At 70.2% G+C, this 45530-nt stretch carries 39 protein-coding genes and 1 tRNA gene (1 of these 40 running past the window's edge); 13 read left to right on the top strand and 27 right to left on the bottom strand.

What is annotated here, in order from left to right:
* Positions 1-333: 333 nt before the first annotated feature.
* Complete coding sequence (locus D9C15_RS05465) at positions 334-2172, top strand: GNAT family N-acetyltransferase (protein ID WP_127996427.1); 1839 nt, start codon at positions 334-336, stop codon at positions 2170-2172.
* Between the two features lie 100 nt (positions 2173-2272).
* A complete protein-coding gene (locus D9C15_RS05460) occupies positions 2273-3181 on the top strand; it encodes a polysaccharide deacetylase family protein (protein ID WP_164886655.1) in 909 nt (302 codons plus the stop codon).
* A 106-nt stretch (positions 3182-3287) separates the two neighbouring features.
* Here D9C15_RS05460 and D9C15_RS05455 read toward each other — a convergent pair whose 3' ends face one another.
* Both D9C15_RS05455 and D9C15_RS33325 read right to left on the bottom strand, forming a co-directional pair.
* On the bottom strand, positions 3288-3965 hold the full coding sequence (locus tag D9C15_RS05455; RefSeq protein ID WP_127996425.1) for an FkbM family methyltransferase: 678 nt from the start codon (positions 3963-3965) through the stop codon (positions 3288-3290).
* A 219-nt stretch (positions 3966-4184) separates the two neighbouring features.
* Positions 4185-5144, bottom strand: coding sequence for a hypothetical protein (locus D9C15_RS33325; RefSeq protein WP_164886654.1), 960 nt, complete (start codon positions 5142-5144; stop codon positions 4185-4187).
* 470 nt (positions 5145-5614) lie between these two features.
* Between D9C15_RS33325 and D9C15_RS05445 the strand changes: the two genes are divergently transcribed.
* Entirely contained in the window at positions 5615-6505 is an 891-nt protein-coding gene (locus D9C15_RS05445; RefSeq protein WP_127996424.1) for a hypothetical protein, read from the top strand.
* Here D9C15_RS05445 and D9C15_RS05440 read toward each other — a convergent pair.
* The 18 genes from D9C15_RS05440 to D9C15_RS05355 all read right to left on the bottom strand — a co-directional run bounded on the left by D9C15_RS05440 (position 6496) and on the right by D9C15_RS05355 (position 24317).
* Positions 6496-7536 carry a hypothetical protein gene (locus tag D9C15_RS05440; RefSeq protein ID WP_127996423.1) on the bottom strand — a complete coding sequence of 347 codons (1041 nt, stop codon included), beginning with the start codon at positions 7534-7536 and terminating at the stop codon, positions 6496-6498. The genes D9C15_RS05445 and D9C15_RS05440 overlap by 10 nt on opposite strands.
* A 17-nt stretch (positions 7537-7553) precedes the next feature.
* Complete coding sequence (locus D9C15_RS05435; protein WP_164886653.1) at positions 7554-9065, bottom strand: lipopolysaccharide biosynthesis protein; 1512 nt, start codon at positions 9063-9065, stop codon at positions 7554-7556.
* The gene (locus D9C15_RS05430) at positions 9062-10396 is read right to left on the bottom strand and encodes a DUF4910 domain-containing protein (RefSeq protein WP_127996421.1); all 1335 of its coding nucleotides are present in this window, start codon (positions 10394-10396) and stop codon (positions 9062-9064) included. Before D9C15_RS05430 ends, D9C15_RS05435 begins: the two co-directional genes overlap by 4 nt.
* Before the next feature lies 1 nt (position 10397).
* Positions 10398-11312 carry a glycosyltransferase family 2 protein gene (locus D9C15_RS05425; RefSeq protein WP_127996420.1) on the bottom strand — a complete coding sequence of 305 codons (915 nt, stop codon included), beginning with the start codon at positions 11310-11312 and terminating at the stop codon, positions 10398-10400.
* Between the two features lie 3 nt (positions 11313-11315).
* On the bottom strand, positions 11316-11984 hold the full coding sequence (locus D9C15_RS05420) for a PIG-L deacetylase family protein (protein WP_127996419.1): 669 nt from the start codon (positions 11982-11984) through the stop codon (positions 11316-11318).
* Between the two features lie 28 nt (positions 11985-12012).
* Complete coding sequence (locus tag D9C15_RS05415; RefSeq protein WP_240668298.1) at positions 12013-12789, bottom strand: sugar phosphate nucleotidyltransferase; 777 nt, start codon at positions 12787-12789, stop codon at positions 12013-12015.
* A gap of 5 nt (positions 12790-12794) precedes the next feature.
* The gene (locus D9C15_RS05410; RefSeq protein ID WP_127996417.1) at positions 12795-13832 is read right to left on the bottom strand and encodes an NAD-dependent epimerase/dehydratase family protein; all 1038 of its coding nucleotides are present in this window, start codon (positions 13830-13832) and stop codon (positions 12795-12797) included.
* Positions 13833-13865: 33 nt separating this feature from the next.
* Positions 13866-15146 (bottom strand): class I SAM-dependent methyltransferase, encoded by a 1281-nt coding sequence (locus D9C15_RS05405; RefSeq protein ID WP_240668296.1) that lies wholly within the window; start codon positions 15144-15146, stop codon positions 13866-13868.
* Between the two features lie 152 nt (positions 15147-15298).
* Positions 15299-16276 carry an NAD(+) synthase gene (gene nadE, locus D9C15_RS05400; protein WP_127996416.1) on the bottom strand — a complete coding sequence of 326 codons (978 nt, stop codon included), beginning with the start codon at positions 16274-16276 and terminating at the stop codon, positions 15299-15301.
* Positions 16273-16524, bottom strand: coding sequence for an acyl carrier protein (locus D9C15_RS05395; RefSeq protein WP_127996415.1), 252 nt, complete (start codon positions 16522-16524; stop codon positions 16273-16275). The genes nadE and D9C15_RS05395 overlap by 4 nt, the downstream gene beginning before the upstream one ends.
* 28 nt (positions 16525-16552) lie before the next feature.
* A complete protein-coding gene (locus tag D9C15_RS05390) occupies positions 16553-18058 on the bottom strand; it encodes a class I adenylate-forming enzyme family protein (protein WP_127996414.1) in 1506 nt (501 codons plus the stop codon).
* A gap of 2 nt (positions 18059-18060) precedes the next feature.
* Complete coding sequence (asnB, locus tag D9C15_RS05385; RefSeq protein WP_127996413.1) at positions 18061-19998, bottom strand: asparagine synthase (glutamine-hydrolyzing); 1938 nt, start codon at positions 19996-19998, stop codon at positions 18061-18063.
* A 4-nt stretch (positions 19999-20002) separates the two neighbouring features.
* Entirely contained in the window at positions 20003-21049 is a 1047-nt protein-coding gene (locus tag D9C15_RS05380; protein ID WP_127996412.1) for a 3-oxoacyl-ACP synthase III family protein, read from the bottom strand.
* Between the two features lie 19 nt (positions 21050-21068).
* Complete coding sequence (locus D9C15_RS05375; protein WP_127996411.1) at positions 21069-21833, bottom strand: SDR family oxidoreductase; 765 nt, start codon at positions 21831-21833, stop codon at positions 21069-21071.
* A complete protein-coding gene (locus D9C15_RS05370) occupies positions 21830-22276 on the bottom strand; it encodes a 3-hydroxyacyl-ACP dehydratase FabZ family protein (protein ID WP_127996410.1) in 447 nt (148 codons plus the stop codon). Before D9C15_RS05370 ends, D9C15_RS05375 begins: the two co-directional genes overlap by 4 nt.
* A gap of 1 nt (position 22277) precedes the next feature.
* A complete protein-coding gene (locus D9C15_RS05365) occupies positions 22278-22520 on the bottom strand; it encodes an acyl carrier protein (RefSeq protein ID WP_127996409.1) in 243 nt (80 codons plus the stop codon).
* Between the two features lie 38 nt (positions 22521-22558).
* The gene (locus D9C15_RS05360) at positions 22559-23329 is read right to left on the bottom strand and encodes an SDR family NAD(P)-dependent oxidoreductase (RefSeq protein WP_164886652.1); all 771 of its coding nucleotides are present in this window, start codon (positions 23327-23329) and stop codon (positions 22559-22561) included.
* Positions 23330-23408: 79 nt separating this feature from the next.
* Positions 23409-24317 (bottom strand): AAC(3) family N-acetyltransferase, encoded by a 909-nt coding sequence (locus D9C15_RS05355; RefSeq protein ID WP_127996407.1) that lies wholly within the window; start codon positions 24315-24317, stop codon positions 23409-23411.
* Between the two features lie 72 nt (positions 24318-24389).
* Here D9C15_RS05355 and D9C15_RS05350 point away from each other — a divergent pair, with 72 nt between their 5' ends.
* Entirely contained in the window at positions 24390-25565 is a 1176-nt protein-coding gene (locus tag D9C15_RS05350; protein WP_127996406.1) for a prenyltransferase/squalene oxidase repeat-containing protein, read from the top strand.
* 6 nt (positions 25566-25571) lie between these two features.
* On the opposite strand, the gene D9C15_RS05345 is transcribed toward D9C15_RS05350, so the two are convergent.
* Positions 25572-26651 carry a substrate-binding domain-containing protein gene (locus tag D9C15_RS05345; protein ID WP_127996405.1) on the bottom strand — a complete coding sequence of 360 codons (1080 nt, stop codon included), beginning with the start codon at positions 26649-26651 and terminating at the stop codon, positions 25572-25574.
* A 68-nt stretch (positions 26652-26719) separates the two neighbouring features.
* Between D9C15_RS05345 and D9C15_RS05340 the strand changes: the two genes are divergently transcribed.
* From D9C15_RS05340 to D9C15_RS05330, 3 genes are read left to right on the top strand one after another with little or no spacing between them, the layout of a single operon-like run.
* Positions 26720-28450 carry an NADH-ubiquinone oxidoreductase-F iron-sulfur binding region domain-containing protein gene (locus D9C15_RS05340; protein WP_127996404.1) on the top strand — a complete coding sequence of 577 codons (1731 nt, stop codon included), beginning with the start codon at positions 26720-26722 and terminating at the stop codon, positions 28448-28450.
* Positions 28447-31257, top strand: coding sequence for a formate dehydrogenase subunit alpha (gene fdhF / locus D9C15_RS05335; RefSeq protein ID WP_127996403.1), 2811 nt, complete (start codon positions 28447-28449; stop codon positions 31255-31257). The genes D9C15_RS05340 and fdhF overlap by 4 nt, the downstream gene beginning before the upstream one ends.
* Before the next feature lie 49 nt (positions 31258-31306).
* The gene (locus tag D9C15_RS05330; RefSeq protein ID WP_127996402.1) at positions 31307-33505 is read left to right on the top strand and encodes a UDP-N-acetylglucosamine 2-epimerase; all 2199 of its coding nucleotides are present in this window, start codon (positions 31307-31309) and stop codon (positions 33503-33505) included.
* Here D9C15_RS05330 and D9C15_RS05325 read toward each other — a convergent pair.
* From D9C15_RS05325 to D9C15_RS05310, 4 genes are all read right to left on the bottom strand, one after another.
* The gene (locus tag D9C15_RS05325; RefSeq protein ID WP_127996401.1) at positions 33489-34382 is read right to left on the bottom strand and encodes a DMT family transporter; all 894 of its coding nucleotides are present in this window, start codon (positions 34380-34382) and stop codon (positions 33489-33491) included. The genes D9C15_RS05330 and D9C15_RS05325 overlap by 17 nt on opposite strands.
* Positions 34379-35860 (bottom strand): DNA-3-methyladenine glycosylase 2 family protein, encoded by a 1482-nt coding sequence (locus D9C15_RS05320; RefSeq protein ID WP_127996400.1) that lies wholly within the window; start codon positions 35858-35860, stop codon positions 34379-34381. The genes D9C15_RS05325 and D9C15_RS05320 overlap by 4 nt, the downstream gene beginning before the upstream one ends.
* A 72-nt stretch (positions 35861-35932) precedes the next feature.
* Positions 35933-36397 carry a thioesterase family protein gene (locus D9C15_RS05315; protein ID WP_127996399.1) on the bottom strand — a complete coding sequence of 155 codons (465 nt, stop codon included), beginning with the start codon at positions 36395-36397 and terminating at the stop codon, positions 35933-35935.
* Positions 36398-36470: 73 nt separating this feature from the next.
* Positions 36471-36782: a c-type cytochrome gene (locus D9C15_RS05310; protein ID WP_127996398.1), complete on the bottom strand. Its 312-nt coding sequence runs from the start codon at positions 36780-36782 to the stop codon at positions 36471-36473.
* A gap of 153 nt (positions 36783-36935) precedes the next feature.
* On the opposite strand from D9C15_RS05310, the gene D9C15_RS05305 reads away from it, so the two are divergent.
* Positions 36936-37220, top strand: a complete 285-nt coding sequence (locus D9C15_RS05305; RefSeq protein WP_127996397.1) for a TIGR04438 family Trp-rich protein — start codon at positions 36936-36938, stop codon at positions 37218-37220.
* Between the two features lie 13 nt (positions 37221-37233).
* On the opposite strand, the gene ilvD is transcribed toward D9C15_RS05305, so the two are convergent.
* Positions 37234-38919 carry a dihydroxy-acid dehydratase gene (gene ilvD, locus D9C15_RS05300; protein WP_127996396.1) on the bottom strand — a complete coding sequence of 562 codons (1686 nt, stop codon included), beginning with the start codon at positions 38917-38919 and terminating at the stop codon, positions 37234-37236.
* A 91-nt stretch (positions 38920-39010) separates the two neighbouring features.
* Between ilvD and D9C15_RS05295 the strand changes: the two genes are divergently transcribed.
* The 5 genes from D9C15_RS05295 (at position 39011) to D9C15_RS05275 (ending at position 42731) form a co-directional block, all read left to right on the top strand.
* Positions 39011-39901 carry a LysR family transcriptional regulator gene (locus D9C15_RS05295; protein ID WP_127996395.1) on the top strand — a complete coding sequence of 297 codons (891 nt, stop codon included), beginning with the start codon at positions 39011-39013 and terminating at the stop codon, positions 39899-39901.
* Positions 39902-39919: 18 nt separating this feature from the next.
* A complete protein-coding gene (lgt, locus tag D9C15_RS05290) occupies positions 39920-40723 on the top strand; it encodes a prolipoprotein diacylglyceryl transferase (protein WP_127996394.1) in 804 nt (267 codons plus the stop codon).
* Positions 40724-40726: 3 nt separating this feature from the next.
* On the top strand, positions 40727-41452 hold the full coding sequence (dnaQ, locus tag D9C15_RS05285; protein ID WP_127996393.1) for a DNA polymerase III subunit epsilon: 726 nt from the start codon (positions 40727-40729) through the stop codon (positions 41450-41452).
* A 14-nt stretch (positions 41453-41466) separates the two neighbouring features.
* Positions 41467-41541 (top strand) — tRNA-Val (locus D9C15_RS05280).
* 59 nt (positions 41542-41600) lie between these two features.
* The gene (locus D9C15_RS05275; RefSeq protein WP_127996392.1) at positions 41601-42731 is read left to right on the top strand and encodes an NAD(P)/FAD-dependent oxidoreductase; all 1131 of its coding nucleotides are present in this window, start codon (positions 41601-41603) and stop codon (positions 42729-42731) included.
* Here the strand turns inward: D9C15_RS05275 and D9C15_RS05270 are convergent.
* Positions 42713-45530, bottom strand: partial view of a beta strand repeat-containing protein gene (locus D9C15_RS05270; RefSeq protein ID WP_127996391.1) — the 3' portion only. 299 nt of this gene lie beyond the right edge of the window; only the last 2818 of its 3117 coding nucleotides appear in the window; the start codon falls outside the window, past its right edge — the gene reads right to left on this strand; its stop codon occupies positions 42713-42715. The genes D9C15_RS05275 and D9C15_RS05270 overlap by 19 nt on opposite strands.

The raw sequence follows: 45530 nt of genomic DNA, 5'->3' as shown, positions 1-45530 counted from the left end.
GCGCGTCGACGACCAACCCTGTCTCGTACACCTGGTACGACGAACTGATCATCTCGCGCAACCGGATCGCCGACCCCTGAAGATGACAGCCGCCGGAGCACTCCCGGCGAGACGGGGGTGCCGGTAAGTCGCGTTCATGTAGATGAGCCGGGCACTGCATGCTGGGTACTTGGGGCATCTCCGGCCGCCGACGGGAGCCGCGTAAAGTTGGCCCAACTCTGGGCTGTGCGGCGTTCGTCGTGGTCGGCTCGAAGGTCGCCCCAAAACCGGGGGGACGTGTATCGGAACTAGTGGCCGGTTCGTCGCGTACGATGCGACACGTCTTCTTGCTGCATGGCCCAGATGATCAACGGTTCCAATCGCTCGTCGGCTTCCGACGTTTGCGCCGCCGTCCCCGCTGTGCAGACGCCGGCGGCAGACGCTGTGGCGCCTTTACCGAACGGCCGGCACGACCTGGAGTTGCTGAGGGGGCAGGCAGCACAAGAGGTGCTCGCGGCCCCGGCCTTGCGGGCTCAATGGCTGGAACTGCACGCGCAGTGTCCCACTGCAACCGTTTTCCAGGCCCCAGGTTTCGTCTGCGCGTGGTACCAATCCTATGCCAGGGACTGGGAGCCCGTTCTCGTGTTGTCGCGTGGTGAGAGTGGTCGCTTGCGGGGGCTGTGGACACTCGCCCGAAGTGTCCGGTCCGGCATGCTGACGCACGCCGGTGCCCACCAGGCCGAGTACCACGGATGGCTGTCGCCGCCCGGTGAGGATGCTTGTTTCGTCGCCGCGGCTTGGCGAGCACTGTCCGCGGCCTTGCCGGTCGCGGAGTTGCGGTTTCGCTACCTCCCGGCGCGAAGCCTGCTCGAGGCATTGGATGCCGATCCATGGTTGCACGAGAGGCTGCGCTGGCGCGCCGTCGCCAGGCCGTTGATGCGCCTCGAAGCCAATGAGGTTCGCGCGTCGATGGCGAAGAAGAGCAACAAGAGCCGGCTCAATCGCCTGAAGCGCCTGGGAACGCTGGAGTTCAGGGCCGTCTGCGACGGGGCCGACCTCGACCGGGTGCTGCCGTCGCTGATGGCGTACTACGATTTCCGACAAGGTGCCATCAACCAGTCCTCGCCCTTTCGCGAGGACGACCGCAAGCGTCAGTTTCATGAGGCCCTGTTTGCCGCGGGGGCGCCTACTTGCCACGTGACGCTGACTTGCCTTGACGAGGTGCCGATCGCCGCGTTCTTCGGCGCCGTGTCGGGCCGCACGCTGCACCTGGGAATGCTGATCCATTCACCGATGCTGGCCGAGCACTCGCCAGGCAAGCTGCACCTGCTGCAATTGGCCGAGTGCCTGCTGCAAAGCGGTATCGACACGATTGACCTGACTCCGGGCGGCGACGCTTGGAAGGAACGGTTCGCCAATGCCCATGACGAGGTCTACGAGCTGAGCCTGTTCGCACGGCCTTTTCAGGCCTGGCGCCGGGATGTGCGGACATCGCTCGAATCGCTGCTGAAGTCGGCGCTCGTCCGAGTATCACTGCGCCCGGCGCAGCTGCGCTCAATGCTCGGGCGCCTGCGTCGGCTGCGCCCGTTGGAGCTGGTCCGCCGCCTTCGGCGCGAGGTCTCGGAGCGCCGCGAGCTACGAATTTACCGGATCGAGGCGGAACAAGCCAAAGCGCTGCGCCGCGACCCGAGGGTAGCTGTGAACGCGATTGACGAACTGGTGACCTTCGAGCCCGGCGAGCCATGGCAGACCCGTCAGGGTTTTCTAAGCGCTGCCCTAAGCCGAATCGAGTCCGGTGAGCGTGCCTACACGATCAGCGTCGACGGTCGGCTGGCGCATTCGGGTTGGTTGGTTGCTCGTCAGGAGTTGTCGAGGATGTCGGAGGTCGACCAGACGCTACGGCTGCCGGCGGACAGTGCAACGCTGTACGACTTCTACACCGATCCTGAGTGTCGCGGCCGCGGTCTGTACGGCACCACTATCGACCACATGTTGGTGGACGCCTTCGCCGACCCATCGCTGAAGTACGCCTATATCTGCGTGCTCGCCGACAACAAGCCCTCGCGCAAGGTAATCGAGCGGGCGGGCTTCCAGTATTTGGGTTCGTTCCATTGGCATCGTTGGCTGGGCCGCCAGCGCAAGTTCGCTGATCCCTGCTTTGCCTTACCCGCGGAGCAAGATGCGGCCACTTAAGCTTGCCTTACTCTTCGCCGCCAAATGGATGGGAGGCTTTGAGGTCGCCCGGAGGCTGACGCGCCGCCATCTTAAGATTCTGTGTTACCACGGCTTTGCTGTGGGCGACGAGGCGGTGTTCCGTCCCAAGCTCTTCATCACGCGGGAGGTCTTTGAGCGCCGGATGGCGTTCCTGCGGCGACAAGGCGTGCGCGTCCTGCCGCTCGACCAAGCGGTGAACGAGATGTACGAGGGCAGGCTGCCCGACAACTCGGTGTCGATCACCATCGACGATGGATTTCACTCGGTAGCTGGAGTGGCGGCACCCGTCCTGTCTCGCCACGGCTTTCCCTCCACGGTCTACGTGACCAGCTACTACGTCAAGCATGCGGTGCCCGTCTTCCGACTGGTCGTGCAGTACATGTTCTGGAAGACCGGTTGCCGCCGGATCAGCTTCGTCGGCTGCGACTGGCATCCCGATGGAGAGATCGACTTGAGCAACTCTTCGAGCCGCGAAAGGCTGGCAGAGCAATGTATTCGCCACGGCGAAGCGCTGGAGGATGAAGACCAGCGGATGCGCTTGTGCAAGCAGCTTGGCCAGTTACTGGACGTGCCGTTCCAGGGGATCGTCGAACAACGCATCCTGCATTTGATGACGCCCGAGGAGTTGCGAGGGCTGCGAGCTCATGCGATGGACGTTCAACTGCACACCCATAGGCACCGCTTTCCACTGGACAGCGAGGCCGGGGCCCGCCAGGAGATCGAGGACAACCGGCGCAGCCTTGCCGAGTGGCTGCCTAGCGCGCAGTTCGTGCATTTCTGCTACCCGAGCGGGATCTGGGATTCACGCCAGTGGCAATGCCTGGATGCCATGGGAGTCAAGTCGGCGACAACCTGCGTTCCGGGTCTGAACTCGGCCGCCACTCCACGGCATGCGCTCCATCGCTTTCTCGATGGTGACGATATCCATCCGCTGGAGTTCGAGGCAGCCGTGAGTGGCTTCTCTGACCTGATCATGCGGCGCATGTAGGCGGGGCGACTGGCGCGTCAGAGGAGAGGCTCGTCATCCAGCACAATCACGTCGCCAATCCATGAGGGTGTGAGGGGGCGCCTGCGCGCTGGGTCAGGCATGGTCGTCAGCGGGACGGGTGTCGGTAGATCACGTTCGATGACCCTGCCGCCGTCTCGCTGAGGTAGCCGAGTCCGCTGAGCATTGTCTTGACCTCCTCGGAGACCGACTCGATGACGATGGTCGGCCGCTCCGCCGCGATCAGCCGTTGCGCGCCGCGCAGCACCACGGCATCGTGACCCTCCGCATCGACCTTGATGACCCGCACGCGGCCCTGCAGCCCGAGCGCATCGATAGGGCAGGTCATTACCCGAAGGTCGGATGCCTTCTCGGTGAGAGCGGCGCCGTAGTAGTTTTTCAGGCCGGTGTCGAAGTCGGGGATGCTGATGCCCAGCAGGCGCGTCTCGTCGGAGGCGGCCATGTTGAGCAGCGTCACGTTTGCGTGCGCGAACTGCGCGGCATTGGCGGCCAGCAACTCGAAGGTCGCCGGCACCGGCTCGAAGGCCAGCACGCGGCCTTCTGCGCCGACGAGATCGGAGAAGCGCTTCGTGTAATGTCCGATGTTTGCGCCGACATCGATCGCCCAGTCTCCCGGCGCCAGCCACTGAGCGCAGCGCTCCCACTCGGGCTCGTTGGTGCGGAAGGCGTTACGCCGGATCTCGCGCTGGAAGTGGTGCCGCTTCAGCGCCTGCTGCCAGCCATGCGGTAGGTGGGCGGCGGTTCGCTTCGCGATGGTCGTCAGCATAGCGACGTGCTCCTCCTCAAGTTGGCGCCGGCAGATGAACACTTTGTGCAGTTCGGGCTACACGATGCCGGTCGGAGCACTATACAAGTGAACTGACGAACGCGATCCGTTGCGCCACCGATGTGAGCGTGTGGGAGCCCGACTGCCTGGCTTCCTCTCCTTTGAACGGTACTACCTGCTGGCGACGGTGGTGCGCAATACGAGCGGGCCCTGAGCAACTCAGGGGCCGGTCCACTGAGAGGCTCTGGAGGATCCGACCCAGGCCGGGTGATGGCCCTTGCCGGACTTGTCGGAGATGTCCGAAGGGGTGGGATTGAGGTTGAGATACCAGATGGAGGCGCTGCCCGCGGTGGAGCTCAGTGGTGTGGAGACCTCGGCCAGGATGTCGTTGATGGACAAGGCGGAGGTATAGAGCTGGATGCCGCGCAGCAGCCCGCTGAGGCGCTCGTTGCCGATGCTCCAGGGCGCGTCGCCAAAGGTCAACGCAGCGTTCGATGGCACGGGCGAACCGTAGCTTCGGTCCACGGGGACGCGGATGACTTTGGTGGTGTCGGGCAGGTCCCAGTAGAACTCGTGCATCTTGAAGCTGCCGTCGTCCCAGACGCGCAGCGCCTGGGTGCGCCAGACGTCGTAGCCGAGTTGCGTGGAGTTGCCGTTGACATCGGCGACATAGTCGCCGCCCTGGACGGACAACTCCCACTTGTGCGTGGAGGTGGTGGAACCACCGCCATCGGGGTAGGGATGCGCGCCGTAGTAGTCGCGGCCGGTGAAGGGGCCATCGGGACCCCAGAAGAATGTGGTGTAGTAACCGAGCTGATGGCGCAGCTTGACGCGCCAGATGTAGGTGGCCGGGTACATGGGCAGCAGATTGCTGCCAGTGAAGCGGAAGCGGATATCGGCGCCAGTGTCGCCGTTGGAGGGGAAATTCAGCGCCGTGATTGTGACACCCGAGCCGACCACGCTGATGGTGACTGAACTCGAGACCGAACCACCGTTGCCTGAGCAGACTAGGGTAAAGATGCTGGCCGCTTGCAGGACGCCGGTTGAAGCCGAGCCGCTGGTTGGCCATGAGCCATTCCAGGCACCATCGGCGGTGCAGGAGGTCGCGCCAGTGGTCGACCAGGTGAGCGTCGTGGCCGATCCGCTGACTACGCTTGTGGCTGCCGCGGCAAATTTCAAGGTGGGGATTGGTGCGGGTGCGGGTGCGGGTGCGGGTGCGGGTGCGGGTGCGGGTGCGGGTGCGGGTGCGGGTGCGGGTGCGGGTGCCGGTGCCGGTGCGGGTGCCGGTGCGGGTGCCGGTGCGGGTGCCGGTGCCGGTGCCGGTGCGGGTGCGGGTGCGGGTGCCGGCGCGGGTGCCGGTGCGGGTGCCGAGGCATCCGCCTCGCCAGCTGCACCGCCGCAACCCTGTACGAGCGCACTCGCCAGCATGGCGTACAAACCCAGGGTCGTGCGGCCGATGGCAGCTTGGCGGCGCACTATCCTCTCCCTTTCTCGACATACCGTCACCGGACCCCCTGCTCTGGTGAACTGCACAGCCCCGATTATCCCGGCCACGTGCGCTGTGTCGGCATCGTGGCGCCGTGGGCGCCCATGAAATCGGTGACAATTGGTTCCGATGGCCGGGCTTCCGGCGCGGCACTTGCGACGTCTTGCGCAGCTCGAGCGACTACCCTCCCGACGACCCGTTCCGCCGACGTCTGCTGGTATCTGCAGCGCTCGCTCATCCATGCTTCGGCCAGGCGCAGACGGGCGAGGAGCGGGTGCAGGGCCTGGACTTCCCCGGTTCGGCCGGCGTGCGCCAGACCATGCGCTTTCGCTTCCGGAACCCACTGGCGATATACCCTGCCACGTACCTGTGGTGGGCGCTGCCGCGGCGCCAGGCGGGCTACTACACGGCCTTCTTCTGGGGCAACGACGACGGCAAGAACGACCTGCGCACCTTTCTCTGGACCGACTCGGGCGATGCGGACAGCTACTACGGCGCGCATCCCTACCCGCGGCCGCGCCCCAAAGGCACGGACCACGACTGGGAGATCTCGGTGCTGCAGCACGACTACGTCAATGGCGCCGTCGAATACGACCGCTGGCACCGCCAGGCCCTGCGCGTTTGGGCAGATGCTTCGGGCAAGTACCACGAGTTCTACTGGGACCTGCCGTTGACCGACTTCAACCACCGCGTCGTGTTCAAGGCGCCGAGGAACTGGGGCAACCGGATGCCCCCGGCGCCAGCGCTCACCTGGGGCGATGCGCCCTGGGCGCCCGGCAATGAGGTGTGGCACGGCGTGCTGCGCGGCATCCAGATCTACAACCGCTGCCTCTCGGTGGGCGAGATCCTGCGCGAATCGGCGCGGCCGGGCTCCACCGCCGCGGGCGCACGCAGCCTCTGGTACCTGAACACGGACCCGACGCCCGAGGACATCAGCGACCACTCTGGGAGGGGCCATCACCCGGAGTGGGTCGGCCCGGAGCGCCCGTCACTATGGAGCCAGCCGGCCGCCTCGTTCCCGGGCCACTGGTCCGGCAAGCGCCGTCAGCCCTGACCGGGGCCGTCTACCCGTTTGAGCCAGATCTCGCGCCAATAGGTGTTCGAGGCGCGCGGGCAGCCTAGCCGCATCGGCGTGCATTCAGCGCGGCAGTAGACATTCTCCAACTGGATGCAGGCGCTCTTCATCGGGACCATCCTGCCGGACTGTTCGTTGATGAGGCGCTGCACGCGCTTCTCCACGCGGAAGCGCTCGCCGGAGTACTTGGCCATCTCCATGTCGTAGCGCATGCCGCGATTGAATCCGCTGACGGTGATGGTGGAGAGGATCTCCGCGGCCGGCTTCACCTCGACCCACTCGCCGGGCTGCAGATCGAGCACCTCCAGTGGGGTGGGCTTGCCATCGGGAATGGTTCCGCCGCCTAACGGGAAGGGCTTGCCGCCGCGCAGCATCTGGAAACGATTGTACAAGCTTACCAGCACGCGGTAGCCGATGCCGACCTTGACCAGCCGACGGTACATGCCGCCGATCAGTAGCTTCGTCATGTGCCAAGCGCTGTGGTTGCCGCTGGTGACGTCGCGCACGTACTGGCGCAGGTCCCACCAGGAGAGCGGCGCGCTCGCGTCGAACAGGGCCGTCGTCTGGCACGACCAGGCCGGGTCGTCCTTGCCTTCTTCACCCGGGCGGACGACGGAACGCGCGAGGGCCGCGTCGTCGCAGGTGGAGGACGTCTGCGCGACGCCGGGTGCATCGTCGGCCCGGCGCAGCCAGGCTTCCTTCCAGAAGAACATGCAGTCGGCCATGCAGCCGCCGTGGGCCGCGCCGTCGCAGCGCGCGGCCTCGAGGTGCACGGCATTCTTCACCGAGCGGCCGCCAGTCTTGTTGATGGTGTCGCAGGTCTTGTGCGCGACCTTGGCCACGCGCAGGCGCTGACCGCAGAAGGCGAGCATCTCGGGCTGGAAGGGCATGCGATCGAGCTCGGCGCGGGCATCGAGCGTGGCGAGGATCTCGTCCTTCGAACGCACGACCACCCACTCGCCGGCACGCAGTCCCAGGTGCCGCGGCCACGCGAAGGCCGGTTCACTCATTGCTCACTCCTCGAAGTTCAAGACGGCTGCTGCGGCTTGGCGAAACGCCCGCCGAACCGCGGCGCCAGGAAGGATGTCAGCCGGTCCAGCACCGCACGCTCCGGCCCGGCCGGGCGGCCGGCGAGCGACCACAGGCCCAGCACGCCCGTGGTGTACAGTGCCACCCCGGCGGCCGAGCCGAGCAGCAGCCAGACGACGGTCGGCACGAAGCCGAGATCGGGCACATGTGCCGGCAGGGCAAAGTGCAGGATGAGCGCCACGCTCAGCGCCGCCGTAAGCGGACGGGCGATCGCCTTCAGGAACACGCGCGGTGCCACACCGAGCGCTCGGTGAATCTGGTACAGGTAGACCGGGGTGGCGAGGATGCTCGCTCCCAGCGCCGCATAGGCGGCCCCGACCACGCCGAACTGCGACGACAGCACCGTCAGCAGGACCACCAGCAGGCCCACGTGCGTGGCGTTGGAGGCGCCCACGCGCATCGCGAAGCCGCGTCCGAGCAGCACCGCGCTGATCGACGAGTGGAACAGCAGCAGGGCGCCGTTGAAGGCCAGCACCTGCATCAGCGGCACGGCCGAGAGCCACTTCGCGCCCAGGATCACCGGCACCAGGAATGGCGCGACGCTGAAGATGATGGCCGCGGCGGGCAGCGCAAGGATGGCCAGCACGCCGACGGCCAGCGAATAGGCGTCGCTCACCTCGTCGGACGTGGTGAGCTTCGCGAAGCCGGGCAGCAGCGCGCGGTTGATCGGCGCGCCGATCTCGGTGGTCGGCAGGTTGGCCAGTTCGTAGGCGATGTTGTACGAGCCCAGCGCGGCCGGCCCGTGCATGCGGCCGATGAAGAAGTCCGACACGCGCTCCTTCAGGAAGTTGACCAGACTGATGAACAGCAGCCAGCGCGAGAAGTGGAACAGCTCGCGGAAGCGCGTCATCTCGAAGCGCGGCCGGAACGGATGCATCATGTAGCTCATCGCCGTGCCGGCAATCTTCGAGGTGAGCATGCCCGCCACCAGCGCCCAGTAGCTGCGCAGCCAGAACGCCAGCGGCACCGTCACCATGAAGCCGATCAACTTGCGGCTGACCTGGAAGCGGAACTCGCGCTTGAAGTCCAGTTCCTTGCGGAAGGCCACCACGCCAATGTTCTCGGCGCCGGCGATCAGCGGCCCGAAGGCCAACGCACACACCACCCACACCACCTCGGGCTTGCCGTAGAAGTGCGCGATCGGCCAGGCCATCGCCAGGGTCAGCGCGGTGACGCCGAGGTTCAGCAGCACGTTGCAGGTCCAGGCCGTGTTGAAGTGTGACTCGGTGGCGTCCTTGGTCTGGATGATTGCGTAGTCGAAGCCGAAGGCCGTGAGCAGCTCGGCCATCGCGATGAACGAGATCGCCATCGCGACGATGCCGAAATCCGCCGGCACCAGCAGGCGAGCGAGGATCAGGGTGCTGATCAGGCCGAGGCTGCGCTCGACGAGCTTGAAGAGGACCATCCAGATGGCGCCCGAGGCCATCTTGCGTTGAACGGACTGGGTCATCGGGAGGAATCCGGACGGGGCGAGAGCAGGCCGGCGGCAGCCAGCTCCTGCGCACATTGGGCGAGCAGGCCGAAATCGAGCCGCGAGCGCTCGGCGATGTCCAGCAGCGAGGTCTCACCGTCGGACTGGTTGAGGACCCACAGCAGGCCCATCTGACGGTCGGCCACGCCGCTGTAATGGCCGCCCGAGTTGCGGTAGAGGCCACGCCGGCCCAGCTGCGGCTCGCCGTACGGTGCGAGGTTGATCCAGCAGCGGTCGTGCTCGAGCACCTCGAGGATCTGCAGGCAGGTGCGCCAGGAGTCGGCGAGCGCCTCGGCCGACATCAGGTCCAGCGCGTCGGCCGAGGTGTGCTCCTGCGGGTATTCGCCGGTCAGCGCACGCGATAGGCGGCCGACCGGGCGGCGGATGCCGGGCGAGTTGAACTGCCGCTCGTCGAAGCCCCAGGGCGAGAACTCGAGGCAGCGCGCCTCGGGATGCGCGCGGCGCAGCACGAGCTCGGCGGCGCGGTCGACGGTCGCGCGGCCGGTGCGGCTGCGCTGGTAGTGGAACGGGCCGGCATCGCCCAGCATCGCGAGCACGAGGCCGTGGCGCAGCTTGTCGAGCTGCGTGGGGTGCGTCGCCATCCAGGTGATCGAGCCGATCGTCGCGGGCGCGTACAGGAAGCGGTAGGTGTAGCGCGTGCGGCAGGTCGCGACGTGCCGCGCCAGCTCGGTGGCGATGACGATGCCGCTGAGGTTGTCGTTGCACAGCGAAGGGTGGCAGGTGTGGGCGAACACCAGCACCTCCTCGTCGGTCTCGCCGGGCACGACGACCTCGCCGAGGGTGAGCGAACCTTCTTCCAGGCGCGAGCGGATCACCGCGCGGTACCGGCCCACGGGCATGCGGGCGTGTTCATTTGCGCTCAGGCAGAAGCCCCAGTCCTCGCGGTAGTAGGAGTTGCGGAAGGGGATCCAGTCTGGGTGCTCGGGCAGGGTGTGCAGGCGCGCGCTCAGCTCCTCGAGCGTGAGCGTCGTGTCCACCGGCACGCTGTAGCCCACCACGTGCAGGTTGCTGCGCGAGAACTCGGCGAATCGCGCGCCGCTTTCATGCTCGAGCCAGGCGTCGTCGATGGACCACTCGCGTGGTACCGTCCAGTCGAACACCGGCGCGCCGGTCGGCACCTCCTGGATGGCCAGGGGCACCTCGCGCGCGACCCGCGCGAGCGTCTGCCGCACGCCTGGGCCGGTGATGCTGCGGCAGATCGGGTAGAGCTCGCCCATCAACGCCAGCATGCGCTGGCCGGCGGCGTCGATCTGTGCCGGCTCCAGGGCGATGGTCTGCAGCGGCGGCATGTCAGCGACGGACCACGTAGGCGGCCGCGTCGAGCAGGTCGCGGCCGAGCGCGGGCATCGACCAGTAGGCGTTGCGAAGCGTCCACGACAGCGCGGCGGCAGCGTCGGAGGCCGGCAGGCGCGACGAGAACACCGCGTTCAGCCAGCCGCCCACGCGACGCCAGGCCGGGAACAGTGCCTGCCGCGTGCGTACCGGGTAGTGGTGGCGGTGCAGCGCCTCCGCGGACATCAGCTGCGTGGCGGTCTCGCGGTCCATGCGGCGGTAGAAGAGCGGCTCGTCCACCTGGGCGAGCTTGCCCAGCAAGGCGAGGTGGCCGATGAGGATGACGTCCGCGCCGACGTAGTGCTCGATCAGCCGCGTTCGCGCCAGGGCCTCGGTGCGGATGACCCCGTTGAGGATATTGTTCAGCGCCAGCATCTTGCCGACGGACACGAAGCGCTCGGCCGGATGCTCTTGCATGAACGCATAGTCGCGCTCGTACTCGGCGAACTGGTCGATGGTGCCAGAGAAGAGGCGGGTGCGCGGCGCGGCCAGCACGATCGAGGCATCCTGCTCGAGCCGCTCGACGCAGCGCTCCAGCAGCGTCGGTGCGCACCAGTCGTTGGACGAGGCCCACTTGAAGAACGGCGCCCGGGCGCGGCGGAACACCGCCGAGTAGTTGCCGTTGGCGCCTATGTTCTTCGGCTGGCGGATCGCGACGATGCGCGGGTCGCGCGCCGCGTACTCGCCGATGATCGCCCAGGTGCCGTCGGTCGAGGCGTTGTCGCTCACGATCAGCTCGAAGTCGGCGAGGGTCTGGGCCAGCAGCGCGTCGAGCGAGCCGCGGATCGTCTGCTCGGCGTTGTAGGCCGGCATGCCGACGCTCACGCGCGGGCGCGGCGCGCTGGCAGGCGAGGGCGATGCGGCGGCGTCCATGGCTCAGGCGGCCTGCAGGGTGAGCCGCAGCTTGCGCGCGTGGAAGGCCTCGGCCAGGCCCGAGGGGGCGCGGCACTCGAGCCCCCGCAGTCGGGCCAGCGCGTCGAAGTTCTCCGGCACGAACCAGCCCTTGGCCTGCTGGGTGCCGAAGTGGCGCATCAGGTGCGCCTTCTTGCGCTCGGCCACCGCCGGGGCGAGCGGCACGAAGACGTTGGGGTGCCCGAGGTCACCTTCGTACTTCATGATCTCGTACTCGAGCACCAGGTGGTTGCGCCAGGTGTTCCAGGTCAGTTCCGCGGCGAGGCGGTGGTCCTGGTGGCGGTCTTCGAGGCGATGCGTCAGCACGATGTCCGGGTCGCAGCGGCAGCGCACCGATTCGAAGAAGGCCTTCACGTCTTCGTACTGCGAGGGCAGGAAGCCGTCGCGGAAGCTGGCCAGCGCGATGTCGCTGCCGGCGGCGCGGCGCAGCAGGGCCGTCGCGCTGCGGCGCGCCTCGCGCTCGCGCGTGCCGCTGGCGGTGAGCACCATCCACGTCACCTCGAGCGCACGGCCCGTGGCCAGCCAGGTGAGCAGCGTGCCGCCGCAGCCGATCTCGATGTCGTCGCTGTGCGCGCCGATGCACAACAGGCGCAGCGGGCGGCCGGGGTCGGCGTGGGGCAGGAGGTCGAGCATGCGGGAACGGGTCTGGCAGCGCGGATTCTCAGGCCGCCGAGCGCTTCCAGACCATCCACGGGCAGTTGCCGCGGGCTTCCATCCGATCGAGCGCGATCTTATCCTTAAAGGTGTCCATCGCCGCCCAAAAGCCGGGGTGGCGGTGCGTCCAGAGCTGGCGCTTCTCGATCAGGCGGCGGAACGGCTGCTCGACCAGTTCCTCGCCTTCCTGGAGGTGGTCGAAGATCTCCTGGCGCAGGCAGAAGAAGCCGCCGTTGATCCAGTAGTCGGAATCGGCCACGCTCTCGATGCCCTGCACCATGCCCTGCTCGTCCATGCGGATCGCGTGCAGGCTCTGCGACGGGCGCACCGCGACGGCGCCGCCGATCACGTTGCGCTGGCGGAAGGTCTCGATGTAGCTGTCCAGGCGCAGGTCGGACAGGCCGTCGGAGTAGTTCGCGAGGAACATCTCCTCGCCCTCGAGGTACTTGCGCACGCGGAGCAGGCGCTGGCCCAGGTTGGCGTGCATGCCGGTGTCGACGAAGGTGATGCGCCAGTCCGCGATGTCACTCGTGATCGGCTCGATCTTGCGGCCGCCCTCGGACATCACGAAGTCGTTGGACATGCACTCGTTGTAGTTCAGGAAGTACTCGCGGATCAGGTCGCCGCGGTACCCGAGGCACAGGATGAAGTCCTTGTGGCCGTAGTGCGCGTAGTAGCGCATCAGGTGCCAGACGATCGGCCGGATGCCGACGTTGACCAGCGGCTTCGGGATGGTCTCGGAGTGCTCGCGCAGGCGCGTGCCGAGGCCGCCGCAGAACAGCACGACCTTCAACGCGCGCTCCAGAACAGGTCGTCGTCGATTTGCTTCGTGCGCTGCAGGTACTTCAGCTGTTTGAGCCGTGTGAAGGCGCGGAACTCGTAGGTGGCCTGGTCGAATTCGATGCGCTCGAACAGGCGGCGCAGTTCGTGCGCGCCCTCCTGCGCCGTCCACTTCGCCTTGAAGCCGGGCAATTTCGCGGCGATCTTATCGAACGAGACGCGGTAGCTGCGGTTGTCCTGGCTCGGCGGCCCGGCGCTCACCTCGCAGCCCGGGACGGCGTTGGACACCAGCGCGGCAATCTCCCGGATGCGGTAGTTCTCCGGCGTGGCACCAACGTTGAACACCTGGCCGTTGATGGCATCGGCCGGCGCCTCGGCGGCACAGCGCATCGCCTCGCAGACGTCCTCGATGTGCACGATGGGGCGCCACGGGCTGCCGTCGCTGACCATCGCGATCTTCTGCTTGATCCAGGCGAGCGCCGAGAGGTCGTTCAGCACGATGTCGAAGCGCATGCGCGGCGAGGGGCCATACACCGTGGCGTTGCGCAGGAAGGTGACGGAGAAGCGATCGTCCGCCAGCGGTGCGACGTCGCGCTCCACGTAGACCTTGCACTGCGCATAGGCCGTCTGCGGGTTCACTGCCGAGGTCTCGTCGAGGAACTCGCCGGTGCCCAGGCCGTAGACGCTGCACGAGGACGCGTAGACGAAGCGGCGCACGCCGGCTTCCTTGGCCGCCCTGGCGATGCGCAGCGAGCCTTCGTGGTTGATCTTGAAGGTGATCTCCGGCCGGTTCTGGCCGAGCGGGTCGTTCGAGAGTTCGGCCAGGTGGATCACCGCGTCGAAGCCGGCGAAATCGGCCGGCGTCACGGTGCGCAGGTCCTTGTAGACCGTCTCCGGACAGTCAGGCAGGCCGATCGGGTCGAGGTAGAGACAGCCGTCGCGGTAGAAGCCTGTGTCGAGGCCGCGCACCTCATGGCCGGCGGCCTTCAGCCAGGGCGCGAGGCGCGCGCCGATGTAGCCCTCGGTCCCGGTGATCAGAATCTTCATGGGATTGCCTGGTGGTCCGGTGAATGGGGTGGATCAGAGCACGCGCACTTCGGGGATCGGCACGACGAAGCGTCCGCCCCATTCGGCGATGTAGGCGGCTTGGCGCGTGATCTCGTCCTTGAGGTTCCAGGGCAGGATCAGCACGTAGTCGGGCCTGGCCACCTTCAGGTGCTCGGGCGGCATGATGGGGATGCGCGTGCCCGGCGTGTACTTGCCCTGCTTGTACGGGTTGGCATCGGTGGTGAAATCGAGCAAGTCGGTGCGGATACCGCAGTAGTTGAGCAGGGTGTTGCCCTTGCCCGGTGCGCCGTAGCCGGCCACCGTCTTGCCCTGCTCGCGGGCCTCGATCAGGAAGGTGAGCAGCCTGCGCTTGGTGCGCTTGACCTGCTCATCGAAGCCGCGGTAGCGCTCCATGGTCAGGAAGCCGTCGCCGATCTCGCGCTGGCGCAGTGCGGTGACCCGCTCGCCCACCGGCAGCGCGGCGTTCTCCGTGTGCCTGCCGTAGATGCGCAGCGAGCCGCCGTGCGTTGGCAGCTCCTCGACGTCGAACAAGGTGATGCCATGGTGCGCGAACACCTTCTCGACCGCCACGAACGAGAAGTAGCTGAAGTGCTCGTGGTAGACGGTGTCGAACTGGTTCTCCGCCATCAGGCGCTGCAGGTGCGGGAACTCCATCGTGATCACGCCGCTCGGGGCCAGCAGGATCTTCATGCCGGCGACGAAGTCGTTCAGGTCCGGCACGTGGGCGAGCACGTTGTTGCCCAGCAGAACGTCGGGCCGGCCATGCTCCGCGGCCACGGCGGCGGCCGTCTCGCGGCCGAAGAAGCGCACCGTGGTCGGCACGCCCTTCTCGACGGCCACCTTGGCGACGTTCGCGGCCGGCTCGATGCCCAGCACCGGCACGCTGGCCGCGACGAAGTGCTGCAGCAAGTAGCCGTCGTTGCTGGCGATCTCCATCACCTTGCTGCCGCCGCCCAGGCCGAAGCGCTGGATCATCATGTGGGCGTAGCGCTTCGCGTGCTCGACCCAGCTGGTCGAGTAGGACGAGAAGTAGGCGTACTCCGAGAAGATGCTGTCGGGCGAGACGAACTGCTGCAGCTGCACCAGCTTGCACTCGCCGCAGACGTAGGCGTGCAGCGGGTAGAAGGGCTCCATCGCGTCGAGTTGGTCGGGCGCGATGTGGGTCTGGCACAGCGGCGAGGAGCCGAGGTCGACGAAGGTGGTCGTCAGGCGGGCGCTGCAGAAGCGGCAACTGAAGCTGCGCGGGCCGTGCGCCAGTGCTCCTTCGGGGGGGTTGTCCGTCGATGCTGTCACGTGCTGCCTTCCTGGTTCGGTATCGTTCTATGCGACGGGACGAATGATGTCATTTCTGACCCCGCGCCGTATTCGCTGGGGACCCTCAAGCCTGGGGGGCAGATCGAGGAAACTGCACGCTACTCGCGGTTCCGCAGGGGGCGACACGGAGATCAGTACTCTGGAACCGTCTCCGCCCCTGCGTGCAGGTACGCCGCCGCGCGCCGCTTGGCCGCGATGTCGTCGTAGACGCGCTGTGCGGCTGTCGCGTCCATGCCGAGCGCCGCCCCGAGTTCGGCCGCGCCCACGCCATGGTTCAGCGCCCACAGCGCCAGGTCCATCTGCGCATAGGGCAGCGCGAAGTAGAACTCGTCCTGCCCCTGCGGCAGCGTGTAGGTGTCGGTGGTCGGCGTGGCGTTGCAGATGTCGGCCGGCAGGCCGAGCGCACGCGCCATCGCGTAGACCTGGGTCTTGTACAGGTGCGCGATGGGCTTGAGGTCGGCCGCGCCGTCGCCCACCTTGACGAAGAAGCCCTGGTCGTACTCGAGCCGGTTCGGCGTGCCGACCACCGCGTAGTTCAGCCGGTCGGCGTGGAAGTAGTCCATGGTCTTGCGCACGCGCTGCTTGAAGTTCGTCGCCGCGACGATCTGCAGGTACTCCTTCAGCGGCAGGCGCTCCTCGTGCTGCGTGCCGCCGGGCTCGGCGACGACGAGCTTGAAGTAGTTGATGCCGCGCTGGGTGCCGCCGGCGATCACGATCTTGTTCCTCCACCCCTCGCTGTAGGCCGGGAAGACGCGCCGGATCGCCGCGTCGCGCTGGCGATAGCAGCCCAGCCCCTCGAGCGCCGGGGCGATGTCGAACAGCTCGTGCGCGATGCCCAGGTGCTCGGCCAGCACCTGGCCGCGCCGGGTGCTGAAGTCGCTCGAGTCGCGCTCGGGCAGCAGCAGGCCGAACACCTTGTTCGGGCCGAGTGCGCGCACAGCCAGCGCGGCACACACCGAGCTGTCGATGCCGCCGGAGATCGCCACCACCAGGCCGCGGCGGTGCAGCCGGCGCGCCAGCGTGTCGACCATCCAGCGGCCGATGCGGTCGGCCTCGGCGAGCTCGTCGTACTGCAGGACCTGCGGTCCCAGGGGCAGGGGGCTGCTCATGCGCTGCGCTTGCGATCGACGTAGGCCGCGATGCTCTCGAGGCTGTCCAGGTTCTCCGGGACCATCTCGTCGTCGAGCACCTTGATGCCGTAGCTTTCCTCCAGGTGGCCGATCAGCTCGAGGAAGCCGGTCGAATCGAGCACGTGGTGCTCGAGGAAGCTGTCGGCGTCGGCGAGCGCGACGCCGGTCGCGCCCATGATGAAGTTGTCCTCGATGTAGCGCCGGACTTCGGCCTTGATGTCGCTCATGTTCAGCAGTCTGGAAGGGAAAGGAATGTCAGCGCAGGCTGGCGTGCCGGATCTTGCCCGAGTCCGTGCGCGGCAGTTCGTCCACGAAGGCCACCGACTTCGGGGCCATGTAGCTTTCCAGCCGCGCCAGGCAGTGGCGGATGAGCTCGCGCTCGGTCAGCGTGCAGCCGGGGCGCAGGGTCACGTAGGCCCTGACCGCCTGGCCGAGCGCCTCGTCGGGCACGCCGACCACCGCGCAGCCGGTCACGCCGTCGAGCTGGTAGATCACGTTCTCGACCTCGCGCGGCGCGACCTTCTCGCCGCGCGTCTTGATGATGTCGTCCAGCCGCGCGACGTAGTAGAGATAGCCTTCGGCGTCGCTGCGGAACAGGTCGCCGGTGTAGAGCAGGCGTTCGCCCGGCGCGGTGCCGGGGCGCAGCCGCTCGGCCGTCTCCTCGGGGCGCTCCCAGTAGCCCAGCATCACGTGCGGGCCGCGGATCACCAGCTGCCCGGTGCTGCCGTGCGGCAGGCGCTGCCCCTGCTCGTCGATCAGCCAGTGCTCCTGCCCCGGGATGCCGCGGCCCACGCTGCCGGGCCGCCGTTCGAGCTGATCCGGCTCCAGGTAACTGGCGCGCTTGCATTCGGTCAGGCCGTACATCGAGAGCAGCCGCGCCTGCGGCAGCGCCGCGCGCAGGCGCTGCAGGTGTGGCTCGGGCAGCGCGGCGGCGGCGTTGGTCAGCAGGCGCAGTGCCGACAGGTCGAACTTCGGCAGCAGGTCGAGCAGCGCGGCATAGAGCGTCGGCACGCCGGGGAACACCGTGACGCGTTCGCGCACCAGCGTCTCGGCCAGCTTGACCGGGAAGGCCGCCTGGTGCTCCTGCACCACCGTCGCGCCCAGCCCGAGGCCCATCAGCAGGTTGTACAGGCCGTAGCTGAAGGCCGGCGGCAGCGCGAGGCCGATCACGTCGTCCTCGCGCAGACCGAGGTAGGCCTGCACCATGGCCCAGGCGCTGGTCATGTTGTGGTGGCTGAGCATCACGCCCTTCGGGCGCCCGGTGGTGCCGGAGGTGTAGATCAGCGCAGCCAGGTCCTGCGGCTCGCGTGCGACCGCTGGTCCGCGCGGCGCCGCAGCCGGCCAGCCCCGCTCGCGCGGGTCGGCGCCGGTCTCGCCGGCGACCAGCACGCGGCGCAGCGTCGGTATCCGGGCCAGCGCGGTTCGCCAGGCGGGTGCCAGCGCCGGCTCGGTCACGAGCGCCGTGGCGTGGGTGTCGTTGGCGATGAAGGCGAGCTTGTCGGTCTTGGCCAGCGCGCTGATCGGCACGAACACCGCCCCGGCCGCCAGCACGGCATGCACGGCAACCGCGAACTCGGGCGTGTTCTCCAGCATCACCAGCACGCGGTCGCCGGGCGCGACGCCGGCCTCGACCAATGCGCCGGCCAGGCCGTGCACCTGTGCCTGCAGCTCGGCATAGCTCAGGCGCCGCGTGCCGGCCACCAGCGCCACCTTGCCCGGCAGGCGTGCCGCGCTGTGCTCGAAGGCGTGCTGCAGCAGCATGCTCAGGCCGCGGCCGGCGCGCCTTCGCCGGCGATGAACTGGCGCTGCAGCAGCATGGTCGACAGGATGCCGACGAAGGCCATGTTGTCGCCGAAGCCGATCGCCCGCCCGGCGGCACACTTGGCCTGCAGCTTGGCGACGGCAACCGGATCGAACAGCCCGGCCGCGTCGAGCGACGCCGGCGCCAGCAGCTCGGCCACCCAGGGCAGCGGCGCCCCGTCGTCGAAGAAGCAGGCGCTGTCGGGCGCGCGGTAGGGCTGCTTGCTGCGTGCGACGATGCCCTGCGGCAGCTCGTGCGCGAAGGCGCGCTTGAGCAGCACCTTCTCGTGCAGTCCGCGCAGCTTCAGGCGCGGCGGCAGCCGCGCCGCGAACTCGAGAACGCGGTGGTCGAGGAAGGGAAAGCGTGCCTCGATCGACGCGGCCATCGTCGCGCGGTCGCCCTGCGCGGCGAGCAGGTAACCCGGCAGCAGCGTCTGCGCCTCGACATACTGGTCACGCTCGAGCGGTGCCCAGGCGCCGAAGCCCGGCGGCAGCAGGGACTCGAGCGCGCCATCGGGATCCCAGGCCTGCAGCCGCTCGCGCCACTCCGCGCGGAAGAAGGGGAACACGCGGCGCGTGGTGGCCAGCCGCATCGCATGCGCGAAGCCAGGTCGGTCCACGCCGTCCAGCCCGCTGCCGAAGTAGGCCTGCGTCAGCGAGCGGGCCGCCACCGGCGAGGCGGCGAGGTACGGGTAGAGCCGCTGCAGCAGCGCCGGGCGCCAGCGCGAGCCCGGCGCACGGGCAACGAAGCGGCGCAGTGCCGCCTCCTTGAACAGGTCGTAGCCGCCGAAGGCCTCGTCGGCGCCTTCGCCGGTCAGCACCACCTTGTAGCCGGCAGCGCGCACCGCGTCGGCCAGCAGCATCATCGGCACCGGAGCCGTGCGCACCACCGGCGCCTCGGCGTGCCACACCAGCCGGGCGAAGCCGGCGGCGATCGCGGCGCGCGTGGCCTGCATCGACGAATGCTGCGTGCGCAGGTGCTCGACCAGCGCGCGCTGGTGTTCGCTCTCGTCGAACTCGCGGTCGGCGAAGGTGAGCGAGAAGCTGCGCAGCGGCGTGTCGGTGTGGCGCGCGATCAGCGTGGTGATGATCGACGAATCCAGGCCGCCGGACAGGTAGGCACCCACCGGCACGTCGGCGCGCAGCTGCAGCCGCACCGCATCGACCATCAGCGCGTGGAGCTCCTCGGCGAGCGCTTCGTCGCTGGCGCGCGGCGGCGTGCCGGGGAAGGTCCAGTCCCAGTAGCGCTGCATGCGACGCCCGCCGGGATCCACCACCAGCAGGTGCCCCGGCGGCAGCGCATGGAGGCCCTCGAAGACACTTTGCGGTGCGATCGGCGACCAGTAGCTGAATGTGGCGGCCAGTGCGTCCGCGCTCAGCCGCCGTGGCAGCGCCGGCAGGGTGAACAGCGCCTTGGCCTCGGAGGCGAACGCGAAGCGCCCGCCGGCGTCGGCGTGGAACAGCGGCCGGATGCCGATGCGGTCGCGCGCCAGCAGCAGGCGTTGCCGGCGGCCGTCCCACAGCGCAAAGGCGAACTGGCCGTTGAGCCGCGCGACGAACGCGTCGCCCAGCTCCTCGTACAGATGCACCAGCACCTCCGTGTCGGAGGCGGTGCGGAAGCGGTGGCCGCGCTGCAACAGTTCCTCACGCAGCTCGCGGTAGTTGAAGATCTCGCCGTTGAAGCTGACCCAGATGCGTTCGTCCTCGTTGGCCAGCGGCTGCGCGCCGCCGGCCGGGTCGATGATCGCCAGCCGGGCATGGCCCAGCGCCACCGGGCCGTCGACGTGCACGCCCTGGCCGTCGGGCCCGCGGTGATGCAGCGCGGCGACCATCGCCGCGACCTCGTCCGAACGCGGCGGCGCGACCCCGGGCGGGCTCCACAGCCCGGCGATGCCGCACATGCGCTCAGGCCGCGCCGCGGCGCGCCGGCGTGCCGGCGTAGTCGCGGTGCAGCAGGGCGGCCTGCGGGTCGAGCTCGACCACCGCGGCCCCCCAGGACAGGCCGACACCGTAGCCCAGCAGCATCAGCGTCTGCGTGCGCTCGCGCTGCGCCGGCAGGCTGCGCGTGAGCGTCACGGCGACCGAGGGGCCGCCGCAGTTGCCGTTGTCCTCGATCGTCATCGGCACCTTCGCGTCGGGCAGGCCGCACTTCTTCATCAGGTGCTTCATGATGAACCGGTTGGACTGGTGGAACACGAACTGGTCCACCTGTTCGACGCTGAGGCCGGAGAGTCCGAGCGCATCGCGCACCAGCGGCGGCACGCGCTTGATCGTGAAGTTGAAGATGCCGGCGCCGTCCATGCGCAGGAACAGCTCGCGCGGGTCGGCCGGGCTGCGATCGCGGAAGGCGCCGCCGCGGATGATCAGCCCGGCGTGCCCAGTGCCGTCGGTGTGAAGGCAGAAGTTCGCGCGGCCAGCGTCGGCGAGTTCCAGGGCGGTGGCCGAGCCGGCGTCGCTGAACAGCAGCCGCGTGGCCTGGTCGTCGGGCGCGACGAAGCGGCTCGGTGTCTCGCCGTGCAGCATCAGGATGCGCCGGTGGCCGCCGCCCTTGAGCATCGCCGCCGCCAGGTACAGGCCATAGGGATAGCCGGAGCACCCGAGCCCCATGTCGAAGGCCGCGCAGTCGTCGGGGAGGCCGAGCCACTGGTGCAGCATGCAGGCGGTGGAGGGCAGGAAGTAGTCCGGCGACTGGGTCACGAAGATCAGCCCGCTGACGGAGTCGCGTTCCCAGCCGAGCCGCTCGAGCAGATCCTCGGCCGCTTCGAAACACAGGTCCGCGGCGGTCACGCCGGCTTCGACGACGCGCCGCTCGCGCACGCCGGCCATCTGCACGACCTTGCGCACCTCGTCCGGATCGAAGCCGAGGGCCGGGTCGAGGTTGTTCTCGGCGCGTGCCGGCACGCAGGTGGCGATGCCGGCGATGCGCAGGCCGTCGATGCGGTGTTGGCTCATGCTCGGCTCCTTCGGCGGGTCATTCGAGGATGCGCGTGCCGCCGTCGACCACCAGCGTGTGGCCGACCAGCGCCGCCGAGGCCGGGCTGCACAGGAACTGCGCCGCCAGCGCCACCTCCTCCGGCGCGACCAGCCGGCCACGCGGCGAGCGCCGCAGCGCGTCGGCGAGGCGCTGTTCCTTGTCGGGGAAGGCGTCCCAGGCGTCGGTCAGCACGCTGCCGGGCGACAGGATGTTCACGCGGATGCCTTGCGGCGCCAGTTCCACGGCAAGGTGCCGCGCCAGTGCCTCGAGCGCGCCCTTGGAGGTGCCCACCGTCGTGTAGGCCGGCACGGCACGCTGTGCGCCGGCCGAGGACACCGCGACCACTGCCGAGCCGGGGCGCAGCACCGGCAGCAGCGTGCGCACCAGCTCGAAGAAGGCGCGTGTGTTCAGCGCCAGCGTGAAGTCGAGGTGGCGCGCGGTGAGCTCGGCGAAGGGCTTGTGCACGCCGGTGGCGGCGCAGTGCACGATGGCCGGCAGCGCGTCGCCGCAGGCGGCCATGCGCTGCTGCACGGCTTCCAGCCCCTTGGGCAGCGTCAGGTCGGCACGCAGCACCTCGAGCGCCAGTCGTTCGGCGGCCGCGGCCGCCTGCAGCGCCTGCGCGGCCTCGTCGTTGCGTGCGTAGTTGGCCACCACCTGCGCGCCCGCGCGCGCGAACTGCAGCGCGATGGCACGGCCGATGCCGCGCGTGCCGCCGGTGACGAGCACGCACTGCTGCTGCAGTCCGAAGGGCGAGGCGGTCATGTCGGGTGGCTCGCGAGGTAGGCATCGAGCACCGGATCGCGGAAGTCGCCCGCGAGGGTGCCCGGCGGCACGAAGGTGAAGAACAGGCTGCACTGGGCCACCGGCTTGCCGCCCACCTCGGCGCGGCACTCGGCATTGGCATAGCGCTCGGTGCTGGCGGTGATCTGGGCGTACAGCATGACCTCGTCGTTCGGGCGCACCCACTGGCGGAAGCTGGCCGAGAGGATCTTGGCGAGCATCGCCTTGCCGCGCGGGCGGCGTTCACCGTCCAGCGCCTTGGCGGCGGCCTGGCCCATCATCTCGGTGAGCAGCACGCCGGGCACCACCGGGAAGCCGGGAAAGTGGTCCTGGAAGTACTCCTCGTCCGGCGGCACGCGCCGCGCGGCGACGACGCTCACCCCGGGCTGCAGCGACTCGATGCGGTCGACGAGGATGAAGCGCACGTCAGGCGGCCACCAGCGCGCCGTGCCGGCGCAGCAGGTCGAGCAGGTCGGACACGCTCTTCAGCGCCTCGATGTCCTGCTCGGACAACTGGATGTCGAAGCGCTCGTCCAGCCCGGCGATGAGCGACAGCGTGCCCAGCGAATCCCAGCCCGGGATGTCCTGGCGCAGCGTGCCCTCGTTGATGCGGCCGGGGCTCTCTTCGAAGACCTCGGCGATCCACTGCAATGCGTCCTGCGTTTCCATGGTCCGGCCGTTGCGGCCCCTCCCTGCGATAAAGGTGACTACTGGGCGGTGAAGCCGCCGTCGACTGCCAGGTCGGCGCCGGTGATCCAGCGGGTGCCGGGCGCGAGCAGGAAGGTCGCGGCGCGCGCGACGTCCTCCGGCTGCCCGGGCCCGAGGGGGTGCGCTTCCTCGAGCTTGCGCACGTGCTCCGGCGCGAGCCGGGCGAACGACTGCTTCGTCATCTCGGTGTGCACGAGGCCGGGCGAGATGCAGTTGACGCGCACGTTGCGCCGCGCCAGCTCGATGGCCAGCGCACGCACCGCGGCCGCCACCGCGCCCTTGGTGGCGCAGTAGCCGGTCTGCCCCGGCATGCCGACCCGGCCGTAGACCGACGAGAGGAACAGCAGGCTGCCGCCCTCGGGCGTCATCACGTCGCGGCGGCACACGGCACGGGCCAGTTCCAGGCCCGCATAGACGTTGATGTCGAACTGCACGCGCATCAGTTCGACGGTGTTGCTGGCGAGCGGGCGCGTCTGCACGATGCCGGCGGCGTGGCACAGGCCGTACAGCGGGCCGAGTTCGTTCTTCAGCGCGGCGATGGCCGGAGCGATCGCCTCGAGGCTGGTCAGGTCGAGCGCCAGCGTGCGGTGCGGTGCGCCGCCCAGCAGCGCGGCGGTGTCTGCCAGGCGCGCGGCATCGCGGCCCACCAGCACGACACCCGCGCCATGGCGCGAGAGTTCGACCGCGATCGCACGGCCCAGGCCCGAGGACGCGCCGGTCACCACGACCCAGCGGCCGTCGAAGGCGAGGAATGATGCGTCGGGTGACATAGGCAGTGGGCGTGGCTCGGAACGGCGCGGTCGAGGATAGCCGATGGTTTTCGGCCTCGGCCCCCCATGACGAGCAGGATTACCGGCCCGCCTGTCCCTCATGTTGGTGGTGCGGCGTCTCCGTGAGGTCGTAGAAGAAATGGCCGGCTCGCCGCATCTGCTCGACGCAGGCGACGACCTCCCGCACCCGGACCGCCTCGACCACGGTGTTGCCGACGCGCCGCCCGCGGATCAGGCCACGCTGCCGCAGCGCCTGCTCGAGATGTTCGAAGCGCCGGCGCCGGATCGCCTCGGGCGCGAACACGTGGGTCGTGACCGTGCGCGTCCGGCCCTCCTGGTCCACCACCGGCACGACGAAGGGCTCGTCGGTGTAGAGCGGGAAGGGCAGGTGCTCGTGGACCAGGTGCTCCAGGTGGTGAAAGAACGTAAATGTTGCGAAGGGCACGTCGAAGAACGCCACGACGCCATCGCGCTCGACCAGGCGCTCGAACGGCGTGCCCGGTCCGCAGGGGTGAAGGCAGTCCTCGTGGCCGGCCACGATGTGCTGCGCCTGCGGGCCGAGCGCGAGCACCGGATGCGTCGGATGCAGGCTGCGCAGCACGCCGGGCCGGCGCCGGAAGTACTCGGAGACCAGGCCCATCATCGACGGCGTGCGGCGCACGTCGAAGCGCCGCCCTTGCTGCAGGTACTGCAGCGAGGAACTGCGGTAGGGCAGCGACACCATCAGCAGGTGGCCGGCGGGCCCGACGGCAGCGAGGAAGACGTCGGTCAGCTGCTCGATCGTGCCGCGGTAACCGTGCGGACCGCCGAAGCCGCTGTGCAGCATCACGCTGTCGCCCGCGCGGATGCCGAGGTCGCGCAGCGCCTGCAGCAGTTCGGCATCGCCGAAGGCGCGGAACCGGCGCACGTAGGCGCCGTGCAGCGCCAGCAGGCGGGGCTTGAGCGCGCGCTTGAACGCGCGCCACGGTCCGAGCGGACTACTCGTCATTGTTCGTGCCTCGCCAACGCCACCGTATCGGGGGAGCGCTGCGCCGAAGTCCCGCACCTAGAATCCCTGATCATGAAAGTGATTTTGCGGCGAGCACGCGAGTGGATGTCGCTGCCGAACATCGCACGCGCGGAGAGCCGCCGCGACCGTGAAGGATTGCCGACGCACGATCCTGGCACGGCGGCCGTCCTGCCCGCGCTGTTCGACTGGCTGAGCCGCGCACAGGACTGCTCCCCGAGCGCCGACGGCGGCGTTGCGCGCAGCTACGACCTGCTGCGCGGCTGGGAGACCTCGTACCCGGAGACCACCGGGTACATCGTGCCCACGTTCATAGCCGGCGCCGCCTGGCTCGGCCGTGACGAACTGCGCGAACGCGCCCGCCGCATGACCGACTGGCTGGTGTCCATCCAGCTGCCGGGCGGCGGCTTCCAGGGCGGGCGCATCGACTCCAAGCCGGTCGTGCCGGTGACCTTCAACACCGGCCAGATCCTGCTCGGGCTGGTGGCGGCCGAAACGAGCTTCGGCGGCTACGGCGCGCCGATGCGCAAGGCCGCCGACTGGTTGGTCGAGACCCAGGACGCGGACGGCTGCTGGCGTCGCCACCCGACACCGTTCGCAGCCGCCGGCGAGAAGGAATACGAGACGCATGTGGCCTGGGGCCTGTTCGAGGCGGCCCGTGTGGAACCGGCGCGCGGCTACGGGGAGGCCGGCCTGCGCAACGTCTACTGGGCCTTGAGCTCGCAGGCGAAGGACGGCTGGCTGCCCAAGTGCTGCCTCGACGACCCGAGCCGTCCGCTGACGCACACGATCGGCTACGCCTTGCGCGGGGTGCTCGAGGCCCACCGCTACCGGCCCGAGGATCGCCTGCTGGACGCGGCCCGGCGCATCGCGGAGGGCCTGATGCGCAGCGTCACGCCCGACGGGGCCTTGCCCGGCCGCCTGCTGCCGGGCTGGAAGTCGGCCGTGCCCTGGGTCTGCCTGACCGGCGTGGCCCAGGTCGCGATCTGCTGGATGCTGCTGTTCGAACTGCTCGGTGACAGGCGCTACTTCGACGCCGCGACGCGTGCCAATGCCTACCTGCGCCGCACGGTGCATCTCGACGGCCCGGCAGACCTGCGCGGTGGCGTGAAGGGCTCGTTCCCGATTGACGGCGACTACGGGCGTTACCAGCTGCTCAACTGGGCGCCCAAGTTCCTGGCCGACAGCCTGATGCTCGAGCACGACCTGCGGCGCCAGGCCGGCGCCTGACCCGGCTCAGCCGGGCGGCAGCGCGTCGAACGCCTCGTCGAGCCGTTGCACGCGCCCGGTCTCCGCGGCGTGATAACCCGCCAGCGAGGCGATCGCCACGCGGCAGGACGGACTGGCCAGCAGCGCCAGCAGTCGCTGCACCGGCGGCTGAGCCAGCCCGTTGTCCGCCAGCGCAAAGAAGTAGCGCTCGCGCAGCAGCGGGATGAAGTGCAGGCCGAAGCGCTGCGCCGCGGTCTGAACGCCCAGGCCCGCGTCGGCCATGCCGCTGGCGATGTAGGCGGCGACCGCGGCGTGGGTCATCTCGGTGTCGTCGAAACCGCGCACACGCTCGGCGGCGATGCCGGCACGCCCGAGCAGCAACTCGGTGAGCAGCCGCGTGCCCGAGCCCTCGGGCCGGTTCACGAAGCGCACGTCAGGCCGCACCAGGTCGGCGATGCCGCGGATGCCCTTCGGGTTGTCGGCCGGCACGAACAGGCCCTGGGTGCGTACCGCCAGGTGCACGAGCACATGCTGGTCGGCCCGCAGCCAGCGCAGGTAGCGCTTCAGCGCACGCGGCTCGAACTCGCCGATCGGCACGTGGAAACCCGCCAGGTCGCAATCGCCGCGCGCCAGCGCGGCCACCGACTCCAGGCTGTTGCGATAGCGCAGCTCGACGGGGATGCGTGCGGCCTGGAGCTGCTCCATCAATCGAGCCACCGCGAAGCCGTGGCTCGCGTCGATGCGCACCGCCCGCCGCGCGGGGGCGCGTTCGCGGTCGAGCTCGTGGCCCACTTCCGAGGCGAGCGACTCCAGCAGCGGCGCCAGCCGCGCAGCGATGCGCCGGTCGGCCCAGATCAGTCGGCGTGCCAGCTCGGTCAGCGCCGAACCGCGGCCGCGCCCGGCGGTGATCAGCGGGGCGCCGAACTCCGCCTCGGCCCGCTTCACCAGCCCCCAGCAATGCCGGTACGACCAACCCAGACTGCGCGCGGCCTGCGCCAGCGTGCCGCTGTCCTGCAGCGCCGCCAGCAGCTGCAGCAGGTCGGCCGTGGGCAGGTAGGGGCCGTCCTCGGCGCCGATCTCCCAGTGCGGGTGAAGACGGATGTGCAAGGGTTGACCCGGGCCTAATATGAATCCACTTGCATATTGTGCCGCGTGCGCCTGCTTACCCTCGGCCGATGAGCACCACCGTGATCCCCCTGCAGGCGGTCAGCGACCGGCTGCCGCGCCGCCAGCGCGCCCAGCGCAGCGGCCGCAAGGTCGACGACGCCACGTTGCGCGAGGTGCGCGACTGCCTCGGCGCGCTGCCGCTGCGGCGTGACCTGCTGATCGAGCACCTGCACGCGCTGAACGATCGCCACGGGCAGCTGCGTGCAGATCACCTGGCGGCGCTGGCGCAGCTGCATCGTCTGGCCCAGGTGGAGGTGTTCGAGGTCGCGAGCTTCTACCACCACTTCGATGTGGTGCGCGAGAACGCGGCCGGCGGCTACGACGCGCCACCGCGGCTGACGGTGCGGGTCTGCGCCAGCCTGTCATGCGAGCTGGCCGGCGCGCGCGAGTTGCTGGCCAGGCTGCCCGCGCTGCTCGGCGCCGACGTTCGCGTGCTGGAGGCGCCCTGCGTCGGGCGCTGCGAGCAGGCCCCGGTGGCGGTGGTGCACCAGCGGCCGGTCGCGCAGGCGCGTGCGCTCGACGTGCAGTCGGCGGTGGCGAGCCAGCGCACGCGCGACGAGTTGCCGGCGGCGATCGACTTCGACGCCTACCGCGCCCAGGGCGGCTACGCGCTGCTGCGGGCCTGCCAGATCGGCACGCGCGACGTCGAGTCGGTGCTCAAGGCGATGGAGGACTCCGGCCTGCGCGGCCTGGGCGGCGCGGGCTTCCCGTCCGGCCGCAAGTGGCGCATCGTCCGCACCGAGGCGGCGCCGCGCCTGATGGCGGTGAATATCGACGAGGGCGAGCCCGGCACCTTCAAGGACCGCCACTACCTCGAGCGCGACCCGCACCGCTTCCTCGAGGGCATGCTGATCGCGGCCTGGGCCGTGGGCATCGCGAAGATCTACGTCTACCTGCGCGACGAGTACCACGGCTGCCGTGCCCTGCTCGAGCGCGAGCTGGCCGCGCTGCAGGCCGACCCGCCGGTGCCCGAGCTGCCCGCGATCGAGCTGCGCCGCGGCGCCGGGGCCTACATCTGCGGCGAGGAGTCCGCGATGATCGAGTCGATCGAGGGCAAGCGCGGCATGCCGCGCCTGCGCCCACCCTACGTGGCGCAGGTCGGCCTGTTCGGGCGGCCGACGCTGGAGCACAACTTCGAGACGCTGTACTGGGTGCGCGACATCCTCGAGCGCGGCCCGCAGTGGTTCGCCGCGCAGGGGCGGCACGGCCGCAAGGGCCTGCGCTCGTTCTCGGTCTCGGGCCGCGTTCGCGAGCCGGGCGTCAAGCTGGCGCCGGCCGGCATCACGCTGCGCGAGCTGGTCGACGAGTATTGCGGCGGCCTGCCCGCGGGCCACGAGCTCTACGGCTACCTGCCCGGCGGCGCCTCGGGTGGCATCCTGCCTGCCGCGCTGGCCGATGTTCCGCTGGACTTCGACACCCTGCAGCCGCACGGCTGCTTCATCGGCTCGGCCGCGGTGGTGGTGCTGACCAGGAGCGCGAACCACGTCGACCGCGCGGTCGACGCGGCACGCAACCTGATGCGCTTCTTCGAGGACGAATCCTGCGGCCAGTGCACGCCCTGCCGCAGCGGCACGGCCAAGGTGCGCGAGCTGATCGAGCGCGACACCTGGGACGTGGCGCTGCTGGCCGAGCTCTCGCAGGTGATGCGCGACGCCTCGATCTGCGGCCTCGGCCAGGCCGCCCCCAACCCGGTGGACTGCGTGGTCCGCTACTTCCCGCACGAGCTGGAGGGCGCATGAACAAGCCGGTCGAGTTCATCGAGTTCACGCTCAACGGCAAGACCATCGCGGCGACGCCGGGCGAGACCATCCTCGACGCGGCCAAGCGCTCGCGCATGCCGATCCCGCACCTGTGCGCGAGCCGCGGGCTCGAGCCGGTGGGCAACTGCCGCGCCTGCGTCGTCGAGATCGCCGGCGAACGCACGCTCGCGCCCTCGTGCTGCCGCGCGCCGACGCCGGGCATGAAGGTGGAGAGCACCAGCGCGCGTGCCGTCGCGGCGCAGAAGATGGTGCTCGAGCTGCTGGTCAGCGACGCGGGCGCCGCCAGTGCCGAGCTGACCACGCAGTCCAAGCTGCTGTTCTGGGCCGACAAGCTGCAGGCCCCGCGCGGCCGGCTGCCGCAGCGCGAGGCGGTGGCGTCCGACACCTCGCACCCGGCCTTCGCCGTCAACCTCGACGCCTGCATCCAGTGCACCCGCTGCATCCGTGCCTGCCGCGACATCCAGGTCAACGACGTGCTCGGCCTGGCGCACCGCGGCGCGCACGCGAAGATCGTGTTCGACCAGGACGACCCGGTGTTCGACTCCACCTGCGTGGCCTGCGGCGAATGCGTCCAGGCCTGCCCGACCGGTGCGCTGATGCCGGCCCAGGGCGCCGGCCTGGCGAAGATCGATCGCGCGGTGGATTCGGTCTGCCCGTACTGCGGCGTCGGCTGCCAGCTCACCTGGCATGTCGGGCGCAACGAGCGCGGCGAGGAGGCCATCCGCTACGTCACCGGCCGCGACGGCCCGGCCAACCACGGCCGGCTGTGCGTCAAGGGCCGCTTCGGCTTCGACTACGTGCGCGACGGCGAGCGTCTGACGGTGCCGCTGATCCGGCGCGACGGCGTCGCCAAGGACCCGGCGCACATCGAGCAGGTCAAGCGCGGCGAGCTGCCGCTCTCGGCGCTGTTCCGCGAGGCGAGCTGGGACGAGGCACTCGAGCGGGCCGCCGGCGGACTGGCGAGCATCCGCGACAGCGCGCCCGACGGCGCGCAGAGCCCACTGGCCGGCTTCGGCTCGGCCAAGGGCAGCAACGAGGAGGCCTATCTCTTCCAGAAGCTGGTGCGCACGGGCTTTCGCACCAACAACGTCGACCACTGCACGCGGCTGTGCCATGCCTCGTCGGTGGCGGCGCTGCTCGAGGGCATCGGCTCGGGTGCGGTGTCGAACCCGGTGGAGGACGTGGCGCAGGCCGACCTGATCTTCCTGATCGGCGCCAACCCGGCCGCCAACCACCCGGTGGCGGCGAGCTGGATCAAGAACGCGGTCAAGCGCGGTGCGCGCTTCGTCGTCGCCGACCCGCGCGCCACGCCGATGACACGCTTCGCCACCTGGCACCTCGCGTTCCGGCCCGACACTGACGTGGCGCTGCTGACCGGCATGCTGCACGTGATCGTCGCCGAAGGGCTGGTCGACGAGGCCTTCGTGGCCCAGCGCGTCAACGGCTACGACGCGCTGAAGGCCAGCGTGGCCGAGGCCACGCCGGAGCGCATGGCCGAGATCTGCGGCATTCCGGCCGAGACGATCCGGGAGGTGGCGCGTGCGTATGCCACCTCGAAGGCCTCGATGATCCTGTGGGGCATGGGCGTGAGCCAGCATGTGCACGGGACCGACAACGCGCGTTGCCTGATCGCGCTGGCACTGGCCACCGGCCAGATCGGCCGGCCCGGCACCGGGCTGCACCCGCTGCGCGGCCAGAACAACGTGCAAGGGGCGAGCGACGCGGGCCTGATCCCGATGATGTACCCGAACTACCAGCGTGTCGTGCGCGAGGACGTGCGCGCGAAGTTCGAGCAGCTGTGGGGCACGGGCCTGGGTGGCGAGGCCGGGCTGACCGTCGTCGAGATCATGCATGCCGCCGCCGCGGGCAGGATCCGCGGCATGTTCGTCGAGGGCGAGAACCCGGCGATGAGCGACCCGGACCTCGACCATGCACGCGCCGCGCTGGCGACGCTCGAACACCTGGTCGTGCAGGACATCTTCCCGACCGAAACGGCGATCCTGGCCGACGTGGTGCTGCCTGCCTCGGCCTGGGCCGAGAAGTGGGGCACCGTCACCAACACCGACCGGCTGATCCAGATCGGCCGGCCGGCGCTGGCACCGCCGGGCCAGGCGCGCCAGGACCTGTGGGCGATCGAGCAGATCGCCCGGCGCATGGGCCTGCCCTGGGACTACTGGCGCGCCGAGGACGGCGATGGCCAGCACGCCGCCGAGGCGCCGGTGGCGCGTGTCTACGAGGAGATGCGCGCGGTGATGGAGCCGCTGGCCGGCGTGCCCTGGGCACGCCTGCTGCGCGAGGAGGCGGTCGTGACGCCCGCCGAGCGCGAGGACGCGCCGGGCCAGGCGGTGGTGTTCACCGACCATTTCCCCACCGCCGATGGCCGCGCGACCATCGTGCCGGCACGCTTCACGCCCGGCCCCGAGCAGCCCAGCCGCGACTACCCGCTGGTGATCTCCACCGGCCGCGTGCTCGAGCACTGGCACACCGGCGCGATGACGCGCCGCGCCGAGGTGCTGGAGGCGCTGGCGCCGGTGCCGCGGGTCAGCATCCACCCGGCCGACGCAGCAACGCTGGAGGTGTCCGACGGTGACGCCATCCGCGTCGAGTCGCAGCACGGTGCGATCGAGGCGGTGGCCGAGGTGACGCCGGCGGTGCGCGAGGGCCAGCTGTTCCTGCCCTTCGCCTACTGGGAGGCGGCGGCCAACAAGCTGACCGGCTCGGCGATCGACGCCTTCGGCAAGATCCCGGGCTTCAAGGTCACCGCCGTGCGCGTGACGAGACTCTAGGGAACCGGCCCGGCCAGCCGCGCCGGCCGGGCCGGGCATACTCGGGCGGATGTACGAGTCCCACTTCGGGATCAGCGGGCCGCCGTTCCAGCTCAGCCCCGACCCGAGTTTCTACTTCGACAGCCACGGTCACCACGACGCGCTCGCGGTGCTGCGCCGTGCGCTGGACGCGCTGGGCGGCTTCGTGGTCGTCAGCGGCGAGATCGGCGCCGGCAAGACGACGCTGGTGCGCACGCTGCTGTCGCAGCTCGATACCCAGAACGTGGTGGTCGGCCAGGTGCTGACGACGCAGCTCGACGATGCCGAGCTGCTGCGCGCCATCCTGCTGGCCTTCGGCGCACCGTCGCGCTCGGGCTCGCCCGCCGAGCTGGGGGAGGCGCTGCGCCAGTACCTCGCCGGCCTGGCCCGCGAGGGCCGGCGCGCGGTGCTCATCATCGACGAGGCGCAGCACCTCGAGCGCAGCGCGTTCGAGTGGCTGATCGAGCTGGAGAAGGGCGGCGGCGCCGGCCTGCAGGTCTGCCTGATCGGCCAGCCCGAACTGCGCGACCTGGTCGCCTCTGGCGACCTGATCCGCCTGCGCGAACGCGTGGCCGTGTCCTGCCACCTCGGCCCGCTCTCGCCCGAAGAGACCGGCGGCTACATCCGCCACCGCCTGGCGAAGGTCGGCTGGACCGGCAGCCCGGGTTTCGACGACGCCGCCTTCGTCGAGGTGCACCGCTGGTCGCACGGCATCCCGCGGCGCATCAACCTGCTGTGCAACCGGCTGATGCTGTCCTGCTTCCTGGGCGGCCGCAAGCGCATCGACGCAGCGCTGGTCGAGCAGACCGCACGCGATCTGCGTGCCGAGATCGGCGACACCGGCCCCGTGCCGCCGGAGCTGCCGGTGCTGCGCGAGCTGGCGCCGATCGCGCCGCCGACGGTGCCGCGGGTGCGCGACGCCGTGCCGGCACCCACCGCCGAGCCCGCCCCCGAGTCCACCCTCGCGCCCGTGCCACCGCCGGTCGCGGCACCCGCGCTGCCCCCCGCACCTCCCGCGGCCCCCGCGGCGCCGGTGACGCCCGAGCCGCCGCCCTGGCCCTATGCCGGTGGCGAGGCGCGGCCGCTGCTGTGCGTGGCGGCCTCCCAGAGCGACCATGTCAAGGCCGCGGCGCTGATGCGGGCCCTCGCGGCGCGCGAGGGCCTGCCGGTCACGCTGCTGGTGCGCTGCTACGCCAACAACGCCTTCGAACGGCACCGCGACCTGTTCGCCGGGCTGGAGATGCCGCAGCGCCTGATCAACCTCGGCATCGCCGGCGGCACCTACGCCGGCCGCGCGGCCGAGCTGATGAAGCGCTTCGAGTTCGTGGTCGACCAGTGCGTGCCCAGCGCCGTGATCGTGTTCGACGGCAGCGACGCGGCGCTGTCCTGCGGCCTGGTGGCCAGCCGCAAGGGCCTGCCGGTGATGCACGTCGGCGCCGGCATCCGCACCCACGAGCAGGCCGGCGCCGGCGACATCACGCGGCGCCTGACCGACCAGCTCGCCGACGTGCTCTACACCGCCGACAGCCAGGCCAACGAGCAGCTGGCGCAGGAAAGCGTCGCGTCCGAGCGGGTCTGCTTCGCCGGCAACCTGCTGGCCGATGCGCTGCAGTTCGCGCTGCGATGCAAGCTCGCGGTGCCCAGCCCGCGCGAGCGGCTCGCGCTGCCGGCCAACTTCCTGTCCGGGCGCAACGGCTACGGCGTCGTTGCGCTGCAGGGCTTGCAGGAGATCAACGACCGGCTCGCGCTGGCCGAGATCATCGACATCGTGCGCACCGTCGCGCACGACGTGCCGCTGGTCTGGCCGATGCCGCCGGGCACCTCCGAGCACCTGGCCAAGTTCCGGCTCGACCGCCTGCTCGGCCGCGAGCCGATCGCCGGCCGGCCGCCGCAGAGCCACCCGTCCTTCGTGCAGCTGCTGGCCAACGCGACCTGCGTGATCACCGACTCGTGGACGGTGCAGGAGGAGGCGACCATCCTGTCGATCCCCTGCCTGACCGTGGGCAGCGGGCCGGAGCGCGGCATCACCGTGGCGCAGGGCTCGAACCTGTTCGTCGGCCGCAACAAGGCGCTGGCCACGCGCATCGTGTGGGACTGCATCTTCAACGGCGGCAAGCGCGGGCGCGTGCCGGAGTACTGGGACGGCGAGGCCGGCGCACGCATCGCCGACCACCTGGCCGCCTTCCTGCAGACACGGCCGCAGGTGGTCGACCTCAGCCTGCCGGTCTGACCCGGCCGGGCCAGGCGGGCTTCAGCACGCCGGTGGCCAGGCCGGTGCCCAGCAGGATCACGACGCAGCCCAGAGCCATCGCGCCGGTCGGCCGCTCGGCCAGGAACAGCCAGCCCCAGGCGACCGCGAACACCGGGATCAGGAAGGTGACGGTGATCGCGTTGGCCGCGCCGATGTGGGCGATGAGCCGGAAGTACAGCACGTAGGCCACGCCGGTGCACAGCAGTGCCAGCAGCGCGGCCGCTCCCCAGGCCGTGGGCGAGGGCGTCGCCGCCGGCCACCACCACAGCGCCGGCAGCGCGAGCGCCACGGTCGCGCCGAGCTGGCTGCCGGTGGCCACCGCGAGCGGCGCCACGCCCGCCAGGTGCTTCTTCGTGTAGCTGGCCGCGAGGCCGTAGCACAGCGTCGCCCCCAGGCACGCCAGCACCGCCCAGCCGCTGCCGCCGGGCTTGAACGAGGCCTTGTCCCAGGCCAGCCACAACACGCCGGCGAAGCCGATCGCCAGGCCGGCGATGCGCGGCGGCGTGAGCCGGTCGCGCAGCCAGAGCCAGGCGATCAGCGCGCCGAACAGCGGCGTGGCGGCGTTGAAGATCGACGACAGGCCGGCGCTGATCGACAGCGCCGCGTAGCTGTAGAGCAGGAAGGGCAGGGCCGAGTTGATCAGCCCGACGGTGAAGATCGGCTTCCAGTGGCTGCGCAGCGCGCCGAACTGGCCGCGCAGTGCAAGCAGCGGCAGCAGGCACAGCGTGGCACCGGCCACTCGCACCGCAGCCAGCGCGACCGGGCCGAACTCGGCCGCGCCCAGCCGCATGAACAGGAACGAGGCGCCCCACAGGGCGGCCAGCAGCACCAGCTCGCCGGCGTCGGAAGTCTTCATGGGGCAGGGCTCAGCGAGTTCCAGAGGCGCAGCACCGCATAGGCACGCCAGGGCCGCCAGGCCTCGGCCTGCGCCAGCGCGGTGCGCGGGGTGAGTGCGGCATCGCGCCGGCGCAGCGCCTTGAGCACGGCCACGTCGCCGGGCGGGAAGGCATCGGGCCAGCCGGCGGCGCGCATCGCGATGTAGTGCGCGGTCCACGCGCCGATGCCCGGCAGCGTGGTCAGCGCGTCCACCAGCGCCTGCGGCTCGCCCGGGCGCTCGATCAGCGCGGCGATCGTCGGCCAGGCCTGCGCCAGCGCCACCAGCGCCTGCGCGCGCGTGCGCACGATGCCGAGCTCGGCGATGTGTTCCGGCTGCGCATCGGCCAGCCGCTCGGGTGCCGGGAAGGCGCGGGTGATGTCGTCCCAGGGCGTGGCCAGCGGCGTGCCGAAGCGCGCCACCAGGCGGGAGGCGAGCGTGCGTGCCGCGGCCACCGTCACCTGCTGGCCGAGCACGGCACGCACGGCGAGCTCGAACGCATCCAGGCTGCCGGGCAGGCGGATGCCGGGCGCACCCGGCAGCGCCACCAGCGCGGCGTCGATCGTCTGTGGGGCGGCGTCGAGGTCCAGCCAGCGCCGCGCCAGTGCCACCAGGCGCGCGCTGGCCGGCGCCAGCGCGGCGGCAAAGCGCAGCTGCACCCGGGCCTGCTCGGGCAGGAAGCTCGCCTCGATCCAGCCCGCCGCAGCGGCGACGCTGCCGGCGCGCAGGCTGCGCCGGATCGTGGCGCCCTCGACCTGCTCGATGCCCGGGATGGCACGTTGTGCGACGAAGCGCAGCAGGGCGGCCTGGTCGTAGGGTGTGCGGTACGACAGCGTCAACGCCACGGTCTCCGGGGCCACCGCGCCGCTGCCGGCCGATCGGGCCGCCGCGCCGCGCAGCCGGCTCGGGCTCATGCGGTAACGCTGCACGAAGCAGGCATTGAAGCGGCGCAGGCTGCGAAAGCCGCTGGCCAGCGCCACCTGGGCGACCGGCAGCGCGCTGTCGGTCAGCAGCTGCTTGGCCAACAGCAGCCGGCGCGTCTGCAGGTACTGCAGCGGCGTCACGCCGTGTTCGGTCGCGAAGATGCGGCGCAGGTGCCGGTCACTCACGCCCAGTCGCTCGGCCAGCGCGGCCAGCGAGGGCACGTCGCCGCTGCCGGCCTGCGCGTCGAGCGCCTGCGCGGCCTGGCGCGCCAGCGTGCGCGACGCGTCCATCACGCTCCAGGCCAGCCCGGGCCCGGGGGCGATTTCGGGGCGGCACTTCAGGCAGGGCCGGAATGCGGCGGCCTCGGCCTGCGCCGCACTGCCGAAGAAGCGGCAATGGCGCTGCTGAGGCGTGCGCACGCGGCACACGGGCCGGCAGTAGATGCCGGTGGAGGTGACACCGACGTAGAGCTGGCCGTCGAACCGGGCGTCGCGCGCAGCGAGGGCCCGGTAGGCGGCGTCGGGGTCGAGGTCCATGAGGCGATGGTAGCCGGCGCGTCGGCGTCGGCTCGCCGTTTCCGGACATGCTGCCGGCCGCCCGATCCTGGTTCAGGACACGATGTAGGCGGCGGCGCCGCTGGCCAGCAGGCGCCCGTCGGCGTTCTCGAAGCTCATGCGTGTGGAGGCGACCCGCGAGCCCAGGCGCAGCACCTCGGCGTGCAGCACGAAGCGCTCGCCGACGGCCGGGCGCAGGTAGTCGATGCGCAGGTCGATCGTGCCGAGCTTGCCGAAGCGCTGCAGCCGCTGGGCAGGGGCCTCGTCGAGGTGCCGGGCACCGATGGCGGCCATCACCGCCAGGCCGCCGAGCGCGTCGAGCGCCGCGCTGATCACGCCACCATGCAGGCGGTGGTGGGCGAAGTGGCCGATCAGGTCCGGCCGCATCAGCAGGTGGCCGCGCACGGCCTCGGCCGCGATGGCATCGATGCGCAGGCCGAGCACCCGGTTGAAGACGATGCGCTCCTCGAAGATCGCCGTCAGGCCGGCGACGAACTCGGGTTCGAAGGCTGTGCTCATGCCCGGCCGCCCGTGTCGGACCGGCACGAAAAAGGCCCCGCGTGCGGGGCCTTTGTCGCGAGCGCCGGACGGCTCACTTGATGGACAGGATCCACTGCACCAGCTGCTTGGCCTCGGCGGCATTGACCTGCGGGTTGGCCGGCATCGGCACCTGGCCCCAGGCCCCGACACCGCCCTTCATGACCTTCTCGGACAGCTTGTCGACGGCGTCCTTCTGGCCGGCGTACTTGGCAGCGACCTCCTTGTAGGACGGGCCGACGACCTTCTTGTCGGCGGCGTGGCAGGCCAGGCAGTTCTTGGCCTTGGCCAGCGCCTCGTTGGCCAGCGCCGGGGCGGTGGCGGCGGCAGCGCCGAGCGTGACGATCAGGGCGGGAAGCAACTTCATCGTTTTCCTTTCAGGGATCAGCGGGAAATACTGCGGATGTTTGACCACCCGCCCAGCCGAGGTGTCGGCTACAGTGCCATCAACGGATTGTAGGGGTGGCGGTTGACGGCCGGCAGGTGCCGGTTTTCCCGAGCACCCCTGGGAGTTCTGGCCGTGTACCTCGTCCTGCTCGGTGTTTTCATCATCCTGTTGCACTTCGCCGGCATCGGCCCTATGGCCGACTGGACCTGGACGCTGACCGGCGACCTGTGGAAGTTCTGCGTGCCCTTCGGCCTGGCCGCGGTGTGGTGGGCCTGGGCGGACAGCACCGGCTACAACAAGCGCCGCGAGATGGAGAAGATGGACGCCAAGCGCCAGGCCCGCCGCGAGCGCAACCTCGAGGCGCTGGGGATGGACGCCCGGGCCCGGCGCAAGAAGCAGAAGGCCTCGGGCTCCTGAGCGTCCGGCCCGGTCACTCGAACTTGTCCAGCACCGCGCCGGAACTGGCGCTCGACGCGTTCATGGCGAACTTGGCCAGCACCCCGCGGGTGTAGCGCGGCGCCGGGCGCTTCCAGGCCGCACGGCGGCGCGCGATCTCGGCCTCGTCCACGTCGAGCTGCAGCAGCAGCCGGTGCGCGTCGATCGTGATCGAGTCGCCTTCGTGCACCAGCGCGATCAGCCCGCCCTCGTAGGCCTCCGGCGCGACATGGCCGACCACCATGCCCCAGGTGCCGCCGGAGAAGCGGCCGTCGGTGATCAGGCCGACCGACTCGCCCAGGCCCTGGCCGATCAGCGCGCCGGTGGGGGCCAGCATCTCCGGCATGCCCGGGCCGCCCTTGGGGCCGAGGTAGCGCAGCACCATCACGTCGCCGGGCTTGATCTTGTTGGCCATGATCGCGGCCAGCGCGGACTGCTCGTCGTCGAACACCCGGGCCGGGCCGGTGATCACCGGGTTCTTCAGGCCGGTGATCTTGGCCACGCAGCCCTCGGGCGACAGGTTGCCCTTCAGGATCGCCAGGTGGCCGTGTGCGTAGATCGGATTCGAGACCGGGCGGATCACCTTCTGCTCCGCCGAGAGCGGCGGCACGTCGGCCAGGTTCTCGGCCACGGTCCTGCCGGTGATGGTGATGCAGTCGCCGTGCAGCAGCCCGGCCTTCAGCAACTCCTTCATCACGGCCGGGATGCCGCCGGCGCGGTGCAGGTCCACCGCCAGGTACTGGCCGCTCGGCTTGAGGTCGCACAGCACCGGGGTGCGCTGGCGCACGCGCTCGAAGTCGTCGATGCTCCACTCGACGCCGGCGGCATGCGCGATGGCCAGGAAGTGCAGCACGGCGTTGGTGGAGCCGCCGGTGGCCATGATCACCGCCACCGCGTTCTCGATCGACTTGCGCGTGACGATGTCGCGGGGCTTCAGGTCGGCCCGGACAGCGTCCACCAGCACCTTCGCGGCGCGCTCGACCATCGAGACGATCTCGCCCTCGACGTTGGCCATCGTCGACGCGTAGGGCAGCGACAGCCCGAGTGCCTCGAAGGCCGAGCTCATCGTGTTGGCGGTGTACATGCCGCCGCACGAGCCGCTGCCGGGGATGGCGTGGCGCTCGATCTGGCAGAAGTCCTCCTCACTCATCTTGCCGGCCGAGTACTGGCCCACGGCCTCGAACACGCTGACGATGTTCAGGTCCTGGCCCTTGTAGCGGCCCGGCAGGATGGTGCCGCCGTAGATGTAGAGCGAGGGCACGTTGGCGCGCAGCATGCCCATCATGCCGCCGGGCATGTTCTTGTCGCAGCCGCCGATCACCATCACGCCGTCCATCCACTGGCCGCCGACGCAGGTCTCGACGCAGTCGGCGATCACCTCGCGTGACACCAGCGAGTACTTCATGCCCTCGGTGCCCATCGCCATGCCGTCGCTGATGGTCGGCGTGCCGAAGATCTGCGGGTTGGCACCGGCCTCCTTCAGGCCGATCACGGCCGCGTCGGCCAGGCGCTGCAGGCCGGAGTTGCACGGCGTGATGGTCGAGTGGCCGTTGGCCACGCCGATCATCGGCTTCTTGAAGTCGCCTTCCTGGTAGCCGAGCGCGTAGTACATCGAGCGGTTCGGTGCCCGGGCCACGCCCTCGGTGATGTTGGCGGAACGGCGGTTGATCTTGTCGGTCATGCGGGTCTCCTGCGCGGCGGGGCCCGAGTATCCGCCGCGCGACAGGTCCTCGTCCAATAGATATCCGATCGCCGTTTGATATGCTGAGCAAATGAATGTCGAGATCGACCTGCGCGCCTGGCGGCAGTTCGCCGTGCTGGCCGAGACGCTGCACTTCGGCCGCGCCGCCGAGCGCCTGCACATGACGCAGCCGCCGCTCACGCTGGCGATCCAGCAGCTCGAGCGCCGCCTCGGCACGCCCTTGTTCGCGCGCACGCGCCGCAGCGTGGCGCTGACGCCCGCCGGCGAGGCGCTGCTCGAGCCGGCGCGCGCGCTGCTCGAGCGGGCCGCCGCGCTGCCGGCGCTGGCGCGCGGCGCGGCGCGCGGCGAGCAGGGGCGGCTGCGCCTGGGCTTCGTCTCGACCGTGGGCTACGGGCCGCTGCCGGGCTGGCTGCGCGGCTTTCGCGAAGCCTGGCCGGGCGTGACGGTCGAGCTGCGCGAGGCCACCGGTGACGTGCAGCTCGAGGCCTTCGCCCGCGCCGAGCTCGACGCCGGCTTCGTGCTGCACGCCCCTGGCCATGCGCCGGCGCTGGCGCGGCTGTCGCTCGGCGTCGAGCCGATGGTGCTGGCGCTGCCCGATGCCGCCCCGCGCCGCTGGCGCCCCGCGGAGCTGCTGCGCCAGCCGCTGGTGATCTTCCCGCGCGGCATCGCCCCCTCGCTGTACGACGCGGTGCTGGCCTTCTACCACCACCACCGCGCGGCGCCGGCCATCGCGCAGGAGGCGATCCAGATGCAGACCATCGTCAACCTGGTGTCGGCCGGGCTGGGCATCGCGCTGGTGCCGCGTTCGATGACGCTGCTGCAGCGGCCCGGCATCGCCTACCGCAGCCTGCCCGTGGCGCTGGCCGAGGCGGCACCGAGCTGCGAGACCAGCCTGGTCTGGCGCGCCGACGCGCCGCCGGCGGTCGAGCGCTTCGTCGCGCACGTGAAGGCCCATCGCTAGCTGCTATCGTTCGCGCCCATGCTCGTGCATCCCCAGTTCGACCCGATCGCGCTCCAGTTCGGCCCGGTGGCCGTGCACTGGTACGGCATCACTTACCTCGTGGCCTTCGGGCTGTTTCTGTGGCTGGCCAACCTGCGCGTGAAGCAGCCCTGGTACGCCGCCGCCGGCTGGACGCGCCGCGACGTGGAAGACCTGCTCTTCTTCGGCGTACTCGGCGTGGTGATCGGCGGGCGGCTGGGCTACGTGCTGTTCTACAAGCCGGGCTACTACGCCGCGCACCCGCTGGAGATCCTCGCGGTGTGGAAGGGCGGCATGGCCTTCCACGGCGGGCTGCTCGGCGTGATCGCGGCGATGCTGCTGTTCGCGAAGCTGCGCGGCCGGCCCTGGCTGCAGGTGACGGACCTGATCGCGCCCTGCGTGCCCACCGGCCTGGCCTCGGGGCGCATCGGCAACTTCATCAACGGCGAGCTGTGGGGGCGCGAGGCACCGGCCTCGCTGCCCTGGGCCATGGTGTTCCCGCAGTCGGGCCAGAGCTTCGCGCGCCATCCCTCGCCGCTGTACCAGTTCGCGCTCGAGGGCCTGGCGCTGTTCGTCATCCTGTGGCTGTATTCGCGCCGCGAGCGCGGCCTCGGCCAGGTCTCGGGCCTGTTCCTGATCGGCTACGGCGCGTTCCGCTTCATTGCCGAGTTCTTTCGCGAGCCGGACGCCTTCCTCGGCCTGCTCGCGCTCGGCCTGAGCATGGGCCAGTGGCTGTGCGTGCCGATGGTGCTGCTGGGCATCGCGTTGTGGGTGCGCGGGGCCCGGCTCGTGCCAAAAGGCTGAGCCATGCGCCAGATCTTCCTCGACACCGAGACCACCGGCCTGTCGGCCGAGGCGGGCGACCGCATCATCGAGATTGGCTGCATCGAGATGCTGAACCGGCGCCTCTCGGGCCGCACGCTGCATCACTACATCAATCCGCAGCGCAAGAGCCACGAGGACGCGGTCAAGGTGCACGGGTTGACCGACGAGTTCCTGGCCGACAAGCCGCTGTTCGCGGCGATCGCCGACGAGTTCCTCGAGTTCGTCGCGGGGGCGGAACTGGTGATCCACAACGCGGCCTTCGACGTCGGCTTCCTCGACGCCGAACTGGCGCGCCTGGGCAGGCCGCCGCTGGCCGAGCATGTGGCCGAGGTGACCGACACGCTGCTGATGGCGCGCGAGATGTTCCCCGGCAAGTCGAACTCGCTGGACGCGCTGTGCAAGCGGCTGGAGGTGGACAACTCCAACCGCACCCTGCACGGCGCGCTGCTCGACGCCGGGCTGCTGGCGGAGGTCTACATCCGCCTCACACGCGGGCAGGACTCGCTGGTCATCGACGAGGTGCAGTCCGAGGCGACCGAGGTGACGATCGCGACAGTCGATTTCGAGCGCCTCGTGCTGCCGGTGATCGAGGCCGACGAGGCCGAATCGGCGGCACATGCCGCGTTGCTGGGCGAGCTCGACAAGGCCAGCGGCGGCAAGACGCTCTGGCCCCGCCCGGCGCCGAGCACTAGCGAGGATGTGGCATAATACGGGGCTTGTCTGGGCGGCTAGCTCAGGGGTAGAGCATCGCATTCACACTGCGGGGGTCGGGGGTTCGAAACCCTCGCCGCCCACCAGACATTCTCCCGAGACACGGCCGGTTCCCCCGGCCGTTTTTCTTGCGCAGGTCGAAGCCATGGACCAGGTCGATGCGGTCGTGATCGGCGCCGGTGTCGTCGGCCTGGCGACCGGCCGTGCGCTGGCGCGGGCCGGGCTCGAGACCGTCGTGCTCGAGCGCGCCAACGCGATCGGCACCGGCACCAGCTCGCGCAACAGCGAGGTGGTGCACGCCGGCATCTACTACCCCGCCGGCTCGCTGAAGGCGCGGCTGTGCGTGCAGGGGCGCCAGCAGCTGTACGCGTTCTGCGCCGGGCATGGCGTGGCGGTGCGGCGCTGCGGCAAGCTGATCGTCGCCACCTCGGAAGCGCAGCGCCCCAGGCTCGAGGCGACACGCCGTGCAGCGGCCGCCAACGGCGTGCCGCTGCGCGAACTCGCGGCCGATGAGGTGCGTGCGCTCGAGCCGGCGCTGCAGTGCGTGGCCGCGCTCGAATCGCCCGAGACTGGCATCGTCGACAGCCACGGCCTGATGCTCGCGCTGCAGGGCGATCTCGAGGCCGCGGGCGGCGCGCTGGCCCTGTGTTCGCCGGTGCTGGGCCTGCGTGCCGGGCCCGGCCTGCACGTGGTGTCCGTCGGCGGCGAGGCCCCGATGGAGCTCGGTGCGCGCGTCGTCGTCAATGCCGCCGGCCTGTGGGCGCCGGGGCTGGCGGCTGCAACGCACGGGCTCGCTCCGGCGCACTGCCCGCAGGGCCGGCACGCCAAGGGCAACTACTTCGCGCTCGCCGGGCGCGCGCCGTTCTCGCGCCTGATCTACCCGGTGCCCGAGGCCGCCGGCCTGGGCGTGCACCTGACGCTCGATCTCGCCGGCCAGGCGCGCTTCGGACCGGACGTGCAATGGCTGCCGGCGGGCGACCCGGACGCGATCGACTACCGCGTCGACCCGGCGCGCGGCGAGGCGTTCTACGCCGAGATCCGGCGCTACTGGCCGGCGCTGCCCGACGGCGCGCTGCAGCCGGCCTACAGCGGCGTGCGACCCAAGCTCGGCGGGCCCGAGGCCCCGGCCGCGGACTTCGTGCTGCAGGGCCCGGACGAACACGGCATCGCCGGGCTGATGAACCTGTTCGGCATCGAGTCGCCCGGGCTCACCGCCAGCCTGGCGATCGCCGACGAGGTGTTGCACCGGCTCGGCATTCAGGCCGAGAAGACGTAGTCGCCGAGCAACGTGCTGGCGCTGCCGCTGAGCGTCGCCAGCAGCGTCAGCTCGCTGGCCGAGACGGCCGCGTTGCCGTCCGCCGAGTGGAACAGGAACACCCCGGAATCCGTGCCGTTGTCGACCACGAACAGCGCCGTGCGATCGGCCGCGTAGGCCGAGCTGGCCGAGCCGATCGCCGCGGCCGCGCCGGCGGTGGTCAACGAGGCCGCGTTGGCGGTGAAGATCACCAGCTCGGCGCTGGCCGAGAAGCCGCCCGGCCCGGCGCGCACCGCGCTGCCTTCGACCAGCAGATCGCCGTCGCCGACCTTCAGCGCGGTCTGGCCGAACTGCAGCTTGTCGGTGCCGCTGGTGAAGTCGGTGATCGTGTCGCTGCCGGTCGTGCCGTTGAAGCGGAACGTGTCGCTGCCGCTGCCGCCGGTCAGCAGGTCGCTGCCCAGCCCGCCGGTCAGCGTGTCGTTGCCGCCACCGCCGCGCACCGTGTCGTTGCCGGCGCCGGCATCCATGGTGTTGTTGGCCGCGTTGCCGATCAGCAGGTTGACCGCGTTGTTGCCGTTGGCGCGCACGGCGGTGCTGCCGGTGAGCGTCAGGTTCTCGAGCGTGCCCTGCAGCGTCCAGTTGACCGACGAGATCACGCTGTCGACGTTGCCCGCGGTCGTGCCGGTCTCGGAGGTGATGTCGGCGGCGCTGTCGACGACATAGGTGTCGCTGCCGTCGCCGCCGACCAGCGTGTCGTTGCCGGTGCCGCCGTCGAGCCGGTCGTCGCCCGATCCGCCGGTCAGGCTGTCGTTGCCGGCGCCGCCGCTGACGCTGTCGTTGCCGGCGCCGGCGTTCATCGAGTTGTTGCCGGCGTTGCCGGTCAGCACGTTGGCGGCGCTGTTGCCGTTGCCGTTGATGGCCGCGCTGCCGGTCAGCGTCAGGTTCTCGAGCGTGGGCTGGAGTGTCCAGGTGATGCTGCTGATCACGCTGTCGGTGCCGGCACCCACGCCCTCGACGATGATGTCGCCCGCCGCATTCACGACATAGGTGTCGTTGCCCGCGCCGCCGGTCAGCGTGTCGTTGCCGAGCCCGCCGTCGAGCCGGTTGGCCAGCGTGTTGCCGGTCAGCCGGTCGTTGTAGCGCGAGCCGATCACGTTCTCGAAGTTGAGCAGCGTGTCGTTGCCGAAGCCGGTGGCCTGCGCGGTGGTGAGCGAGAGGTTCACCGTCACCGCCGCTGTGGCATTGGCGTACGAGACGGTGTCGACGCCGCTGCCGCCGTTCAGGCGGTTGCTGCCCGCGTTGCCGGTGATCACGTTGGCCAGCGCGTTGCCGGTGCCGGCGAGGTTGGCGGTGCCGGTCAGCGTCAGGTTCTCGAGGTTGGCACCGAGCGTGTAGTTGATCGACGACTGCACGGTGTCGGTGCCGCCGCCGGCGGCTTCGAGGATCAGGTCGTTGCGGCTGATCACGTAGGTGTCGTTGCCGGCGCCGCCTTGCAAGGTGTCCACCAGCAGCGGGTTGGCGACGCGGAACACGTCCGTGAAGCCGCCGTTGCCGTCCGTCGAGGCGAGGTTGGTCGCGCTGCTCTCGAACACGATCCAGTCGCCGCCCGACGAAACCTGCGCGTCTGTGCTCGGCCCGTTGCCGGCCACGCCGGCGGCCGAGCTGGACACCAGCGCGATCCGGCCGGTGTACAGGTCCTTGACGAAGATGTCGCGCGTGCCGTTGCTGTCGCCGGCTACGAGGTCGTCGGAGTAGCTCGTGAAGACCACCCAGCGGCCGTCGTCGGAGATCGACGCGTCTTCGCTCGAGAGGCTCACGCCGCTGCCGTCCTCCTTCGAGGAAACGAGCTGCAGGTCGCCGGTCTTGAAGTACAGCGCGTAGATGTCGGTGCCGTTGGAGGTGTCCTCGCCGACCAGGTTGCGCCCCGTCTCGAACACGACGACCGCGTTGTCGTCGCCGTTGAAGGCCACGTCGGCATTGAAGTTGCCGTTGTTCGGGTTGGAGACGGGTACCAGGCCCCTGGTCAGGTTCGTCAGCTGGCCGGTCTCGGCACTCCACAGGAAGATGTCGCTGCGGCCGTTGTTGTCCCCGCTGGTCAGGTTGCTGGCCTCGCTCTGGAACACCACGTAGTCGCCGTCGGCCGAGACATGGGCGTCGATGCTCTCGCCGTTGCCGTCGGTGCCGGTCAGGCTGGTGGAGATGCGCGTGGTGGTGTCGGTGGCCAGATCCTTCAGGAAGATGTCGGTGTACGTCGTCGAGCCGCCGGCGGCGAAGCTGGAGGTCGTGCTCTCGAACACCACGTAGCGGCCGGTGCCGGAGAGGTCCGGGTTCAGCGAACGGCCGTCCGTGGCCAGTGTGCCGCCGGTGCCGGTGGAAGCGCGCACGATCTCGCTACCGTGCGGATCGGACACGTAGATGTCGTACAGCGCGCCGCTGGAAGGCCCGGGCACCAGGTTGGACGAGGCGGCCAGGAAGGCGACCACGTTGCCGTCGGCCGAGATCACCGTCGCGGCGGCGCCGCTGTTGCCCGCCACGCCGGTGGCGCTGCGGTGCTCGTCGCTGAAATCGCCGGTCACCATGTCCTTGACGACCGGGCCGCTGGCGGTGTTGCCGAAGTTGCTCCAGTTGCCGTCGAAGGCGACGTAGCGCCCGTCGGCGCTGACCGACGCATGCGAGCTGCCGGTCGGCGCGCCGGCGCTGCCGTCGCGCGAGACATGGTTGATCGGCGCCAGCGCGACGTTGCCGACGATCCAGTCGGTGCCGCTGCCGGTGGTCACCAGGTCGGCGCCGCCCAGGCCCCAGACCTGGTTGCCGACGGTC

This window comes from Piscinibacter defluvii (assembly GCF_004011805.1).
GTDB classification, from domain to species: Bacteria; Pseudomonadota; Gammaproteobacteria; order Burkholderiales; family Burkholderiaceae_C; genus Piscinibacter; species Piscinibacter defluvii.
Note: the sequence above shows the minus strand (reverse complement) of the source record. Positions and strands in the feature narration are given on the sequence as shown.

What these genes read in the sequence shown, in the direction of transcription:
- D9C15_RS05465 (WP_127996427.1), top strand. Translation starts at nt 334, where the DNA reads ATGGCCCAGATGATCAACGGTTCCAATCGCTCGTCGGCTTCCGACGTT.
- D9C15_RS05455 (WP_127996425.1), bottom strand. Translation starts at nt 3,965, where the DNA reads ATGCTGACGACCATCGCGAAGCGAACCGCCGCCCACCTACCGCATGGC.
- D9C15_RS05440 (WP_127996423.1), bottom strand. Translation starts at nt 7,536, where the DNA reads ATGAGTGAACCGGCCTTCGCGTGGCCGCGGCACCTGGGACTGCGTGCC.
- D9C15_RS05435 (WP_164886653.1), bottom strand. Translation starts at nt 9,065, where the DNA reads ATGACCCAGTCCGTTCAACGCAAGATGGCCTCGGGCGCCATCTGGATG.
- D9C15_RS05430 (WP_127996421.1), bottom strand. Translation starts at nt 10,396, where the DNA reads ATGCCGCCGCTGCAGACCATCGCCCTGGAGCCGGCACAGATCGACGCC.
- D9C15_RS05425 (WP_127996420.1), bottom strand. Translation starts at nt 11,312, where the DNA reads ATGGACGCCGCCGCATCGCCCTCGCCTGCCAGCGCGCCGCGCCCGCGC.
- D9C15_RS05420 (WP_127996419.1), bottom strand. Translation starts at nt 11,984, where the DNA reads ATGCTCGACCTCCTGCCCCACGCCGACCCCGGCCGCCCGCTGCGCCTG.
- D9C15_RS05410 (WP_127996417.1), bottom strand. Translation starts at nt 13,832, where the DNA reads ATGAAGATTCTGATCACCGGGACCGAGGGCTACATCGGCGCGCGCCTC.
- nadE (WP_127996416.1), bottom strand. Translation starts at nt 16,276, where the DNA reads ATGAGCAGCCCCCTGCCCCTGGGACCGCAGGTCCTGCAGTACGACGAG.
- D9C15_RS05395 (WP_127996415.1), bottom strand. Translation starts at nt 16,524, where the DNA reads ATGAGCGACATCAAGGCCGAAGTCCGGCGCTACATCGAGGACAACTTC.
- D9C15_RS05390 (WP_127996414.1), bottom strand. Translation starts at nt 18,058, where the DNA reads ATGCTGCTGCAGCACGCCTTCGAGCACAGCGCGGCACGCCTGCCGGGC.
- asnB (WP_127996413.1), bottom strand. Translation starts at nt 19,998, where the DNA reads ATGTGCGGCATCGCCGGGCTGTGGAGCCCGCCCGGGGTCGCGCCGCCG.
- D9C15_RS05380 (WP_127996412.1), bottom strand. Translation starts at nt 21,049, where the DNA reads ATGAGCCAACACCGCATCGACGGCCTGCGCATCGCCGGCATCGCCACC.
- D9C15_RS05375 (WP_127996411.1), bottom strand. Translation starts at nt 21,833, where the DNA reads ATGACCGCCTCGCCCTTCGGACTGCAGCAGCAGTGCGTGCTCGTCACC.
- D9C15_RS05365 (WP_127996409.1), bottom strand. Translation starts at nt 22,520, where the DNA reads ATGGAAACGCAGGACGCATTGCAGTGGATCGCCGAGGTCTTCGAAGAG.
- D9C15_RS05360 (WP_164886652.1), bottom strand. Translation starts at nt 23,329, where the DNA reads ATGTCACCCGACGCATCATTCCTCGCCTTCGACGGCCGCTGGGTCGTG.
- D9C15_RS05355 (WP_127996407.1), bottom strand. Translation starts at nt 24,317, where the DNA reads ATGACGAGTAGTCCGCTCGGACCGTGGCGCGCGTTCAAGCGCGCGCTC.
- D9C15_RS05350 (WP_127996406.1), top strand. Translation starts at nt 24,390, where the DNA reads ATGAAAGTGATTTTGCGGCGAGCACGCGAGTGGATGTCGCTGCCGAAC.
- D9C15_RS05340 (WP_127996404.1), top strand. Translation starts at nt 26,720, where the DNA reads ATGAGCACCACCGTGATCCCCCTGCAGGCGGTCAGCGACCGGCTGCCG.
- fdhF (WP_127996403.1), top strand. Translation starts at nt 28,447, where the DNA reads ATGAACAAGCCGGTCGAGTTCATCGAGTTCACGCTCAACGGCAAGACC.
- D9C15_RS05330 (WP_127996402.1), top strand. Translation starts at nt 31,307, where the DNA reads ATGTACGAGTCCCACTTCGGGATCAGCGGGCCGCCGTTCCAGCTCAGC.
- D9C15_RS05325 (WP_127996401.1), bottom strand. Translation starts at nt 34,382, where the DNA reads ATGAAGACTTCCGACGCCGGCGAGCTGGTGCTGCTGGCCGCCCTGTGG.
- D9C15_RS05320 (WP_127996400.1), bottom strand. Translation starts at nt 35,860, where the DNA reads ATGGACCTCGACCCCGACGCCGCCTACCGGGCCCTCGCTGCGCGCGAC.
- D9C15_RS05315 (WP_127996399.1), bottom strand. Translation starts at nt 36,397, where the DNA reads ATGAGCACAGCCTTCGAACCCGAGTTCGTCGCCGGCCTGACGGCGATC.
- D9C15_RS05310 (WP_127996398.1), bottom strand. Translation starts at nt 36,782, where the DNA reads ATGAAGTTGCTTCCCGCCCTGATCGTCACGCTCGGCGCTGCCGCCGCC.
- ilvD (WP_127996396.1), bottom strand. Translation starts at nt 38,919, where the DNA reads ATGACCGACAAGATCAACCGCCGTTCCGCCAACATCACCGAGGGCGTG.
- D9C15_RS05295 (WP_127996395.1), top strand. Translation starts at nt 39,011, where the DNA reads ATGAATGTCGAGATCGACCTGCGCGCCTGGCGGCAGTTCGCCGTGCTG.
- lgt (WP_127996394.1), top strand. Translation starts at nt 39,920, where the DNA reads ATGCTCGTGCATCCCCAGTTCGACCCGATCGCGCTCCAGTTCGGCCCG.
- dnaQ (WP_127996393.1), top strand. Translation starts at nt 40,727, where the DNA reads ATGCGCCAGATCTTCCTCGACACCGAGACCACCGGCCTGTCGGCCGAG.
- D9C15_RS05275 (WP_127996392.1), top strand. Translation starts at nt 41,601, where the DNA reads ATGGACCAGGTCGATGCGGTCGTGATCGGCGCCGGTGTCGTCGGCCTG.